53 protein-coding genes (1 of these 53 running past the window's edge) are annotated in these 57,671 nt (G+C 38.7%); 19 read left to right on the top strand and 34 right to left on the bottom strand.

All coding sequences use genetic code 11. The annotated features are described in order from the left end of the window. Nucleotides 1-1,642, bottom strand: partial view of an amidohydrolase gene (locus AC6I5C_RS11365; protein WP_497905258.1) — the 5' portion only. It extends 104 nt beyond the left edge of the window; 1,642 of the gene's 1,746 nt are visible here — the first part of the coding sequence; it begins with the start codon at nucleotides 1,640-1,642; its stop codon lies beyond the left edge, outside the window. 106 nt (nucleotides 1,643-1,748) lie between these two features. After that, nucleotides 1,749-2,252 (bottom strand): type II secretion system protein GspG, encoded by a 504-nt coding sequence (locus tag AC6I5C_RS11360; RefSeq protein ID WP_497905257.1) that lies wholly within the window; start codon nucleotides 2,250-2,252, stop codon nucleotides 1,749-1,751. A 188-nt stretch (nucleotides 2,253-2,440) separates the two neighbouring features. On the opposite strand from AC6I5C_RS11360, the gene AC6I5C_RS11355 reads away from it, so the two are divergent. Then, the gene (locus tag AC6I5C_RS11355; protein ID WP_497905256.1) at nucleotides 2,441-3,907 is read left to right on the top strand and encodes a pyruvate kinase; all 1,467 of its coding nucleotides are present in this window, start codon (nucleotides 2,441-2,443) and stop codon (nucleotides 3,905-3,907) included. A gap of 20 nt (nucleotides 3,908-3,927) precedes the next feature. On the opposite strand, the gene AC6I5C_RS11350 is transcribed toward AC6I5C_RS11355, so the two are convergent. From AC6I5C_RS11350 to AC6I5C_RS11330, 5 genes are all read right to left on the bottom strand, one after another. Further along, the gene (locus AC6I5C_RS11350) at nucleotides 3,928-4,584 is read right to left on the bottom strand and encodes a DUF3575 domain-containing protein (RefSeq protein ID WP_497905255.1); all 657 of its coding nucleotides are present in this window, start codon (nucleotides 4,582-4,584) and stop codon (nucleotides 3,928-3,930) included. 94 nt (nucleotides 4,585-4,678) lie between these two features. Then, nucleotides 4,679-5,200 (bottom strand): hypothetical protein, encoded by a 522-nt coding sequence (locus tag AC6I5C_RS11345; protein ID WP_497905254.1) that lies wholly within the window; start codon nucleotides 5,198-5,200, stop codon nucleotides 4,679-4,681. A gap of 25 nt (nucleotides 5,201-5,225) precedes the next feature. Continuing rightward, on the bottom strand, nucleotides 5,226-5,900 hold the full coding sequence (locus tag AC6I5C_RS11340) for a hypothetical protein (RefSeq protein WP_497905253.1): 675 nt from the start codon (nucleotides 5,898-5,900) through the stop codon (nucleotides 5,226-5,228). Between the two features lie 129 nt (nucleotides 5,901-6,029). Beyond that, nucleotides 6,030-6,443, bottom strand: coding sequence for an SRPBCC family protein (locus AC6I5C_RS11335; protein ID WP_497905252.1), 414 nt, complete (start codon nucleotides 6,441-6,443; stop codon nucleotides 6,030-6,032). Nucleotides 6,444-6,453: 10 nt separating this feature from the next. Next, nucleotides 6,454-6,861: a GNAT family N-acetyltransferase gene (locus AC6I5C_RS11330; protein ID WP_053977721.1), complete on the bottom strand. Its 408-nt coding sequence runs from the start codon at nucleotides 6,859-6,861 to the stop codon at nucleotides 6,454-6,456. Nucleotides 6,862-7,090: 229 nt separating this feature from the next. On the opposite strand from AC6I5C_RS11330, the gene AC6I5C_RS11325 reads away from it, so the two are divergent. The 4 genes from AC6I5C_RS11325 to AC6I5C_RS11310 all read left to right on the top strand — a co-directional run bounded on the left by AC6I5C_RS11325 (nucleotide 7,091) and on the right by AC6I5C_RS11310 (nucleotide 10,032). Further along, the gene (locus AC6I5C_RS11325) at nucleotides 7,091-7,675 is read left to right on the top strand and encodes a Crp/Fnr family transcriptional regulator (protein WP_497905251.1); all 585 of its coding nucleotides are present in this window, start codon (nucleotides 7,091-7,093) and stop codon (nucleotides 7,673-7,675) included. 106 nt (nucleotides 7,676-7,781) lie between these two features. After that, complete coding sequence (locus tag AC6I5C_RS11320) at nucleotides 7,782-8,342, top strand: YceI family protein (RefSeq protein WP_497905250.1); 561 nt, start codon at nucleotides 7,782-7,784, stop codon at nucleotides 8,340-8,342. A gap of 124 nt (nucleotides 8,343-8,466) precedes the next feature. Further along, nucleotides 8,467-9,234, top strand: a complete 768-nt coding sequence (locus AC6I5C_RS11315) for an NYN domain-containing protein (protein WP_497905249.1) — start codon at nucleotides 8,467-8,469, stop codon at nucleotides 9,232-9,234. 162 nt (nucleotides 9,235-9,396) lie between these two features. Further along, nucleotides 9,397-10,032 carry a MarC family NAAT transporter gene (locus AC6I5C_RS11310; protein ID WP_497905248.1) on the top strand — a complete coding sequence of 212 codons (636 nt, stop codon included), beginning with the start codon at nucleotides 9,397-9,399 and terminating at the stop codon, nucleotides 10,030-10,032. On the opposite strand, the gene AC6I5C_RS11305 is transcribed toward AC6I5C_RS11310, so the two are convergent. The 11 genes from AC6I5C_RS11305 to AC6I5C_RS11255 all read right to left on the bottom strand — a co-directional run bounded on the left by AC6I5C_RS11305 (nucleotide 10,033) and on the right by AC6I5C_RS11255 (nucleotide 22,343). Next, a complete protein-coding gene (locus AC6I5C_RS11305; RefSeq protein WP_497905247.1) occupies nucleotides 10,033-11,241 on the bottom strand; it encodes a multidrug effflux MFS transporter in 1,209 nt (402 codons plus the stop codon). It abuts the gene before it with no gap. Nucleotides 11,242-11,272: 31 nt separating this feature from the next. Next, nucleotides 11,273-13,000 (bottom strand): APC family permease, encoded by a 1,728-nt coding sequence (locus AC6I5C_RS11300; RefSeq protein WP_497905246.1) that lies wholly within the window; start codon nucleotides 12,998-13,000, stop codon nucleotides 11,273-11,275. An 85-nt stretch (nucleotides 13,001-13,085) separates the two neighbouring features. Continuing rightward, on the bottom strand, nucleotides 13,086-13,649 hold the full coding sequence (locus AC6I5C_RS11295) for a DUF1579 domain-containing protein (protein WP_497905245.1): 564 nt from the start codon (nucleotides 13,647-13,649) through the stop codon (nucleotides 13,086-13,088). A gap of 65 nt (nucleotides 13,650-13,714) precedes the next feature. After that, nucleotides 13,715-15,256 (bottom strand): acyl-CoA carboxylase subunit beta, encoded by a 1,542-nt coding sequence (locus tag AC6I5C_RS11290; RefSeq protein ID WP_497905244.1) that lies wholly within the window; start codon nucleotides 15,254-15,256, stop codon nucleotides 13,715-13,717. Between the two features lie 29 nt (nucleotides 15,257-15,285). Next, nucleotides 15,286-16,728: an acetyl-CoA carboxylase biotin carboxylase subunit gene (gene accC / locus AC6I5C_RS11285; protein WP_497905243.1), complete on the bottom strand. Its 1,443-nt coding sequence runs from the start codon at nucleotides 16,726-16,728 to the stop codon at nucleotides 15,286-15,288. Between the two features lie 44 nt (nucleotides 16,729-16,772). Continuing rightward, on the bottom strand, nucleotides 16,773-17,255 hold the full coding sequence (locus AC6I5C_RS11280) for an acyl-CoA carboxylase biotin carboxyl carrier protein subunit (protein WP_497905242.1): 483 nt from the start codon (nucleotides 17,253-17,255) through the stop codon (nucleotides 16,773-16,775). 71 nt (nucleotides 17,256-17,326) lie between these two features. After that, nucleotides 17,327-18,013: a 3'-5' exonuclease gene (locus AC6I5C_RS11275; RefSeq protein WP_497905241.1), complete on the bottom strand. Its 687-nt coding sequence runs from the start codon at nucleotides 18,011-18,013 to the stop codon at nucleotides 17,327-17,329. A 7-nt stretch (nucleotides 18,014-18,020) separates the two neighbouring features. After that, the gene (locus AC6I5C_RS11270; RefSeq protein ID WP_497905240.1) at nucleotides 18,021-19,940 is read right to left on the bottom strand and encodes a DUF294 nucleotidyltransferase-like domain-containing protein; all 1,920 of its coding nucleotides are present in this window, start codon (nucleotides 19,938-19,940) and stop codon (nucleotides 18,021-18,023) included. Between the two features lie 35 nt (nucleotides 19,941-19,975). Next, nucleotides 19,976-20,656 carry a PrsW family intramembrane metalloprotease gene (locus AC6I5C_RS11265; RefSeq protein WP_497905239.1) on the bottom strand — a complete coding sequence of 227 codons (681 nt, stop codon included), beginning with the start codon at nucleotides 20,654-20,656 and terminating at the stop codon, nucleotides 19,976-19,978. Nucleotides 20,657-20,666: 10 nt separating this feature from the next. Continuing rightward, entirely contained in the window at nucleotides 20,667-21,215 is a 549-nt protein-coding gene (locus AC6I5C_RS11260; RefSeq protein WP_497905238.1) for an NUDIX hydrolase, read from the bottom strand. A 39-nt stretch (nucleotides 21,216-21,254) separates the two neighbouring features. After that, complete coding sequence (locus AC6I5C_RS11255) at nucleotides 21,255-22,343, bottom strand: M42 family metallopeptidase (protein ID WP_497905237.1); 1,089 nt, start codon at nucleotides 22,341-22,343, stop codon at nucleotides 21,255-21,257. A 135-nt stretch (nucleotides 22,344-22,478) separates the two neighbouring features. Between AC6I5C_RS11255 and AC6I5C_RS11250 the strand changes: the two genes are divergently transcribed. From AC6I5C_RS11250 to trhA, 4 genes are all read left to right on the top strand, one after another. Beyond that, nucleotides 22,479-23,366, top strand: a complete 888-nt coding sequence (locus AC6I5C_RS11250) for an ABC transporter ATP-binding protein (protein WP_497905236.1) — start codon at nucleotides 22,479-22,481, stop codon at nucleotides 23,364-23,366. A 44-nt stretch (nucleotides 23,367-23,410) separates the two neighbouring features. After that, on the top strand, nucleotides 23,411-27,061 hold the full coding sequence (locus AC6I5C_RS11245; protein ID WP_497905235.1) for an ABC transporter permease/M1 family aminopeptidase: 3,651 nt from the start codon (nucleotides 23,411-23,413) through the stop codon (nucleotides 27,059-27,061). Nucleotides 27,062-27,271: 210 nt separating this feature from the next. Further along, nucleotides 27,272-27,949 (top strand): DUF4294 domain-containing protein, encoded by a 678-nt coding sequence (locus AC6I5C_RS11240; RefSeq protein WP_053977737.1) that lies wholly within the window; start codon nucleotides 27,272-27,274, stop codon nucleotides 27,947-27,949. 8 nt (nucleotides 27,950-27,957) lie between these two features. Then, on the top strand, nucleotides 27,958-28,584 hold the full coding sequence (trhA, locus tag AC6I5C_RS11235; RefSeq protein WP_497905234.1) for a PAQR family membrane homeostasis protein TrhA: 627 nt from the start codon (nucleotides 27,958-27,960) through the stop codon (nucleotides 28,582-28,584). A 5-nt stretch (nucleotides 28,585-28,589) separates the two neighbouring features. Here the strand turns inward: trhA and AC6I5C_RS11230 are convergent, their stop codons facing one another. From AC6I5C_RS11230 to AC6I5C_RS11220, 3 genes are read right to left on the bottom strand one after another with little or no spacing between them, the layout of a single operon-like run. Further along, complete coding sequence (locus AC6I5C_RS11230; RefSeq protein WP_497905233.1) at nucleotides 28,590-29,021, bottom strand: DUF4268 domain-containing protein; 432 nt, start codon at nucleotides 29,019-29,021, stop codon at nucleotides 28,590-28,592. A gap of 22 nt (nucleotides 29,022-29,043) precedes the next feature. Further along, a complete protein-coding gene (locus tag AC6I5C_RS11225) occupies nucleotides 29,044-29,718 on the bottom strand; it encodes a ZIP family metal transporter (RefSeq protein WP_497905398.1) in 675 nt (224 codons plus the stop codon). An 18-nt stretch (nucleotides 29,719-29,736) separates the two neighbouring features. Further along, nucleotides 29,737-30,468 (bottom strand): class I SAM-dependent methyltransferase, encoded by a 732-nt coding sequence (locus tag AC6I5C_RS11220; protein ID WP_497905232.1) that lies wholly within the window; start codon nucleotides 30,466-30,468, stop codon nucleotides 29,737-29,739. A gap of 123 nt (nucleotides 30,469-30,591) precedes the next feature. On the opposite strand from AC6I5C_RS11220, the gene AC6I5C_RS11215 reads away from it, so the two are divergent. Continuing rightward, nucleotides 30,592-31,749, top strand: coding sequence for a THUMP domain-containing class I SAM-dependent RNA methyltransferase (locus AC6I5C_RS11215; protein WP_497905231.1), 1,158 nt, complete (start codon nucleotides 30,592-30,594; stop codon nucleotides 31,747-31,749). A 69-nt stretch (nucleotides 31,750-31,818) separates the two neighbouring features. Here the strand turns inward: AC6I5C_RS11215 and AC6I5C_RS11210 are convergent, their stop codons facing one another. The 4 genes from AC6I5C_RS11210 to rlmD all read right to left on the bottom strand — a co-directional run bounded on the left by AC6I5C_RS11210 (nucleotide 31,819) and on the right by rlmD (nucleotide 35,190). After that, nucleotides 31,819-32,352, bottom strand: coding sequence for a lipid-binding SYLF domain-containing protein (locus tag AC6I5C_RS11210; RefSeq protein WP_497905230.1), 534 nt, complete (start codon nucleotides 32,350-32,352; stop codon nucleotides 31,819-31,821). 142 nt (nucleotides 32,353-32,494) lie between these two features. Then, complete coding sequence (locus AC6I5C_RS11205; RefSeq protein WP_497905229.1) at nucleotides 32,495-33,241, bottom strand: DUF6048 family protein; 747 nt, start codon at nucleotides 33,239-33,241, stop codon at nucleotides 32,495-32,497. Beyond that, a complete protein-coding gene (locus tag AC6I5C_RS11200; RefSeq protein WP_497905228.1) occupies nucleotides 33,207-33,740 on the bottom strand; it encodes a DUF6452 family protein in 534 nt (177 codons plus the stop codon). Before AC6I5C_RS11200 ends, AC6I5C_RS11205 begins: the two co-directional genes overlap by 35 nt. Before the next feature lie 37 nt (nucleotides 33,741-33,777). Next, nucleotides 33,778-35,190 carry a 23S rRNA (uracil(1939)-C(5))-methyltransferase RlmD gene (gene rlmD / locus AC6I5C_RS11195; protein ID WP_497905227.1) on the bottom strand — a complete coding sequence of 471 codons (1,413 nt, stop codon included), beginning with the start codon at nucleotides 35,188-35,190 and terminating at the stop codon, nucleotides 33,778-33,780. A 135-nt stretch (nucleotides 35,191-35,325) separates the two neighbouring features. Between rlmD and rocD the strand changes: the two genes are divergently transcribed. Beyond that, nucleotides 35,326-36,570, top strand: coding sequence for an ornithine--oxo-acid transaminase (gene rocD, locus AC6I5C_RS11190; protein WP_497905226.1), 1,245 nt, complete (start codon nucleotides 35,326-35,328; stop codon nucleotides 36,568-36,570). A 64-nt stretch (nucleotides 36,571-36,634) separates the two neighbouring features. On the opposite strand, the gene AC6I5C_RS11185 is transcribed toward rocD, so the two are convergent. Continuing rightward, complete coding sequence (locus AC6I5C_RS11185) at nucleotides 36,635-36,979, bottom strand: CCC motif membrane protein (protein WP_053977747.1); 345 nt, start codon at nucleotides 36,977-36,979, stop codon at nucleotides 36,635-36,637. Nucleotides 36,980-36,995: 16 nt separating this feature from the next. After that, nucleotides 36,996-37,277 (bottom strand): DUF2752 domain-containing protein, encoded by a 282-nt coding sequence (locus AC6I5C_RS11180; protein ID WP_497905225.1) that lies wholly within the window; start codon nucleotides 37,275-37,277, stop codon nucleotides 36,996-36,998. Nucleotides 37,278-37,288: 11 nt separating this feature from the next. Here AC6I5C_RS11180 and AC6I5C_RS11175 point away from each other — a divergent pair, with 11 nt between their 5' ends. Then, nucleotides 37,289-37,642, top strand: coding sequence for a hypothetical protein (locus tag AC6I5C_RS11175; protein WP_497905224.1), 354 nt, complete (start codon nucleotides 37,289-37,291; stop codon nucleotides 37,640-37,642). Next, nucleotides 37,639-38,193, top strand: a complete 555-nt coding sequence (locus tag AC6I5C_RS11170) for a DUF8465 domain-containing protein (protein WP_497905223.1) — start codon at nucleotides 37,639-37,641, stop codon at nucleotides 38,191-38,193. The genes AC6I5C_RS11175 and AC6I5C_RS11170 overlap by 4 nt, the downstream gene beginning before the upstream one ends. On the opposite strand, the gene AC6I5C_RS11165 is transcribed toward AC6I5C_RS11170, so the two are convergent. Continuing rightward, the gene (locus tag AC6I5C_RS11165; protein ID WP_497905222.1) at nucleotides 38,190-39,098 is read right to left on the bottom strand and encodes a hypothetical protein; all 909 of its coding nucleotides are present in this window, start codon (nucleotides 39,096-39,098) and stop codon (nucleotides 38,190-38,192) included. The genes AC6I5C_RS11170 and AC6I5C_RS11165 overlap by 4 nt on opposite strands. Before the next feature lie 152 nt (nucleotides 39,099-39,250). Between AC6I5C_RS11165 and AC6I5C_RS11160 the strand changes: the two genes are divergently transcribed. Continuing rightward, the gene (locus tag AC6I5C_RS11160; RefSeq protein WP_497905221.1) at nucleotides 39,251-40,399 is read left to right on the top strand and encodes a cysteine desulfurase family protein; all 1,149 of its coding nucleotides are present in this window, start codon (nucleotides 39,251-39,253) and stop codon (nucleotides 40,397-40,399) included. Nucleotides 40,400-40,588: 189 nt separating this feature from the next. Here the strand turns inward: AC6I5C_RS11160 and AC6I5C_RS11155 are convergent, their stop codons facing one another. Beyond that, nucleotides 40,589-41,080, bottom strand: a complete 492-nt coding sequence (locus tag AC6I5C_RS11155; RefSeq protein WP_497905220.1) for a cupin domain-containing protein — start codon at nucleotides 41,078-41,080, stop codon at nucleotides 40,589-40,591. Between the two features lie 197 nt (nucleotides 41,081-41,277). On the opposite strand from AC6I5C_RS11155, the gene AC6I5C_RS11150 reads away from it, so the two are divergent. The 3 genes from AC6I5C_RS11150 to AC6I5C_RS11140 all read left to right on the top strand — a co-directional run bounded on the left by AC6I5C_RS11150 (nucleotide 41,278) and on the right by AC6I5C_RS11140 (nucleotide 46,163). Then, nucleotides 41,278-42,744 carry a carbohydrate porin gene (locus tag AC6I5C_RS11150; RefSeq protein WP_497905219.1) on the top strand — a complete coding sequence of 489 codons (1,467 nt, stop codon included), beginning with the start codon at nucleotides 41,278-41,280 and terminating at the stop codon, nucleotides 42,742-42,744. A gap of 181 nt (nucleotides 42,745-42,925) precedes the next feature. After that, nucleotides 42,926-44,374, top strand: coding sequence for an alkaline phosphatase PhoX (locus AC6I5C_RS11145; RefSeq protein ID WP_497905218.1), 1,449 nt, complete (start codon nucleotides 42,926-42,928; stop codon nucleotides 44,372-44,374). A gap of 16 nt (nucleotides 44,375-44,390) precedes the next feature. Beyond that, entirely contained in the window at nucleotides 44,391-46,163 is a 1,773-nt protein-coding gene (locus AC6I5C_RS11140; protein WP_497905217.1) for a cytochrome-c peroxidase, read from the top strand. A gap of 1 nt (nucleotide 46,164) precedes the next feature. On the opposite strand, the gene thrC is transcribed toward AC6I5C_RS11140, so the two are convergent. The 4 genes from thrC to thrA are packed head-to-tail and all read right to left on the bottom strand — an operon-like array spanning nucleotide 46,165 to nucleotide 51,490. Next, nucleotides 46,165-47,460, bottom strand: a complete 1,296-nt coding sequence (thrC, locus tag AC6I5C_RS11135; RefSeq protein ID WP_497905216.1) for a threonine synthase — start codon at nucleotides 47,458-47,460, stop codon at nucleotides 46,165-46,167. Beyond that, nucleotides 47,457-48,383 (bottom strand): homoserine kinase, encoded by a 927-nt coding sequence (locus tag AC6I5C_RS11130; protein WP_497905215.1) that lies wholly within the window; start codon nucleotides 48,381-48,383, stop codon nucleotides 47,457-47,459. The genes thrC and AC6I5C_RS11130 overlap by 4 nt, the downstream gene beginning before the upstream one ends. A 7-nt stretch (nucleotides 48,384-48,390) precedes the next feature. Then, nucleotides 48,391-49,053, bottom strand: coding sequence for a class I SAM-dependent DNA methyltransferase (locus tag AC6I5C_RS11125; RefSeq protein WP_497905214.1), 663 nt, complete (start codon nucleotides 49,051-49,053; stop codon nucleotides 48,391-48,393). Further along, nucleotides 49,046-51,490 carry a bifunctional aspartate kinase/homoserine dehydrogenase I gene (gene thrA, locus AC6I5C_RS11120; RefSeq protein WP_497905213.1) on the bottom strand — a complete coding sequence of 815 codons (2,445 nt, stop codon included), beginning with the start codon at nucleotides 51,488-51,490 and terminating at the stop codon, nucleotides 49,046-49,048. The genes AC6I5C_RS11125 and thrA overlap by 8 nt, the downstream gene beginning before the upstream one ends. A 370-nt stretch (nucleotides 51,491-51,860) precedes the next feature. Here thrA and AC6I5C_RS11115 point away from each other — a divergent pair, with 370 nt between their 5' ends. After that, the gene (locus AC6I5C_RS11115; protein WP_497905212.1) at nucleotides 51,861-53,405 is read left to right on the top strand and encodes an NAD(P)H-hydrate dehydratase; all 1,545 of its coding nucleotides are present in this window, start codon (nucleotides 51,861-51,863) and stop codon (nucleotides 53,403-53,405) included. 63 nt (nucleotides 53,406-53,468) lie between these two features. Here AC6I5C_RS11115 and AC6I5C_RS11110 read toward each other — a convergent pair whose 3' ends face one another. Continuing rightward, entirely contained in the window at nucleotides 53,469-54,524 is a 1,056-nt protein-coding gene (locus tag AC6I5C_RS11110) for a redoxin family protein (protein ID WP_497905211.1), read from the bottom strand. A 675-nt stretch (nucleotides 54,525-55,199) separates the two neighbouring features. On the opposite strand from AC6I5C_RS11110, the gene AC6I5C_RS11105 reads away from it, so the two are divergent. After that, on the top strand, nucleotides 55,200-57,671 hold a 2,472-nt coding region (locus AC6I5C_RS11105; protein WP_497905210.1), incomplete at its 3' end, for a hypothetical protein.

The raw sequence follows: 57,671 nt of genomic DNA, 5'->3' as shown, positions 1-57,671 counted from the left end.
AGTCAGCTAATTTTCCTGCTTTTAAGGTGCCTTTAGTGTTTTCTTCAAAGTATTGATGGGCAGCCCATTTGGTAAGGGAGCATAAACCAATGTATGGACTTACTCTTTCATCTGGTCCAATAATGTCTCCAGATCGGCTCACTCTATTGACCGAAGTGTGCAAAATCATAATACTACTTGGCAAGGCCACTGGGGCATCGTGGTGCTCGGTGAAAATCATGCCTTTTTTCAAGGCTGTTGCCGTTGGGGATATTTTGTAAGCGCGTTCTTTTCCTAAGGTTTCATCACGGTGCCAATCACCCCAATAATAGGTGTGCATACTAAAAAAAGAGGGAGACATGCCTAATGCTTTCATTTTATCCAGTTGGTCAAAACGCACGGTTTGAGAATGTACCATTACCGGACGTCTGTCTTTCTGTCCATAAGTTTCTGTGGCTTTTGTAACGGCTTTTATCAATTGGTCACCTGAAGCATCGCCATTACAGTGCGTTAAAATTTGCCAATTATGGGCATAGGCCGAATCTACAAATCTAGTAACTTCCATATCTTCTTTTATAGCAGGATAGCCTCTGTAGTCTTTAGATTTTCCTGGAGGAGGTACTACATAGGGCTTGGTTAACCAAGCGGTTTTTCCTTGAGGAGAACCATCCAAAGACAGTTTTACACCGGCTATTCTGTAATGATTGGTATAATGATCGCTATCGCCATTAGCCAACATATAATCCATTTGAGATTGTATATCTGGATAGGCCGCTACATCTACAGGGAGTTCATTTCTATTGGCCAAGGTCTTCCAAGTTTCACAATTGTCTGATGTCGCTCTTCCTTCTTGAACTGTGGTGTAACCAAACTTTATATAGGCTTCTATTCCTGCCTTGGCGATAAGTTCATTGGCTTTAGTGTCTAAAGTGGACATGAACTTTATTAGGGGAATAAAACTAGCCATTTCTTCCAATACGCCGTTGGGAATATCAGTGCCTTCTTCTCTTCTAATAGAACCTCCCGCGGGATCTTGGACACCTGCAGTATAACCTGCCGCTTCCAAACCTTTATGGTTGGTGGAGGCTAAATGGCCTGATTGGTGAATGATAAAAACAGGAACTTCCGTGGAAACTTTATCTAAATCATCCGCTGTTGGATGTCTTTTTTCCTTTAATTGAGAATCATCATATCCAAACCCTACGATTGCTCCGTATTTTGAAATGGCTTCGGTGTTTTTTGCCTTCCAATCATTGAGTAAACGTATGATATCGTCGATGCTTTTGCCTTCACCGTCTGGTGCTGGTAACAGATTGGCTGATACGGCTTGAAATCCGGCATTCCAAGCATGACCATGACCATCCATAAACCCAGGAAGTAAGGTATGCCCATTAAGATCGATCATTTTGTGGCCCGGTCCGGCCACAGTCATCGCCTCGTTACTATTCCCTGCAAAGGCAATTTTTCCATCCTTTACAACAAGAGCTTCCACATACTCAGGTGTGTCACCTTCCATGGTAATAATGTCTCCATTGTAATAAACTGAAGCATTGGATGTTTCAGAAGGTGTAGGAGTTTCTGTTTTGGTTTCTTTCGGGGCTTCTTTACAAGATGTTGTCAATAAAGTTCCTACTAACAACAAAAGCAGCATCTTTAGTTTCATTGAATTTTGGTTTTTAGTGATGGTATTCTCAATACCTGTTGGGGGGAGGTAAAGGTTTTTTGTTGTACTAAGATACTTGGTCTATTGTTATTTAACAACTTGAATTTTAGTTTTTTGTATGTGTTTTAGAGTAGTTTGATGTCAAGTCGTCTTCAGTTCCAAATTGTCCATCTGGACCAGCGGAAATAATTAAAAAGGTATGTTCCTTTTGAGAGATTGAAAATTGGTAAGGATGGTTCCAAGCATCTTTTTCCCAAGCGTCACGTATGGGGTCATTTCCAATAAGTTCAGCTAGAGTATTGGGGTATTGGCCAAATTTGTTGTACCATAATTCCATGCGTTGGGTTATTTGTACCAGCTCATTTTGGGTAGTTTTTGTATGAGTTACAAATTTTTGATAGGCCATGAACAAGGATGAGCTTATTATAGCTAGACAGCACATAATAAAAAGAATAATTGCCCTAGGTCCAAAAAGATGTTTTTCAATAGGTCTTGGGATTCCGTCCTTTTGTTCCATTTTTTGAATGTGTTTATGATGTTTGTATTGTGAGAAGCACAATAAACCATCGGCTACTATTTCAAGAACAAATTGAACTAGATCTTTTATCATATATCTTGATTGGCTAGATAAATATAACCAAATTTTTATTAGGCAATCGCTAACAAGATTTATGATTTTAAGGGGCTTGAATCTTAGGGATTTGAGTACCTTTAGTCTAGATTGAATATTTCCTTTTAATATGAGGGATATCATCTAGTGCGACATTTTAATTTCAGAACTTTGTAGAAACATTTACCATGGGTACCAAAGATCTTCAAGCAATGGTTCAAGAATTGGATGCAATCCTTGAAAAAATGCACCTTGACGGACAGGCTTTTTCCGAAAGATTGGCGCAGATACATCCCAATCATCAAAAAAGTGCCTTGAACTTAGTCAATTATTTATCACTAAGATCTTTTGATTTACGCAATCTACAATACGCTCTGGGAGTGTTGGGAATGTCTCGTTTGGCAAGGGCAGAGGCCCATACGGAGGCCAGTGTAAAAATCACCCGCTTTTATTTGTCCAAATTACTAGATGAGCCAAGTAAATGGCCTGAAAAGTATACGGTTTCAATTGAAGAGAGCGAGAAGATCCTAGCTAAAAACACCAAGCTTTTATTTGGAGAACCTCCCCGAAACAGAAAGCAGCGTATTATGGTGACCATGCCAGGGTTTACTGCTGAAGATCCGCAATATGTAGAGCAGATGATTCAAAGGGGGATGAAGATTGCCAGAATTAATTGTGCGCATGATTCGCAGGAAGATTGGCTACATATTATCAAACACATTAAAGCTGCCGATGCCGAACTGGGCAAGCGTACCATTATAGCCATGGATATTGGTGGTCCAAAAATACGCACGGGTGAAATGAAAAAGCCCATTGTGTTAAGAGAAGGGGATACGCTGCTGCTGTCCAAAACCCCTATGATGGCCAAAAAATCCAAAAAAGGAAAAGAGCCTTGCATAGTATCCTGTACTTTACCCGAGGTATTTGCTTATATAAAAGAAGGAGAGAGGGTGTATTTTGATGATGGTGCCATTAAAGGAACCATCTCAGAATTGAATAATGAAGTTGCCACGATTAAAATTTTACGTGCCGGAGAAAAAGGTTCCAAATTGAAACCAGATAAAGGGATTAATTTTCCTGATTCCAATTTAGATATTCGCGGCTTGACCCAAACTGACAAAGAGAACCTAAAGTTCATTGCTGAATACGCCGATATTGTCAACTTTTCATTTGTCAACACCGTTGAGGATGTTAAAGAAATGCATAATTACCTAAAGGAACTGGGTGTTTTGGAAACCTTGGGGATTATCTATAAAATAGAAACACAAGGCGCCTACAATCAGTTAAGCACTATTTTGTTGGAAGCCATGAAAGCCCCTAAAGTAGGGGTGATGATTGCCAGAGGAGATTTGGCTATCGAGACCAGTTGGGAAAACATGGGCTATATCCAAAAGGAAATGTTGGCCCTTTGCAATGCGTGCCATATCCCTATTGTTTGGGCGACACAGGTATTGGAAAATTTAGCAAAAAAAGGCTTGCCAAGCCGTTCTGAAATTACGGATGCTGTGACAGCTACCAAAGCAGAGTGTATCATGTTGAACAAAGGTCCGCATATTCTACGAGCTATAGACATGTTGGATCAAATTATCCAGCATATGGAACCTTATCAGGATAAAAATGCGCCTTTGCTCCCTAAGTTGCGGAAGTTGAAATAAGCCTCCTGATTCAAAAAAGTTCATTGAAATTTATAAAAAAACTGCAGTTCAAAGTTGAAATTTACACCTGAATGATAGCCTTCTAATTTTCTATAGTTACGTATGCTCGGAATGAAACCTTCATTATCATCCTCATATGGTGTTGGGTTTACTATATTGGAAAATGCTACATTTCTCATCTTGATTCCCAGGCCAACCTTTGGAATAATACCTGTTCTTTTTGAGAAATTTACAATCATGCCATAATTTAAATTCACCCCATATTTATGTCTTTTGTATGAAGCTGAATCGTAATGGTATTCATTGGAATCCGTTTCGCTTTGATAGGTGTAATCGGTTATTTCTTCTTTGTGATAGATATAGAACCCTTCTAAGGAAATAAATTTTTTGGTAGAACCCTTTGGGTTTAAGATGTATCTTATCTCCGGAGAGAATTCAAGACTGAAATAGTCTTTTGTTGTCATGTAGGTACCTATACCAGCTTCAGTCCCAAGTGTAAAATGATTATTTATGTTATGATAGTATCCGAAATTCCATCTGGGGGTGTTGCTATAAATAAAGGAAATCATGTTAAATGTGACATACTTATTTCGAAATTCATTTTGGGATTCCGATTGAGCGAAAAGTGAGGTAGATGCAATTAAAAGTACAATGGCAGAGCAAATAATTTTTTTCATTTTATGGATTTGGTTGGTATGTATAAGATGGGCTTCTTATAAAAAGGTTGCTTTAAAATGAAGAAATTTGTTTTAGAGTGCGTTATCCGAAATATTAACGTAACCCTTTGGTCTTTAACTGTACCTCTATGTCTTGAGTGCTATGGTATTCTTTTCCAAATTTTATATCTATGGCATATTCAATTTTATACAGTTCTAGGATATTGTCAATTTGGTCTTTGTGCTTTTTTGCAAGTTTAAAATCGGCATTATGTCGGTTAAGAGTTCCAAAGGCTAGACCTAATGGGCCAAGGCCGACTCCCATTATCACAAGTGGAATTGGTGAGATTACACCACTATCCCATGCATATCTTCCTAAAAGAAATCCACCTATAATAACTCCAATACCAATTAGTGTAAATACCGCAAAATAGATATGAGTGAGTGCTTTGTTGCGTTTGAGTTTTTCCAATTCAACATTGGCAAATTTTAGAATATTTTCAAATTTATCTCCCAATTCAATGTTTGAACAAGTTCTATTGAATTCCGGGTTTCTATTGGTAAGTGTACAAGTAGTCCCTTCTTTTAAACTTACGCTTTGGTGTTCGCATAAGTGGCAATGTTTGGTTAAGTCCATTAATTATTTTTGGGTGTATTTTAACTTAAATGTGTTTGCTTTCTATTTCATGCAGCTCCTTTTCAGTAAAGGCTCTGAATGACAATTTATAACCTTCTGCGGCCGCAATTGCATAAAACAGTAAATCTATTGGACTAAAGGTTTCTACCATTATTGGAAATAATTCATCATAGTTTATCAAGCTTAAGGTCTCCATGTAGCCTAAATTTTCAGCTTCAGCCAAAAATCCAACAATACTAAAAAAATTCCCTAAAAGGCAACTTAACAATGCTATAATACCTCCTGTAATACCAAATAGTTTATCAATGCCTTTTCCTGTGTATCTCATAGATAATCCCACTCCGGCACCAATAGCCAGAGCCATATAGCCTATTTGAAAACCTGTAGACACTGTTATGGCACCCCATAAAAGGGCTCCTATCAATCCTACAATTATTCCAGAAACCAAAGCTTTTGAGTAGTCTTGTTCTTCTTTAAATTTAGTTAGAGTTTCGGGAGATAGTTTATATAGTAACTCGTTGTGTTCTAGTGCTTCTGTGTCTTCTAATTGCTCAATGACGGAATTGTCTTTTTCAAAAGAAGTGCATTCATCGGAAAAGTCGGCTTTAATACCTGTTAAATTGCAAACTAGGCCAACTTTCATATCAAGATGTCGGTTGGTACATTGTTTACAGAATTTTAAGTGTTCTTCTCTAGTCATATTGGGTTGGTTTTGATTAAAAGAAATGGTCGGTTCAATATAAGATTGAATCATTTTACCCAAATATAAAATTTAGAACTAAAAATTATTGGTAGGAAAGTTTCTACTTATCAAGAATATTATCAACAATTAAGGGGAAGTAGTCTCAACATGCTTTTTAAAGTTGTCCAAAATGGCCTGCCAACCTGAGCGTTGCAGATCAATAGGGTTGGTGTTTTCGGCTTCAAAGGTTTCTTTTACAGTAACAAGGTTGTCGTTTGTGGTAAAATGGATGGATACCTTTCTGGCGTCTGATAGTTTGGAAGTAATTAACTTTAAAGGAATAACCTCTTGATACATACCTTCAAAATCAAATCCCATACTACCATCTTTAGCTTCCATACGCCAACTAAAACCACCCCCGGGACGAACATCGTTTTCGGCCTTTGGGCAACACCAGGTGTCGCTTGCAAAATTCCAATGGGTGATGTGTTCTGGGCTGGTCCAAAAATCCCATACAAGTTCAATTGGAGCATTTATAGTAGTTTCAACAGTGATATCCATGAGGTTGTTGTTATGTTTTAATGTACATTCCCTTGGTAATGGGAAGGGTGTCTTGAAACCCAAATTTTTTATATAAAATAGGCGCATCCCTATCGGTAAGGAGACTTACAGAGCAGGAGGATGGCAAGTGCTTGTTAATATATTTGGAAATTTGTGCCATGATAGCTTTGCCATAGCCATTTCCTTGGTGTTCCGGGAGCACACAGATGTCCACCACTTGGCAAAAACAGCCTCCGTCTCCTACAAGACGGCCCATGCCAACTATAGATTCACCTACTTCTAAAATCACAGTGTACAGTGAATTCCTAAGACCGATAATACAGGCTTGTTCGGTTTTGTCTGATAGTCCACAACGATTCCTTAAATCTTGGTAAATGTCTATTGGAATTGGGGCTTGTTTGATGGTGAATGCTTTCATCTTCTCAGTATTAATTTTGTAAGACAACGTAAGAAAAGAGGCTATGTTCTTCTAATTTAAGAAATTAAATTAAAACATGATGTGATTGTTGATAACTAGCACATTTTCAGATTTATTAACAATGGGATTAATTGCAGGTGTCTTTTTTGCAGTGTATTAAGGGCATCATACTGTTGGCAAAGAGCTGCGTAATTTTCCTTATTTTTGAAGTCTACTTTTATACAGTTTTATGGACATTCAGCCTCTGTTAGCATATATACAAAAGCATGTAACCCTTACTCCTGAAGAGGAACGTTATTTGGCGGAACACATTACTATTCGTCGCTATTTGAAAGGTCAATATGCTTTACAACAAGGAGATGTATGCAAGCACAGTAGTTTTATCCTTAAGGGATGTACCCGTATGTTTTATGTGGATGATGAAGGGCAGGAACACATCATTATGTTATGCGTGGAAGATTGGTGGAGTTCGGATATTGGGAGTTTTATCAGTCAGGAGCCAGCACAGTTCAATATACAGTGTTTGGAAGATACTGCCTTTGCCCAGTTTCATGTAGATACTATTGAAGAGGTATATGCAGCGGTGCCAAAACTGGAACGTTTTTTTAGAAAGATTCTGGAACGAGGTTTGGCGGCCTCCCAAAAACGAATCATCCGCAACTTCAGTATGACTGCCAAGGAGCGTTATCTATATTTTAAGGAGACCTATCCTATGATAGAACAGCGCATTCCTCAATACATGATTGCTTCCTATTTGGGTATCACCAAGGAATTCCTAAGTAAAATTAAGCGTCAGTTGGCCAAGGAGACCTAAAAGTTAATCTAGTTTAACTTCTTTTTGTAACCTATGCCATTTTATTTTCGGGCATTGTGGGGCAACTTTGTACTGTAATTATTTAACAATAAAAAACAGATACAAAATGAAACGATTAACATTTGCAATCTTTGCATTTGCAACATTTACAGCAACCGTTGAAGCACAACAAAAGACCGTAAGCACCACAGATAGTAAAGTAGTATGGAAGGGGTATAAAGTAGCAGGTTCTCACGAAGGAACTATTGCCTTGAAATCTGGAACTCTAAGATTTGATGGAGAAACCCTTACTGGCGGTGAATTTACCATTGATATGACCTCTTTGGAGTCTACTGATTTATCTGGTGAATACAAGGACAAGTTGGATGGACACTTAAAATCTGATGATTTCTTTGGAGTAAACAACTATCCTACAGCTAAAATGGTTTTTAATTCTGTAAAGGCCACAGGGAAAAATTCTTATGAAGTAACGGGAGATTTAACTATTAAGGGACAAACACATCCTGCTACCTTTGAAATTTCAGTATATGGAAGTAAAGCTAGTGCTACATTAAAAATTGACCGTAGCAAGTACAACGTTAGATATGGTTCGGCTAGTTTCTACAACGATTTGAAAGATAAGGTAATCTATGATGAATTTGATATTGTAGCAGACCTTCAATTTTAACAAATGATTGGTTGGTGAGTGAGAAAGTCGCTTCGAGAAATCGAAGCGGCTTTTTCTTTTATATCCTTTTGAAAATTTGGAAATATTAAAATAATGCTACCTTTAAACAAAATAACTATGCCCTATGGATATAAAACTAGCCGTGCTTATTGATGGAGATAATATTCCTTCAGCTAATGTAAAGGAGATGATGGAAGAAATTGCCAAATATGGAAACCCCACTATTAAGCGCATTTATGGAGATTGGACCAATCCACATTTAAACAAATGGAAAACCGTATTGTTGGAAAATGCCATTACCCCCATACAACAATATGGCTATACTTCGGGGAAGAATGCCACCGATTCGGCAATGATCATTGATGCAATGGATATTTTATATTCTGGTCAGGTGAACGGGTTTTGTTTGGTCTCAAGTGACAGTGATTTCACCCGTTTGGCCACACGACTTCGTGAAGCAGGCATGCAGGTGTATGGTATTGGCGAGAAGAAAACACCGAATCCGTTTATTGTGGCTTGTGATAAATTCATATATATTGAAATTTTGAAATCCCAAGGGGAAGAAAATGATGATCGCACTGCCGAAAAAACTACAGCATCCAAGAGTACTTATGATAAAATCACCGAAAAGGATATCAAATTTATAGCATCCACTATTTCAGATTTGGCAGACGATGACGGTTGGGCATTTTTAGGAGACGTGGGCAGCTTGCTTCAAAAGAAACAACCTAATTTCGATTCTAGAAATTATGGGTTTCAAAAGCTAACCCCTCTCATAAGCTCTATCAACAACTTTGAAATTGATAAGCGCGAAACTGGTAATGGCCGCTTTAAATTGATGTATGTGCGCATTAAGGAGCCAAAACGCCAAAATACCAGAAGAAGGAAGTAGTTCCAGATGAATTCTGCTTGTTGGAAATCATATTTAAAAGCTGATCATATAAAGAAATAAGGAGAATTTCTTGAGGTATTAGGGCTAACAATTTGCTCACTAAAGTTTAAATGTTAGGTAACCTGAAATACCCAAAAATATGCTGACTTTGCAGAAAAAACAATGGAGTTATTTTTAGTGAGTTTTGGAGCCTTGTTCTCGATTATGAATCCTTTAGGAACAGTGCCTGTGTTTGTAGGATTGACCATGGAACACAGTAAAAAGGAAAGAGCGGTCACGGCATTTTGGACGTCCTTGGATGCCCTTATTATTTTATTGCTGTCTTTTTTTGCGGGGAAGTATATTTTATCCTTTTTCGGAATTAGTTTAACCGCTTTAAAAATTGCAGGTGGACTTATTATTGCTTCTTCTGGGTTTGCTTTGCTCACAGGTAAGTTTAGGGAGCATAAGGGGATGAAACGCGAGCGCGTACAGCAAGACATACAAACCAGAGAAGCCATTGCCTTGACACCTTTGGCCATTCCTATGTTGGCAGGGCCGGGAACCATTTCTTTATTGATTACCTATAATCAAGAATACCAAGCATCGCATCAAATCTGTACTATTTTGGGAGCTTTGCTCTTGGTTTCGGTGCTTATTTATAGCATCTTGAAGAGTTCACATTATATCGTGAAGTTTTTGGGGGCTTCGGGAATCAATGCTTTATCACGAATTATTGGATTTATAGTCATTGCCATTGGGGTGGAATATATCATCGGGTCGGTGATTGATATCATAAAGACCTTAGGAATTGCGTAATTAAGAGTTGTTGTTACCGTTAATGGTCAGAAAAAGTAACACAGATACGAGGCCACACACTGAAAAACCAATGAACAAAGGCAAGACACTGTCTATGACAAAACTTCCTATGTAATTGGCTATGGGAACGGCCATGATGGTAGAGGCAAACCCGTTGATGGCTGCTCCAATGCCCGCGATATGACCTATAGGATGCATGGCTAAGGAGCGTAGGTTTCCAAATAAAAATCCTATGGAAATAAATTGAAATCCAAAAAATGTCCATAGAATTGATAAAGGCGGATTTACGCCAGACCAAAACAAAAACACATACAGGATAGAGACAATGGAGTAAGCTATTGCTGCCATAAAGGCGATACGTTTCATTCCAAAACGTATGACTAAAGTGCTATTCAAAAATGTGGAAAACCCTATAGCAATGGCTAAACTGGCAAATATGTATGGAAAGAGATCAGCCAATTGATATTGATTTTCGAAAATTTGTTGGGAGGTACTCAGATAGACCATAAATGAACCCGTGATAAGCCCGGAAACAATAGTGTAGACAACAGCTTCTTTATACTTAAAGAACTCTTTAGTACCCTTTACAAAAAGATTCAAGGAAAGTTTAGAATGGTTTTCCTTGGGATGGGTTTCGGGTTGTCGTTTCCAAAACCAAAACAGTACCAATAGGCCATAAATAAGGTTGAGGTTGAAAATGGAGTGCCAATCATAAAAAGTAATCAAGAATTGCCCCATAGTAGGAGCTACTACCGGAACCAAAATGAAAATCATCACCACAAAGGACATCACCTGTGCCATCCTATCCCCGCTGTAAGTGTCCCTTACCATAGCAATACTTATGGTTCGTGGCGCTGAAAGTCCGATACCCTGTAAAATACGTCCAAAGACTAGAACTTCAAATGAGTTAGTTGTAACGCAAAGAATACTTGCAATTACAAAAAGAGAAAATCCGGTGTAAATAATAGGCTTTCGGCCAAAACTATCGGAAAGCGGCCCGAATATCAGTTGGCCAAATCCCAAGCCTAAAAAGATCATGGTGATCAACAGCTGGTTCTTAGTAGGGTCAGTTACATTTAAATCTTCAGCAATATCTGGAAGTGCAGGTAGAAGGGCATCAATGGACAGGGCGACAATGGCCATTAAGGAGGCCATTAGTGCAATAAATTCTATGTTAGGCTTGCTTTGTTCTTGGATGGGTTGTTGCATATGCAAATGTAGCCTATATATATTTTCTGACCTAAATGATTACCCGAACATCCCCCAATTCCTGAACTCTGTATTTGAAATTTTCACCGGGAGTCCCTATAAACATAAAGTTGACAGGAATGTTCCAGCGTTTGGAAAGTTCCTTGATTTTTGCAGGACCAAAGTGGCCTTCTTCTTTTACAAATTCTACAAAAATGTCTGGATAGGCACGGTCCAGAACTTTTAAGTCTTCTACCAAATTATGGACTACTTTGGTACCCGGAGGCACTACAGAAACAATTTTCAGCCGTCTTGTATGCTCATTTTTTTCAATGTATTGCAGTACTTTGTTAAGGGTGGCTACGTTGTCATGGTTCGTAAAAAACACAAATTCCTGACTGTTGATTTTTCGAATGTACCTTAGGATTTTGGTGTCCATTCTATCAAATACAGGAACGCCTTTGGGAGTGATATAATTGATGAAATATAAGATGGCTTCCAAGATTTGTACACGCAGTAACATGAAACCTACAATTAAAAGGGTAGGGATGAGGTACTCCAAGAAAATGGCTAAATATTGAGGTTTTAGGATAATGTTACCTATCAAACCTGTAATTACCCCTGCAATGGCTAGAAAAAGTGCAATTGGGCCTACACGTTCGGGGCGAGGCAATTGTTTGCGGTTTATTTTGAGCAGTAAATTACCTAATCCAAATAAAATCATAACACTTAAAAAGGCTATCGTATAAACTCCCGCCAAGGCCTGTAAGTTCCCTTCGGTGATTAACAAAACAGTAACGCATAGTACAAAAAATGTGATGAAGATGAGATAGGAGCTCCCTCGTCTGTTTTTTTTCAATAGGAAACTTGGTAAAATACGGTCCAATGTCATACGCTCTACAAGTCCTCCAACACCCACAAAGGACGTCAGCACAGCACCACTCAATACTAATACGGCATCAATGGAAACAATGTAGAACAACCAATTGCCAGCAGCTGTATTCGCCATAAAGGAAAGAAGGGTTTCTTCATTGGAATGTATGGTGGCCATCGGGATGATTGCCAAAGCTAAAAATGCAATCAAAGGATTAAAAATGGTGACAATAATCCACATGTTACGAAGAGTTTTAGGGAATACACCTTCAGCTTGTTCTTCCACATAATTGGCAGAACTTTCAAAGCCACTGATACCCAGCATTGCAGCGGCAAAACCAAAAAACAAGGCTGTAGCCACGCTTCCTTCAATAGGGTGCTTAAAGTTTGTGAATAGTACCTCCAATCCATTTTGAAACAAATAGAACCCGCAAAACAAGCAAAGGAGGGTAAGGGAGGTAAGGTGGAAAATAAAGATGGTAATGGCTACTTTTGAAGATTCACCAATTCCCATAATAACAATTAGCATAAATATAGCCAAAAGCCCAATGGTGGTTTCTACCACGGGGATAAAATTCCAAAGACTATGGGCGTATTTCACCGATTCACTGGCAGAAATTACCGCAGTCGCCATATAGGACAATACCGTAAGGGCTGCAGCAAAGGACGCTGTTGATTTTTTGGTGGTATTCAAAAGGGCGTTGTAGGCGCCACCGTTAAGCGGAAGCGCTCCTACCACTTCACCGTAAATTTTTCTGAAAAGGAATAAAATTAAAGCAACTATTAGTAATGAAATCCAAGCAAATTGTCCTGCATAAATAATAGCCAATGCCGACACATAGAGACAGGAAGAACTAATATCATTACCACAAATGGCTGTAGCCGCTAGTTGATTAAGTTTTTTCATGAGATTGAAATTAAAAGGCCTTCATCAATTTGCTTGTTTTTTGATGAAGGCCTTTGTTATTTTTGTTTTAGAATGGAGTCATTTGTTATTTACTTCTGGTATAAACAATTTCCATGTTTTTGATTTGCTTACCGTCTTTGAGAACAAACATTTCAAAGGTATGGGAATCATTGTTGTTGTATGTGAGCACTTCCCTAATCCAAGTGTCTTTGCCTGTGGCAGGATCAATCATGGACCCTTCCAAGGTTACAATCTTCTTGTCAGGATCATAATCTCCTTCCATATACATAATCCCACTGCCCATGTTGTCTATCCAAGAGGATACAAACTTCTTCTTGGCATTATCATAACCAATGATGCTTTCACCAAGGAAAGGCGTTCCCATCATCTCTCCTTTGTGTGTAGACCGTTGGTAAAGGCCATTCATGATCATTTCATTAACTGTGTAGGCTTTTGAAATGTTTGCTGGCTGCGAAGGATCCATCCACATCTTTACCGTGGCATCCCAATTTCCATCCATGGAGGCCAAGAATTTATGTGGCGCACCCGGCGTCATATTGTCTTGCCAAGCTTTCATTTCTTCGGGGGTCTGCGACCAGATAGGTACCGTTAAAAGGAAGCAAATGATTCCTAAAAAAACTCTTTTCATAACTAATTGGATTAATAACTGTATCATAAAGATACAATTAAAATCGAATTTTTTAACAGATTTGTTTACAGTGGAATATTGCCGTGTTTGCGTTTTGGCCCATCTACTTTTTTGTCTTGTAACATGGCAAAAGCTTTGATCAATTTTCTTCGGGTATCCTGTGGCAAAATGACCTCATCGATAAATCCGCGTTCCGTAGCACTATAAGGATTGGCGAACTTTTCTGCATATTCGGCTTCTTTCTCTTTCAATTTAGCCTCATGGTCTTCGGCTTCCTTGATTTCCTTTCTGAAGATAATCTCGGCAGCGCCTTTAGCTCCCATCACCGCAATTTCGGCACTTGGCCAAGCAAAGTTCATGTCGGCGCCAATGTGCTTGGAGTTCATTACGTCGTAAGCACCACCATAGGCTTTTCTAGTAATTACGGTCACTCTTGGTACCGTAGCTTCACTGAAAGCATAGAGTAATTTGGCTCCATGAACAATGATACCGTTCCATTCTTGATCGGTTCCAGGAAGGAAACCAGGCACATCTTCCAATACTAAAAGAGGGATGTTGAATGAATCGCAAAAACGAACGAAACGCGCTGCTTTTTTAGAGCTGTTGACATCTAAAACACCCGCCAAGAACATAGGTTGGTTGGCCACAATACCAATACTACGCCCACCTAATCTTGCAAAGCCTACAATGATGTTTTCGGCATGGTCCTTATGGATTTCATAGAAAGAGTCAGTGTCAATAATACCTGAAATCACATCGTGCATGTCATATGGTTTGTTGGCATTATCCGGAATGATATTTTCCAATTGCTCTCTAACTTCATCCTTTAGTTCAAAAGGAATGGATTTAGGAGCTTCTGTATTGTTTTGAGGTAAATAACTTAACAGAGACTTGATATCTTCCAAACAGGCAATGTCATTTGCTGAGGTTTTATGGGCAACCCCAGATTTTGAAGCGTGTGTACTCGCTCCTCCCAATTCTTCGGAAGTAACAGTTTCATTGGTTACCGTTTTCACCACATTAGGGCCCGTAACAAACATATAACTGGTATTTTCCACCATTAAAGTGAAATCGGTCATGGCAGGTGAATAAACCGCCCCTCCAGCACAAGGTCCCATGATGGCCGAAATTTGAGGGATGACTCCTGAAGCCTGAACGTTGCGGTAAAAGATATCGGCATAACCACCAAGCGAACGAACCCCTTCCTGAATTCTAGCCCCACCAGAATCGTTAAGGCCAATAAGTGGCGCTCCAACTTTTACAGCCAAATCCATAATCTTGCAAATTTTCTCCGCATGAGTTTCGGAAAGTGATCCGCCAAATACGGTAAAGTCTTGCGCGAAAACATAAACAAGCCTACCATGAACAGTTCCATAACCAGTTACCACACCATCACCATAAAATTGTTGGTCTGCCATGCCAAAATCTTTGGTTCGGTGTATTACCAAGGCGCCAATTTCTTCAAAAGAACCTTCATCCAAAAGGTAGTCGATACGTTCTCTAGCCGTTAGTTTTTTATTGTCGTGCTGTTTAGCGATGCGCTTTTCTCCACCGCCTAAATACGCTTGGGAGAGCTTTTCGTTAAGTTGCTTTATTTTAGATTCCATACGGGAATATTTTAAATCTTAATAGGTTATTAATTATTTGGGAGTCTCAATAGTTTTTGGTCCTCCAAATACCGTTTTAAGGCAATAAGTGCCGCAATTTCAGCTTCTGTATGAAACTCAGCTTCCAAGGCTTTTGGATCGTAATATTTTTTGACAAAATGGGTGTCAAAATTTCCAGATCTAAAGGCTTCGTGTTTACATACAAAGGTTCCAAACGGAAGGGTAGTAGCGACGCCTTTTACGTGATAATTGTCTATGGCTTCCAGCATTGTTTCAATAGCTTCCTCACGGGTGTTACCGTAAGTGATCAATTTTGAAAGCATAGGGTCGTAATAGATAGGAATGTCCATGCCTTCTTCAAAACCATTGTCAACCCTTATGTTTGGTCCTTCGGGAAGTTGGTAGGTTTCCAAATGACCTACACTCGGTAAAAAGTCGTTTAGAGGGTCTTCAGCATACACACGTAACTCTAAAGCGTGTCCTTTAATACACAAATCTTCCTGCTTGATAGGAAGTACTTCTCCTTGAGCTACTTTTATTTGAAGCTCCACTAAATCCACTCCGGTGATCAATTCTGTTACGGGGTGTTCCACTTGCAATCTGGTGTTCATTTCCAAGAAGTAGAAGTTGTGTTGTTCATCAAGAAGAAACTCAACAGTTCCTGCACCAACATAGTCGCAGGCCTTTGCCACTTTTACAGCGGCTTCGCCCATTCTCTCACGTAGGGCAGGCGTTAATACCGAAGAAGGCGCTTCTTCAACCACCTTTTGGTGACGACGTTGTACACTACATTCCCGTTCAAATAAATGAACAACATTGCCATGGGTGTCTGCCATCACTTGAATTTCAATATGTCTTGGAGAAGCTACGTATTTTTCAATAAACACCGATCCGTCTCCAAAGGCTGAGGTTGCCTCACTAATGGCCCGTGTCATTTGGGATTCCAAGTCTTTTTCCGAATCTACTACACGCATGCCTTTTCCACCACCTCCGGCAGAGGCCTTGATTAAAATTGGGAAGCCAATGTCTTTGGCAATTTCTTTAGCTTTATCTACATCGGTGATGGCTTTGTCAATACCGGGTACCATTGGGATGTCGTATTCCTTTACGGCATCTTTGGCTGCCAGTTTACTTCCCATGATTTTTATGGCCTTCGACTTTGGACCGATAAAAGTGATGTTATTGCTTTCACATAATTCAGCGAAATCTGCGTTTTCACTTAAAAAACCATATCCCGGGTGAATGGCGTCGACATTTAGTTCTTTAGCAACGGCAATTATTTTGTCTCCTAGTAAATAGGATTGGTTGGAAGGGGCTTCTCCAATCAACACGGCCTCATCTGCAAATTTTACGTGAGGCGCATTGCGATCCACGGTAGAAAACACCGCCACCGTTTTGAGTCCCATTTTTTTTGTGGTTTTCATTACCCGAATGGCAATTTCACCTCTGTTGGCTACAAGTATCTTTTTCATATATATTTTGGGGTAAAGAGCAAAAACTTCAGCTCTTTTCTTAATTATTCAAATTCTATTAACAATTGATTTTTTTCCACAGCATCTCCTTTGGCTGCTGAAATGGATTTGATGACCCCATCTCTTGGAGAAGTAATGACATTTTCCATTTTCATGGCCTCAAGAATCAGTAAAGGTGTGTTTTCTGTAACGCTGTCTCCAACGGTCACCGAAATATCAAGGATCAACCCTGGCATGGGTGCCTTAATTTCGTTGACATGTTTAATGTTTCCCAAGGCAAACCCCATACTTTCAATGAGCGTATCCAAAGGACTGTGAATTTTTATGTTGTAACTATTATTGTTGATATTGACCTGGTAGGTTCTGTTGTTGAAATCGGTATTGGTGATTTCTGCTTGGTATGATTTGTGGTTCCTAAGAACGTGGTAGGCAGTGTTTGAAGTTTTAACGGCATTTAATTGTGAAACCTCAGCTGTGTCCACTTCTAAGTCCAACTGATTATTAACCGAAATTTTAAAATTTCCCATATATTTTTGTTTAAGCGCTAAATATAGGGAATATAAAATGTATGTTTTTGAGAGAACTGTAATTTTTGCCTTTACAGGTTGAACATCTTGGAGAGGGTTAGTTTCTTTTTATTACTTAAAATTGCGGTGGTTTTTAGGAAAATAAGAGCGGTAATTAGGGCGTCTCCTGCAGCGGTATGCCTATCGGAAACGTCCAAAATATAATTCTCGGCAATTTCGTCCAGTGTATAGGGTTTGTCGTATTGAATGAAATTGGATTTGATGCGTGTGGCTCTGTAAAGGTTCACAGTATCCAAGACCTTATTTTTGAGAACGGGGAGACCTTTTCGCTTTAGCATTTCGTTGATCATGGTCATATCAAAACGTGCATGATGGGCCACAATAATAGCGTTGCCCACATATTCCAAAAACTGTTGAATTGCCTCATCTTCACTAAAGGTCACAATGCGTTCGTGTTTGAGGATTCCGTGGATTTTTACCGTTTTTTCATTGAAATGCTCCTGACGGATATAGGTTTCGAAAGTATTGGAAACATTGATCTGTCTATTAACAATCTCTACAGCCCCGATACAAAGTACCCTATCGATGTTATAATCGAAACCTGTAGTTTCAGTATCCAAAACGACAAAGCGGCTGGTTTGTAAATCCAGTTCTGGTTCGTGGTCAAAAAGCGCAGCATAACGCTCCCAATAGTCGGGGTAGTAAGACTTGGGAGTCTCGGTATTCTTGGATTTATTTCTTCTAAAAAAACTTAGCATGGCACGATTATAAAAGGTGACCTAGGTTAAAGCGCATTTTGATATATTCCTGAACGTTGTTAATGGTTTTAAAGCAACGTTTTAATTTCAATTTTTCCTCTTTTGTCATGGTTTCCAATTTAATGAAACGTCCATCGTCGTTATTGATGAGACCATGTTTGGTCCTAAATTTCAAAATAGCCTTAAAAGAATAGGAGCAGGCTAAAAAGAGTTCTTTGTTTTCAGGAACCAGTTCTGCCAATTTTTCAAAACGTTCTCCCGTATTGGTGATGGTTTTGATTTGATAGTTCAACGTCAATAATCTTGCAGCATCTATAAGTGGCATTAAACCACGTTTTTTAATGTCGAAGAAGTCCTTGTATTCACCGTCACTTTCTACCAAAAACTGTCTGAAGAAGCCTAAAGGAGAGGCACTTCTCAAGGCATTGGTACCCAATTTGGACATGAACAAGGAGTTGTTCTTTGTGATTTTTAAGGTATGTTCCGCCAAAGCATTGGTTAACGAAGCATCCCCAAAACTGATATCGAAATCGAAAAAGATGGAAGAGAGTAATATTTCATCATTTCCAGTATTGGTAGTCCATTCGGTAAATTGGGCTTTCCACTCATCGAGACTTAAACACCATCTTGGGTTTTTCGCCATCATATCGGCATTGCAAAAATCAAATCCAACAGTATTCAGACGTTTGTTGACCCTTTTAGCCAATTTAAGGAAGTAGGCTCTTACGTCTTCCAAACGATCAGCGCTTACATTTTCAAAAATAATGGCGTTGTCCTGATCGGTCTGAAGTAATTGTTCCTTACGGCCTTGACTTCCTAAAGACATCCAAGCGAATTTCACTGGAGGTTCTTCTTTCATCTTTTCCAAACAACGCTCAATGATCCGTTTTATGGTAGCATCGTTAAGCTCAAAAATGATTTTACTGGTATGTGTAAGCGGAATATTGGACTTGATATACCCTCTAAGCAAAAGAGTGATGTTTTCCCTGATGCGTTTGAGGTCTTTGGTGTTGTTTGAACGCTGAATAGCTTTCATTAACACCGAAGGGCTATTTCCCTGTAACAACACTATGTCATGGTCTGAAACCAAACCGATAATCCTGCTGTTAGGCGTGCCATCTTCGGTGATACACAAATACCCAATTTGATGCTTCATCATGGAAATTTGGGCCTGTGCAATGGTAATATTTTTAGGGTAACAAAGCACAGGACTGTTCATTATTTTGGAAGCACTTTCGTTAATGGTATGAAGCCCGGTCACCACTTTTTTGCGTAAATCCTTATCGGTGATCATCCCAATTGGCAGGTCGTTCTCTTCTATAATCACAGACCCTATATTATGTTCGTCCATCATTTTGGCAATGGTCTTGATTCTGGTATTAGGAGCAGCCGTCACAATCTTCTTAGTGTATTTTATTGGCTGTAATTCAAAGAGGTTACTGCTAGCTTCAACACTGGCTGTGCTTTCCGAAAAAAACTCCAAATGGTGTTTTTTGGTGAACGGATTTTCGGTATGGGAAGCAAAACTTTCTATAAGATAATTACCGATGTTTTTGTTTTTGGCAGCCAAAGGCCTGAACAGTTCAATAGGAATACCATAAAGGATGGATTCTTCATCGGTAACGGAAGTAATGGCATAATTTTCTTGGGCAAACAATGGCCGAAGCCCAAAAACGTCACCTTCGTCAAATTTGTCAATAACTTCCGAAGAGCCATAATTGCCTTTTATCAATACTACAGCACCTTTGTGTATGATATAAAAATGGTCCTGTAAAGGGCTGTCTTTTTCATAGATCACTTTTCCCTTTTCCAAATAGGTAATAGTTACTTGTTTGGCAATTTCCAAAAGGTCCGATTTCTTCACCAAATCAAAAGGAGGGAAGCGTTTTAAAAAGTCGGCAATACGTTCGGCTATGGTATTTTTCATAGTACTAAATTAACAAAAAGAATGCTGCCCAATCGCTATTTTGGGACTTTAAATTTGGAATTTTCCTGATGGGTTTTTATGGCTTTTCTGGAGAGGACAATTCCCAATAACAATGAGATGACAGCCCCAATCCAAATGCCAGGAACAAAATGGATGAACAGAAAGAAATCGTAAGCGCCATGGAACAGAATCGCAAAAAACAAGCCAGCAAAATTCAACTTGATACGGCTTTTTGAGAATTTTGCTTTCCCCATAAAATAGCCCATGATAATTCCAAAGGTGGCATGTGCAGGAACTGCTGAAAATGCCCTGATCAATGCAATTTGATAACCTCCTTCCAAAACATACATGATATTTTCTGTAGCAGCAAATCCCATGGAAACCATAACGCTGTACATAATGCCATCGTAGGGTTCGTTGAAATCGGCTTTGGTTTGGGCATAATAGCGCACAATAATGTATTTACTGAATTCTTCGGTAAGCCCAACCACAAAAAAGGCCTTTATAAATTGCTCAAAAATGCTGTAGCTATTATTGAGAGGGAGTATCATGTCAAAACCAAAATACAGGATGCTGGTGATGATGATACTCACGATGCTTCCAAGTAAAAAACTGAACAGTAAAAGATGTTTGGGCTCTTTTTCGTATTTGTCCTTTAAGTAAACATAAAGAATGATAATGAATACTGGCGCCGTGGCCATAAGAAGTAATTGCATCAATTTTGGGTTATTGACGGTTTATAATAGCTTCCAAAACCGTTTCGTAGTAGGCCCGGTTGGAAGGCACAAAATGATCGTTGTTGCCGCTATTTTTTAAAAGCTCTTTAAAGGTGGCGATATCTACCAATTTTAAAGCCTCCACCTCACCGGGTTGGGGCTTTAAAATTTCCAAAGGAACCTGTAATTCGGCGATATAAGTGTGGTGAAATTCATTATCCGTAATACCAAAAGGGTAGGACTGAAAGCACTCAAAAACGCCAATTTTATCTAGGTCGGTTTGTTTGAGGTCAAGGCTTAATTCTTCCTGAGTCTCACGAATGGCGGCATCTTCAATACTTTCGCCTGCATCTACATGACCTGCCACGGAAACATCCCACATGCCCGGGCAAATGGCTTTTTCAAAACTGCGTTGAGCCAATAAAATGTCTCCATTTTTGGTGTATAGCCAAAGGTGTGCTGTATTGTGGTAATGCCCTTTGGTATGAATTTCAGATTTTGGACAGGAGGCTCCTGTAAGTGTCCCTTCTTTGGTTACAATATCTATAAGTTCGTCCATGCTGTATATAAACAAGATTCCCGCTTTCGCGGGAATAAGTTAATTAAAATATGAGAATGTTTCTCCGTCTTTTATTTGTAATAGGGTTTCGTAAATCAATCGAATGACGTTTTCAACATCGTCTCTGTGTACCATTTCCACAGTGGTGTGCATATAGCGCAACGGTAAGGAAATAAGTGCAGAGGCTACACCGCCATTACTATAGGCAAAAGCATCGGTGTCGGTTCCTGTTGCACGCGATAAGGCTGATCTTTGGAACGGAATTTTGTTAGCTTCGGCAGTATCAGTAATTAAATCGCGTAATTTTTGTTGTACTGCGGGTGCATAAGCCACTACAGGTCCCAATCCTAATTCCAAATGACCTTCTTTCTTTTTGTCGATCATTGGCGTTGTGGTATCGTGAGTTACATCGGTAACAATGGCCACATTTGGTTTGATGGTTTCGGTAATCATTTCAGCACCGCGCAATCCAATTTCTTCCTGAACTGAATTGGTGATATAGAGTCCGAAAGGTAATTCCTTTTTGTTTTCTTTTAATAGACGGGCCACTTCAGCAATCATAAAACCTCCCATTCGGTTGTCTAAGGCACGACATACAAATTTATCGCCGTTTAAGATGTGGAATTCATCTGGATAGGTAATCACACATCCCACGTGAACCCCCATACTTTCAACTTCGGCTTTGTCTTTGGCTCCAACATCTATAGTAATGTTTTCTATCTTTGGTGTTTCTTCCTTGGCTTTATCTCGAGTGTGGATAGCAGGCCAACCAAAAACCCCTTTTACAATCCCTTTTTTCGTGTGGATATTAACAATTTTACTCGGTGCAATTTGGTGATCGCTACCACCATTTCTAATGACGTGGATCAAACCGTTGTCAGTGATGTAATTTACATACCAAGAAATCTCATCGGCGTGTCCTTCAATAACCACTTTGTATTTGGCTTCAGGATTGATAACTCCCACTGCAGTTCCGTAGGTGTCAGTAATGAATTCATCCACGTAAGGTTTTAGGTAGTCCATCCAAAGTTTTTGGCCTTCCCATTCGTAACCTGTTGGAGATGCATTGTTTAAATATTTTTCTAGAAATTCTAATGATTTTTTATTGAGTAAGCTGTCGTTTGCCATAGATATTAGTTGTTAGATTTCCGTAAAAATACTAGGATTTCTTCAGTTTCAACATTAGTAAAACTATTTTTTGTAACAAAACCTTATATTTTTACACTTATAACCTCTAAAACAGAACTGCTAAATAATATACCTATGAAATTAGTCATTAAAGATCTTACTAAAACCTATAAAAATGGGGTAAAAGCCATTGATAATTTAAGCCTGGAAATAGGCACCGGAATGTTTGGTTTATTGGGGCCAAACGGAGCGGGAAAGTCATCTTTAATGCGAACCATAGCTACCCTTCAGAGTCCAGATTCCGGCTCTATTATGTTTGGAGACATCAATGTGTTGGATGATAAAATGGCATTGCGAAAAGTGCTTGGATATTTGCCGCAATCGTTTGGCGTATACCCTAAAATGTCGGCCGAAGCACTTTTGGATTATTTTGCCACTTTAAAAGGCGTGTCTTCCAAAGTGGAACGAAATGCCTTGGTTAGGGAGGTATTGGAAATTACCAATCTGTATGATGTACGAAAGAAACATGTTGCGGGTTATTCAGGAGGTATGAAGCAGCGTTTTGGGATTGCACAGTTGTTATTGAACAATCCTAAACTTATTATTGTAGATGAGCCTACTGCAGGGTTGGATCCAGCAGAAAGACACCGATTTTTAAATGTTTTAAGGGAAGTAGGGACTAACTGTACCGTGATTTTTTCAACTCATATTGTGGAGGACGTAAAGGAATTGTGCACCGATATGGCTATTTTAAATGGCGGAAAAATTTTAATGCAAGCTACACCAACCCAAGCAAGGGAATCACTAAGAGGAAAGGTTTGGACCAAAGTTGTAGAGCGTGATGAGTTGGAGCAAATGGAAGCTCTGTACAATGTACTTTCTTCTAATTACAATGAAGATAATACCTTGAATATTCGGGTGCATTCAGACACACTTCCAGCCGATGATTTTGTCGCTGCCGAACCGCAATTGGACGATGTATATTTTATAGCCTTGAAACAGGACGAACCAATAGTTTCCTAAGCAAACAGGAAAGTCTTGTCATTTTCTAATTTAAAAATACATCTATGTTCTTCACGATATTTACACACGAACTTCGTTATTGGCTAAAAAAGCCAGCCACTTATATATACGCTGCCATATTTTTTGTGTTGGCCTTTTTTATGGCGTCTGCATCGGCAGGAATTTTTGACAGTGTCACGGTTACCATGGGGTCTTCACGAATTGTCAATTCTCCCATCGGAATTTTTAATCTGTACAATGCTTTAACCATTTTTATTTTCTTTTTGTTTCCATCCATAATTGGAATTTCCATTTACAGGGATTATAAGAGTGAAATGCATACCATTTTGTATTCCTACCCGTTTAGCAAGGCCAATTATTTGTTTGCCAAATTTTTCAGTGCCATTGTGGTGGTAACGGGAATTGTATTTGTTATAGGTATCGGTATGTTTATTGGGTTCAGGTTTCCTGGAACCAATTCTGAGCTGGTGGCGCCTTTCGATTTGCAATCCTATTTGTATACCTATTTGGTTTATATTCTACCGAATGTATTGCTGTTTGGGGCCATTGTTTTTGCTGTAGTAACCTTCACCCGAAATATTGCAGCGGGCTTTATCACCATCGTACTTTTGATTTTTGTTCAAGGTTTGATGGAAGGTTTATTGTCAGATCCCGATAATAGGGCCTTAGCCGCCATGTTGGATCCTTATGGCGCTTCTGCAGCAGATTATTATGTAAGATATTGGACCGTTGCCGAACAGAACGAATGGCATTTGCCTTTTAAAGGGCTCATCATCTATAACCGTTTGTTATGGTTGGGGATTGCCTCTTTAATCTTTGGATTGGTTTACAAATTCTTTTCCTTTAGTCAAAACGCTGTTAGTTTTTCATTTAAAAAAGATAAGGGAGAACGCTCGGTTAAACGGAATTTTGGAGGCATTACCAAAATCAACCTTCCAAAGGTGAGTTTTGATTATTCCTTTCTTCAAAACCTAAAAACCACTTGGAAATTGTCCAATATGGAGTTTCTCTACATTGTTAAAAGTTGGCCGTTTATTAGCATATTGATTGTTGGTTTGATCATTGTTTTGATTTCACTTTCTGAAATTGGCAACCTCTTCGGAACACCTACCTTACCCGTTACGTGGAAAATGTTGAATGGCGGTTCGGCATTTGTGATTGCTATCAACATCTGTACATTTTTGTATGCAGGTTTGTTGGTACACCGAGGTAATATCACCCGAATGGAAGATTTAATTGATGTAACGCCTATTCCTAACTGGACGTTGTTCCTGTCTAAATTCATTGCCTTGTTAAAAATGCAGTTGGTGATGTTGGCCATTATCATGGCGTCTGGAATGTTGTTTCAAATCTATAATGGTTATTACAATTTTGAAATTGGGCATTATGTGTACGAACTGTTTGTGTTGAGTTTCATTAGCTATGCCATTTGGGCTTTTTTGTCAATGTTTGTGCAAACACTTATGAGAAATCCTTACTTGGGGCTGTTTGTACTGATTGTATTGGCTATAGGTATGCCATTGTTGAGTTTGGCTGGAGTGGAGCAGGCTATTTTTAAATATAACCAAGGCCCTGGATATGCGTATTCCGATATGAATGGTTATGGGGATTCTTTTGGTCTTTACATGATTTACAAACTGTATTGGTTGCTCTGCGGTTTGGTGCTATTGGTATTTACGGCGCTATTTTGGGTAAGAGGATTACCAGATTCATTTAAGGAGCGCATACAAATTGCCAAAAGCAGATTGACGCCTAAAATGACCATGTTACTTTCAGTATTTGTAATTGGCTTTTTGGCACTCGGATTCCGAATTTACTATCAGAACAATATTTTGAATACCCGAATTTCTTCCAAAGAATCAGAGCTTAGGACTGTGGAATGGGAGAAGACTTATAAGAAATATGAGAATGCCGCACAGCCTCGAATTGTTGCGGTGAAGGCCAATGTGAATATTTTTCCAAAGAAACTCGATTTTGATGCTTCCGGGGAATATGTAATGGTCAATAAAACCGATGTGGCCATCGATAGCATTTTTGTAAACCACAATTCGTATCCAAGTACGTTTGAATTTGATAAGCCTAACACATTGGTGTCTGAAGATACTATCTACAATTTCGATATCTATGAGCTGAAGCAGCCTATGCTGCCTGGCGATAGTCTTACCTTGAGTTTTACGGTAAAGAATAAACCCAATAGTTTGTTGGAAAAGAATTCGCCTGTAAGACATAATGGGACGTTTATCAATAACTTTCAGATTTTTCCAAATCTGGGATATAATGGCGGAGAGTTGCAAGACAACAAAACAAGAGAGAAGTACGATTTGCCTCCAAACGAGCTTAAGCCAATGCCAACCGATTCTACGGCATTGGGCAATACTTATATCGCCAAAGATTCGGATTGGGTAGATTTTGAAGCAACAGTTAGTACCTCTGAAGATCAAATAGCGATTGCCCCCGGATATTTACAAAAGGAATGGACCGAAAATGGGCGTCGTTATTTCCATTATAAAATGGACAGTAAAATCTTGAATTTTTACGCATTCAATTCTGCTGAATATGAAGTGAAGAAGGATACATGGAAGGATGTGAATTTGGAAATCTATTACCACAAAGGTCACGAGTACAATTTGGACCGCATGATGGCGGGAATGAAAGCTTCATTGGATTATAACACGAAGAATTTTGGGCCTTATCAGCATAAACAATTACGCATTATAGAATTCCCGAGAACAGGAGGCAGCTTTGCGCAGTCCTTTCCTAATACCATTCCGTTTTCGGAAGGAGTCGGGTTTATTGCCGATGTGGATGAAACAGAAGGAGGCGGGGTAGATTATCCATTTGCCATTACGGTGCATGAAGTGGCGCACCAATGGTGGGCACATCAGGTGATTGGTGCCGATGTGTTGGGAGCTACCATGTTGTCCGAAAGTTTATCGGAGTATGTGTCGTTGAAAGTGTTGGAACATCAACAGGGCAAGAGCCAAATGCGCAAGTTTTTAAAAGAGGCTTTAGATGATTATTTAACCCAAAGAACTTTTGAGTCCAAACGCGAAAAACCATTGATGTATAACGATGGGCAAGGCTATATCCGTTACCAAAAAGGCTCTTTGGTGTTCTATGCTATAAGCGATTATATAGGCGAAGAGCAACTTAACAATGCCTTGAAAGCTTATGTGGAGAAGGTGAAGTTTCAAGAAGCGCCTTATACGACTTCCGTGGAAATGGTGGATTATATCAAAGAGGTTACTCCAGATAGTTTGCAATATGTTATCAAAGACATGTTTGAAACCATTACCCTTTATGAAAATAGAGTGGCAGATGTCACTTCTACAGAGTTGGAAAATGGAAAATACCAGGTTGATATTCATTTTCAGGTGAGTAAATATAGAAATGACGAAAAGGGAAAGCGCTTCTTTTCAGATAACGGGAAGGATTCTTTACAATACCAATCGGAAACTATGAAGAAACCGGAATATTCTGTGCCGTTGGCCGATTATATCGATATTGGAATTTTTGGAGAAGAGGAAGTAGATGGCGTTAAAAAGGAAACAGGGCTCTATTTGAAAAAGCAAAAGATTACCCAAATAGACAATCATATCTCAATTATAGTAGACGAAAAACCTGTTGAAGTAGGTGTAGACCCTTACAACAAGTTGATTGATACGAACAGTAACGACAACCGGAAAAAGTTGTAAGCCATTTATGGAAAACCATAAGCATTGCTTATGGTTTTTTTATGGCATCAATAAATAAGGCTGTTATATAATATTAATAGTATTTTAAGGTTTTAGAGACTGTAAATTATTAATTTTACCCTAACATTTAAAACCTGTAGAATTAGAATATTCCTTTACCAAAGGCACTTTCTGTTATATTTGGAATGGTTTTGGATTTAAAAATTGTCTATGAAGTGGCTTTGCTACATAATGGTTAGTTGTCCCTTGGCCATATGGGCGCAAGTGAAACCTGTAGAACAAGATTCTACACAGGTGGATTATATTATTGTGGAAGGAGATTCCATCCCGCGTACTTCCATAGATTTACATGAAGTCATTTTACTACACAAACTAAAGTTTGATGATAAAGAAGCCAGGAAGCGCTACTTGATCCTGAAACGAAAAACCATAAAAGTATATCCTTATGCCAAATTGGCGGCAGAGCGATTGGTAGCCCTTAACGAGCGTATTGGCAAATTGGATAACAATCGAGATAAAAAGAAATACGCCAAAATGGTTCAGCATTATATTGAGGATGAATTTTCAGCAGAACTTAAAAAGTTGACCAGGACCGAAGGGCAAATTTTGGTAAAACTCATCCATCGACAAACGGGAAGCACTACTTTCGATTTGATAAAGGATCTCCGCAATAGTTGGCGTGCCTTTTGGTTTCAAAACACCGCGCGGTTGTTTGATATTTCCTTGAAGGAAGAATTTGATCCCATGAATGTGAAGGAAGATTATTTAATAGAAGACATTCTGGAACGCGCCTTTCAAAATGGGCAGTTGATTCGTCAAGAACCAGCTATCGATTTTGACTACTATGACCTTACTGATAAATGGACGGTAACCAACGTGAAAAATTAGATGAGTCCATGCGAAAACAAACACACTTTGAAGAACAGTTAAACGCCAGTAGCCATGCCTTTGGGGCAATACTAGGAATTATAGGCCTTGTGTTGTTAATTGTCTTTTGCAGTTCCACTATTCCTTGGGGACTCTTCAGTGTGGTAATTTATGGTGTTTCCATTATCGTCCTATTTTTGGCTTCTACCTTTTATCACGGCATTAGGGAAGAGCAGAAGAAACACTATTTTAGGATTATGGACCATATAAGCATTTATTTGCTTATTGCAGGAACCTACACTCCCGTACTTTTAATTGCCTTGCCACATAGTTTGGGGTGGCCTTTGTTTTGGGTGGTTTGGGGGATTGCGGCTTTTGGAGTCTTCTTGAAACTGTTTTTTACAGGCCGCTTTGAAGTTTTTTCGGTAATCCTTTATTTGGTGATGGGCTGGTTGATTGTTTTTGATTTTTCTGCTTTAACCGAACAAGTATCCAGTAGCGGTTTAACATTGTTGTTTGCAGGAGGACTTTTTTACACCTTGGGCATCATTTTCTATGCAATAGATAGGATTCCTTACAACCACGTGATTTGGCACCTTTTTGTATTGGCTGGTGCCATTAGCCATTTCTTTATGATTTTTCTTTACGTAATATAGATTGGTTAATCCAACTTAATAACGTCCTTGAAATCTTCAAAAAATGCTTCAAATCGGTCCATGGTGGTATTGAAAAACACCATCACATCCTGCCAAGTGTTTTTGTTGTGAATGGAGACTTTCTGCTCTAAAGGCACATAGATTCTGGAAATTTCCTTACCATTTTCCAATAGGTGTTCTTCTTCAAAAATAGCTTCAGGTAAATAGTCTTCCAATAAAATGGTCTTTAAGGATTCCAATTGTCCCCAATAGGTAATGCGGTTTTCCAAATCGCCTTCAACATCCAGAGAGACCAAAGCTTTTTTTGTGTCAAAATGAAATTTAAAACTGAACTCCTTAATTTTGGTATCGTACAGAATCCACTTTCTTGGGAAGGATTTTCCAAAACTGGTCCAAAACTCCTGACGTATCAATCTCGATTCTTCTTTGCTAAACATGGATAATGCTGTTTCTGTATTCTTAAATCATATAAGCTATGGCAATCCCAAACAAGATAGCAAATAGTTTGGTAACGCTAAACTTGTGGCCTTCGTCACTTTCAAACAAAATGGTAGTTGAAATATGGAAAAATATTCCAATTACAATAGCATTGATCATCGTGATATAATCTGCGATCAACTCCCAGCTTTGAGACAATAAAGTTCCCAAAGGTGTCATGATGGCGAAAATGGATAGGAATGCTATAATTTGAAGTTTGCTAAAGTGCGAATGCAATAAAAAGCCAGTTATGACAATGGCAATTGGGATTTTGTGGACTAAAATTCCATAGACCATATCGTTGTGTTCGTGGATTGGAAATCCTTCAAAAAAACTATGGATACACAAGCTGATAAATAAAGCCCAAGGAAATGCATGTTCATGTTTGTGAACGTGTACGTGGCCATGTTCGGCACCTTTAGAAAAGAACTCCAATATCACTTGGAATAATATTCCGAACATGATGAAGAGGCCTGTTTGTTTGGCTTCCAAATGTTCATATACCTCGGGAAGTAATTCAAAAAGGGTCAATGCTAATAAAAAGGCCCCGCTAAAAGCCAATAACAATTTTGTGTTGAGGGTATTGCTTTTTTTTGTGACAATAACAATGCCTATACCAGACAATACAGCAATTATGGGCAAGAGATATTGATAAATCATACTAGCAAGATACAATTATTTAAAAATCATGATTAGACGTTCGGAGGTGCCTTTGTAGAATTTTCGCAAATTGTAATCGCCAAAAACATCCAACAAATACACACCGGCTTCTTCAAAAAGCGCTTCAAAATCTTCCAAAGAAAAGGCTTTTACTCGTTCTTGGAAGTTGTAGTCATGCCCTTCATGTGTAAATGAAATATCCTTATAGATATAACCGTCTTTTACATAACGTTTAAGATGAAAATCGATACCTTCCATGGTTTTGGTTTCTTCAGGAACAAGGTTCGAAATAACGTAATCACTGTTCATAAAGTCAATCACTCCCAAACCGTAGGTGTTCAAATTGTTCTTGATGGCGGTAATGGTAGCTAGATTACTAGCATCTTCATCAAAATAGCCAAAACTTGTAAAAAGATTCAATACGGCATCAAACTCCTTTTCATAAGGCGTGCACATATCGTGAACCTTAAAACGAAGCGTTTCGGTTTCATATTGTTTGGCATAGGCTATGCTGTTTTCGGAAAGGTCAATTCCTGTAACATCATACCCCAATGAATTCAAATACTTGGAGTGGCGACCTCTCCCACAGGCCAAATCCAAAATTTTGGAATCGGGCGAAAGATTTAAGTATTTGGTAAGATTGTCCATAAAGCGTTGTGCTTCATGGTGGTTTCTGTCTTTGTAGAGTATATGGTAAAAAGGCGTGTCAAACCATGACGTATACCATTGTGTTGTATCTTTTGTCATAAATATTTCAAGAGAAAAGGAACATTTGATGTTACCTTGGTTGATTGTGGTTTCAACCTATTTACATAATGCTATTATGTGCCACAAAAATACTTTATTTTTGCAATCTATTTGGAGTAAACTATGGAGAATAATTTTAAGATGGTAGCCAAGACCTTATTTGGCTTTGAAGAACTGTTGGCTAATGAATTGACACAACTTGGAGCCCAAGAGGTGAAACCAGGCGTACGTAATGTAAGCTTTGTGGGAGACAAGGGGTTCATGTATAAGGCTAACTTGGCGTTGCGCACAGCTATAAAGATTTTGAAACCTATCAAGTCGTTTCGGGTGGTGAGTGAGCAGGATTTGTATGATAAAATCTATCAAATGCCTTGGGAAAATTATATGAAGTCTACTGGCTCTTTGGCTATTGATGCTACTGTACACTCCCAAACGTTTACACATTCCAAATACATTGCCCTTAAAACAAAGGATGCCATTGTAGATAAATTTAGAAACACTACAGGACATCGTCCAAGTGTGGATTTGCGTTTTCCTGATTTAAAAATCAACGTGCATATAGATCGTCAGCAATGTACCATATCTTTGGATACTTCTGGAGAATCTTTGCATAGAAGAGGGTATAAGACAGCCACGAACATTGCCCCAATTAACGAAGTGCTTGCAGCTGGGTTGGTAATGCTATCCGGTTGGGACGGCCAATCCGATTTAATGGACCCAATGTGTGGTAGTGGGACTATTTTAATTGAAGCAGCGATGATAGCTTGTAACATTCCGCCAAATCTAATGCGTAAGGAATTTGCTTTTGAGCGTTGGCAGGATTGGGATGTCGATTTGTTTGAAACCATTGAAGAGTCCCTATTGAAAAAGACACGTGATTTTCACCATAAAATTATAGGTTACGACAAATCACCAAGCGCAGTGAACAAGGCCAAGGACAATGTGAAAAATGCCCACTTGGAAGAGTTTATTACCATAAAGCATGAGGACTTCTTTAAAACCCAAAAGGCAGGAAATGAGAAACTCCACATGTTGTTCAATCCACCTTACGGCGAGCGTTTGGATATAGAAATGGAAAGTTTTTACAAATCGATAGGGGACACGCTGAAGCAAAGCTATCCTAGAACCGATGCTTGGTTTATTACGTCTAATTTGGACGCCTTGAAATTTGTAGGGTTAAGGCCTTCCAGAAAAATTCAATTGTACAATGCCAAGTTGGAATCTAAGCTTGTGAAATATGTGATGTACGAAGGCAGTAAAAAAGGAAAGTATATGTCCTAATTGATAAACTAGATATGTTATAAAAAAAGCGTTTCATAATTGAAACGCTTTTTTGTTTGTATCATAGTTCTAAAATCCTTTGTAGTTAAATATTTGGCCTCCAACAGACACTTCAGCCATCAAACCTCCTTTGGTATGGGTAAACACAGCTACACCATCGGTGTATTTGGCATCTAGGGATTGGCCCATGGTTAAAGCTGTTGCAGAGATGCCAGCATCAAACTTAAAGTCACCTTTCTTGAATTCATCTAGAGCATTGGCAGTTTCAAAAAAGATGATTTCAATAAGTGCCTGTCCTCCAATTTGGGCACCAATATTGATTTCTTTTACACTGGCCATTCCTTGTGCCACACCAGAAACATAGAGCACACCATTTCCCGAAGCCCCTCCAACAATAAGTCCTCCTTTACCAACATTTGGGAAGATGACATAACCAGCAGAGGTTTCAAAATACTTTTTTAAATCCGGAGAATGTTCCAACATTTCAATTTGGGCCTTTTCAGCATCGATAATAATTTTTCTGTCTTTCTCAGTTTGGGAATAGGCAGATAAGGCAAACATGCTAAGTGCAAAAACGAAAACTAATTTTTTTAACTTTTTCATAATGGTGGTGTTTTTGTTAAAAATAGAAGCTTAAAGGTAATGATTTTAGCGTAAAATGCTGTTTGTTAATGGTTTAGAATTATTGTAAAGAAAAGAGGGCCAAATAGGCCCTCTTTAATAAATGTATATGAAATAGAATATGTTATTCTTCTTCTTGGATTACTTTTTTGTCTTTCTTGAATATGGGAACTAGATAAGAAATGGAATAGCCAAACCCCATTCCGAAAGCACCACTGTCGTATGTTCTGTTGAAACCAGGGATGTAGATGTTCTCAAAGTTTCCTGGTTCAGTTTCGGTGATACGTCCCTTTAGTTGGGCGTTGATACCAATAAACAAATTTTTAAAGGTTTCGGCTTTTATTCCAATAATAAGTTCTCCCCAAAACGCTGTCAAGCCATCAAATTCCTGAGAGTCGTAAGAGGTGTATGGATTGCTCCAATATTGATCGGCATTATAAACGGTATAACTGTTTACAGTTTGGCTAAAGGTGCTGGCACCAACTCTAAAACCTGCATAGATCATATTTTGCATATCCAACCAGTTGGTGTACATATTATAATCAACCCCAGCCTTAAAATAGCCTCCTTTGGTAGTGACATCCAAAAAATTGGTTTTGGTGGTTTTTTCTTCGGTGCCTATCTCGCCAGCCAAATATAATTTTTGAGTGAGACGATAATCTCCCATAATTTCAAACCCAGAATAGTACTCATCAATCAAACTACGAATGGGTTTGCTGATATCAGCCCCTATTCGTAGGCCGTATTTCTGTTTGTAAACTAAAGTGTCGTTGCTGATAGAGTCTTTTTCCTCTTGAGCTGTTGCTAATAAAGGGAACAACAGCAAAACCAATATTTTAATGATAAATGTTGATGTGCGCTGCTGTTTCATTTTCTATGGTTGTGTTTACGGTTACGGCGTTAATGATCCAAATGTCCTCATCGTTGGTTTCATCTACATCTATTTCTGTTCCGGCAAAGGTACTTTTATAACCACAAGCTCTGGAAACGTAGACAAACTCTGGAGTATAGTTAACTTCAATAATATCGGTATTGGAAGCAGTGTTTTCCTCAGTGTCGCTGTCGTAATCGGTGTTTATTTTTAATTCAAATCTAGAAATGGCTGTGATGCCTTCCTCTTGAAAGTTCAAAGGCAATAGTATAGAGTCTGTAGTTGTATTGGTGACAATTTCCTCATCCAAACCTTCACCTTTTACGGTAAGTTTTCTTGCAGAAAGCGTATTTGTAGGATTATTGACATCGTAAAAACGAATAATCAAATGAGGAGTGGTAGCCGTGGTTTCGGCACATATGTCATCTTTTTCGCAACCTATAACAAGGTATCCCAGGATGGCTAAAAGCGGACATACAATTTTTAAATATCTTACCATAGTTAGATGTTCTGATTAGCAGAATTAGGGTGCCTTATTAATTTCGGCGTTCTAAAAGTACAACATTTTCTACATGGTAGGTCTGCGGAAACATATCTACCGCTTGTACCTTGGTTACTTTATAGGCATCATCCATTAAGGCCAAATCCCTAGCTTGTGTGGCACTGTTACAGCTTACATACACTACTTTTTCCGGAGCAATATTTAATATTTGCTGAACCACATCCTTGTGCATTCCGTCACGTGGCGGATCGGTAATGATTACATCTGGATGGCCATGTTGGCTGATGAAGGCATCGTTAAATACATTTTTCATATCGCCCACATAGAAGTCAACGTTTTCAATGCCGTTTAATTGTGCATTTTCCTTGGCAGCTGTTATGGCATCTGGAACCGCTTCTACACCCACAACCTTTTTAGCTTTTTTGGCCACAAATTGTGCAATGGTTCCTGTACCTGTATACAAATCGTAAACGAGTTCGTCTCCTTTAAGGTTGGCAAATTCACGGGCAATTTTGTAAAGCTCATAAGCTTGCTTGGAATTGGTCTGGTAAAACGACTTTGCGTTGATTTTAAACCTTAGGTCTTCCATTTGTTCAAAAATATGATCTTCACCCTTGTAGCAAATTACTTCTTGGTCATAAATGGTATCATTTGCTTTTTCGTTGATCACGTATTGCAATGAGGAAATTTCAGGGAAGGTTTCAGCCAAATGATCCAACAACAATTCTCTCTTCGCTTTATCCTCCTGAAAGAATTGAATCATGACCATAAGGTCTCCCGTTGTGGAAGTCCGAATCATGAGCGAACGCAAAAATCCAGCTTGGTTACGAGTGTTGAAAAACTCCATGCCGTTGGCAATGGCGAAGGATTTCACCTCATTGCGTATGGCGTTGGAAGGGTCTCCCTGCAACCAACATTTCTTCACGTCCAAAATTTTGTCCCACATCCCTGGAATATGAAATCCTAAGGCATTTTTGTCGCCCAAATCTTCATCAGATTGGATTTCTTCTTGAGTAAGCCATCTGCTATCGCTAAAGGAGAATTCCATTTTGTTTCGGTAGAAATATTGTTCTGAAGATCCTAAAATAGGAGTGACTTCAGGCAGTTCTATATGCCCAATACGTCTCAAGTTGTTTTCAACCTCTTTATGTTTGTATTCCAATTGGTATTGGTAATCCATATCCTGCCATTTACAGCCACCACAAACCCCAAAATGCTCACATTTTGGTTCGCTGCGTTTCTCGGATAATTTATGGAATGCAATGGCTTTACCTTCATAGTAAGCCTTTCTCTTTTTATAGGTTTGGATGTCTACCACATCACCTGGAACGGCATTAGACAAAAATATCACTTTACCGTCTGGCGCCTTGGCAACCAGTTTGCCTTTGGCCCCGGCATCTATCACTTCTACGTTGGTAAATACCTGCTTTTTGTTTCTTCTTGACATGTGGCAAAAATAGAATAAATGCCGGTAAAAATTCCAAAAATAGGACAAGATTTAGTAATTTGCAGCCACTACAAAGACGGATGATTTCTCTCCTGAAAGAAGGAATTGCAAATATTTTAATTAAAAGTAAATAAAATGGCGGTTTTAGACCAAATGACGTCCCAGCAAGCAATTGATTTAGAAAACAACTATGGAGCTCATAATTACCATCCACTTCCAGTGGTTTTGAGTCGTGGTGAAAGTGTGCATGTTTGGGATGTTGAAGGGAAACAATATTATGATTTTTTATCGGCGTATTCTGCAGTCAACCAAGGGCATTGTCACCCAAAAATTGTAGGGGCTATGGTAGCGCAGGCGCAAACATTAACCTTGACTTCAAGAGCATTTTACAATGATGTTTTGGGGAAATATGAAAAGTTTGCCTGTGAGTACTTTGGTTTCGATAAATTGCTTCCTATGAATACGGGAGCAGAGGCTGTGGAAACAGCTTTGAAATTATGTAGAAAATGGGCTTATGAAGTGAAGGGAATTCATGAAAATGATGCCGAAATTGTAGTTTGTGAAAATAACTTTCACGGACGTACCACTACTATCATCTCTTTTTCAAACGATCCTGTAGCGCGTGAGAATTTTGGACCTTATACCAAAGGATTTATCAAGATTGCATATGACAATTTAGAAGCCTTGGAAGAGGCTTTAAAAAGCAATCCAAATATCGCTGGATTTTTGGTGGAACCTATCCAAGGTGAAGCTGGAGTATATGTTCCAAGTGAAGGATATTTGGCTAAGGCCAAGGCTTTGTGTGAGCAATATAATGTACTATTTATTGCCGATGAAGTACAAACAGGAATTGCCCGTACAGGAAAGTTATTGGCGGTAGACCATGAAAATGTAAAACCAGATATTTTGATTTTAGGGAAAGCCTTGAGTGGTGGGGCCTATCCTGTAAGCGCGGTATTGGCTAATAACAGCGTCATGGATGTTATAAAACCTGGAAATCATGGGAGTACTTTTGGAGGAAATCCAGTGGCGGCTGCAGTTGCCATTGCTGCTCTGGAAGTGATAGAAGAAGAACAGTTGGCTGCCAATGCCGAGGAATTGGGGCAATTGTTTAGAAGTGAAATGAACAAGTACATTGCAAGCAGTGAATTGGTTAGTTTGGTGCGAGGAAAAGGCTTGTTAAACGCCATTGTCATTAATGATGATGAGGAAAGCGATACGGCATGGAACATCTGTTTGGCATTGCGCGATAATGGATTGTTGGCAAAACCAACCCATGGTAATATCATTCGTTTTGCACCACCTTTAGTAATGACAGAGGAGCAATTATTGGATTGTGTAAACATTATTACCAAAACACTAAAGCAATTTGAAGCTTAATCCAGATAAGTCATAAATAAAAAATGCGACCAATTGGTCGCATTTTTTATTGTGTGAAGTGATGTTATTCTTGTGGCAAACCTTGTTGGATTTCTTGCAAACGCTCTTGCAATAATTCTGGATTTGATAATGCTTCCCATCCAATAAAGCTAATGATCCACGCTATGTAAGCAATGGAAATGATGCTTAAAATAACACCAATAATACCCATAATTCTTCCTGCTTTTACATTGCCATAGCCCAAATACTCTTCTGGAGCCGATTGGTAAAGTTTTGTAGCTTTTGAACCTAATACAATAGCAATAATTCCACAGATAAGTCCTGGGATTCCATAAAAGCAACAGCCTACAATTGATAGGATTCCCATTACTAAGATTAAGGTTGAATTTGGTAAAGTTTGTTTTTCCATGTTGATTAGTTTAAAGTTAAAAGTGTTTTAAATAATAATTTATCAAGGTAATTGTAATATTCAGGATGAATAGCGCTAAAATAATTTTATGCCCGTACTTGAATTGGTATTTAATATGCGCCAATAGAAAAACTCCCAATAATAACAAGGTGTAAATGGCAGGGTACATTTTAAACGCTGCCGAAAATTCACCTTGAAGTACCAGTACCAAGGCACGTTGCGTACCACAGCCCAAGCATTCCATCCCGAAGGTTTGCTTCCAAAGGCAGGGTAGCATGAATGACTCTAGTGATGACATAATTGTTAGTAATGACTTCTAACAAATGTATGAAATCTGGAGGCTATTTAAATGAAATTGCAAGTATTTTCATATATGAAAATGTAAATGAATTGCAAGTCAAGCTGTTAATATTACTTCTAAAAGCTGTATTTTTGAAGCCTCTTTTATTGCAGTTTATTATGAATATTCCAAAACGCATCAACTATATTTTTATAGTTATTGGAGGGATTGTGGCATTTTACGCTCAAGCCCAAGAAAAGCAAAATACTTTTGTGTTAATTGGCGGCGTTGCATTGCTGATGCTCGGCATTTATGGAATATCTAAAAATATTCCAAGTAAATTTGAAAAGGACGATACGGACGAAAATGACCTAGACGCATGAGTTTAAAGATTGGAGACAAAGTTTCGGTGTTGGATGAGGATATCACAGGTGTCATCACCACGAAAAAGGGTGATTTATTTGGAATAGAAACCACCGATGGTTTTGTATTGGAATTTTATGCTCATGAACTTGTTGTTATTGAAGCATCATTAAAATCGGAAGTGTTTTCGGAGCAGTCTGCTTTTGAAGTGATTCAGGAGAAGGAAATTTCGCAGAAAAGAAAATCGCAAAGAACCAAACCTAAGGAGCGTAATTTACCAGCTATGGAAGTGGATTTGCATATCCATCAATTAACGCCCAAACCCAACAGGCTTTCCAACCATGAAATGTTGACTCTACAATTGGATACTGCCGAACGCCAATTGAAGTTTGCCATTAGCAAGCGCATTCAAAAAGTGGTGTTCATCCATGGTGTGGGAGAAGGCGTTCTAAAAACCGAATTGGAATACCTTTTTGGCAGATATAACAATGTTACCTTTTATGCCGCCGATTACCAAAAATATGGCATGGGAGCTACAGAAGTTTACATTTATCAGAATGTAGAGCCTTAATCTTCCTCTGTAGAGAAATCTACTTCCAAGGTATAAGTTCCCAAATCTATTTCATCGGTACTCAATACCGTGATATCTACATTATGTACTGTAAAATAAATTGAAATGGTTCTGGTATAGGTGTTTTCAATAAACTCATCAAGTGGAAATTCATCTTGAGCATTGCTATCCAAGTATCGTGCAATGGTGGCATCAACAGCAAAATCGTTGGCTGGGTTTTTATCACCATTTTCATCCTCGTATCTCGTAAGGATGCCATCCCCATCATCATCATTATCTAGGTAATCTGGGGTGCCATCTTCATCAGTATCTCTAGCATCATCAAAATTATTATCGCCATTTGGATCTGGTGCTTCATTTTTGGTCTTCACATTGTCATTGTCATCATCTTCATCTAAATAATCAGGAATACCATCCCCATCTGTATCGGTTGGGTTGGTACTAGGATCATTGTCACCGTCTAAATTGGCATCTTCTACAGAAGAAGGAATACCATCATTATCATCGTCTAAAAATGTGGAATAGTATTCAACGGTACCCGAGGTAGCCTCGTAGTTATTGGTAACGGTAACCGTTTCATCAGGAACTAAATTACAGATAAAGTTCTCGGGATTGTTATCGTAGGTTCTGTAATGAAATCTTACGTTTGTCCCGTTTATGGCCATTGAACCTTCAACAATACCGTCTTCAGGATTAAAAATACCATCGTTTGTACTGTTGGAAGGAAACAGTAGGCTCAAGGATTCGTAGGGAGATTCCTTGGTTTTATATAATAGGTAAGACTCTGATGTTTCCGGGCAGAGCGTTAATTCGTCTTCAAAATCAAGTTCCACGTCAAGAATGTCACCATCATCACAGGATACTATAAAAAAGGCAACAAACAGAAGGTATATAAAGTTTCGCATAGTGGTAATTTGAGTCACAAAAATAAGAGAATTGTTAATTTATAACGTGGCATCTGGGAAATAATTTTATTTCCTGTACTTTTGCGGCTGATTGGCGAAGGGGGAAGCATTCCATTGCCAATTTCCCAAGAATTACCAATAAACAAAACAACATGAAACAAGTATATTTTGACAGTGCCGCAACCACAAAGGTTAGGGACGAAGTGATTACAGAAATGCATAAAGTGTTATCTGAAAACTACGGAAATCCTTCTTCAACCCACGCTTTTGGAAGGTCTTCAAAATCTATTATAGAATCAGCCAGAAAAACCATTGCCAAATACTTAAACGCCCTGCCTCAAGAAATTATTTTTACTTCTGGAGGTACCGAGGCAGACAATATGATTTTACGTTGTGCTGTTAGGGATGCAGGTGTAAAAACCATCATCACGTCATGTATTGAGCATCATGCCGTGCTGCATACGGCCGAAGAACTGGAGAAGGAATACGGAATCAATGTAGAATATGTAAAACTTCAAAAATGTGGAACTCCAGATTATGAGAATTTGGAGCGTTTGTTACAAGCTTCTGAAGATTTGAAATTGGTAAGCTTGATGCATGTTAACAATGAAATAGGGAACCTTTTGGATGTTAAAAAGGTGGCCTTGATGTGTAAGGAAAACAATGCTTTGTTCCATAGTGATACGGTACAATCCATTGGACATTTTGAATGGGACGTACAAGATGTGCCGATTGATTTTATGACGGCTGCAGCCCATAAATTTCATGGACCAAAGGGAATTGGGTTTGCTTTTATAAGAAAGAATAGCCATTTGAAACCTCTTATATTCGGAGGTGCTCAAGAGCGCGGTTTTAGAGCAGGTACTGAGCCTGTTCACAATATCAAAGGTTTGGAAACCGCTTTTGTTATGGCCTATGACCATTTGGATAAAGAACGCAATTATATTTTAGACTTAAAGAATTACTTTAAATCTGAAGTTGAAAAACATATCCCAGGCGTAAGTTTTAACGGGAACTGTGGTGATGATGAAAAGAGTACCTACACCTTGTTGAATGTGTGTTTGCCATTATCTGCTGAAAAGGCTTTGACATTGCAGTTTCAATTGGATTTAAAAGGAATTGCCTGTTCAAAAGGTAGTGCTTGCCAAAGTGGAAGTTCATTGGGATCGCATGTATTAACCCAAATATTGTCTGAAGAAGACTTGAAGAAACCTTCCATTCGTTTTTCATTCAGTAGTTACAACACCAAAGAAGAAATAGACTATATCGTAGAGGTACTTAAAGAGATAGTTGAGGCTTAACATCTAGATAAGGCCATAAATAAATGGCTGCCTTCAACATTTCTTTTCGATCTGTAGAAAGTTATATCAATATGGGGCCTACACTTGCTCTTTGCCATTAGTAGTGTAGGCTTTAGTGTTTCTCAATTCCATTATTGACAACTGGACATTTGTCTGGGCAGCCATCCTTTTCTTTTTTTTACAATAATATCAATCCAGATATTCCCACGGATAGGTTTTCTGTTCGTATTTTCTATCAATTTCCTTAATAAACTCCAAATATTCTGGTGTAGCTTCGGTAAGGGGCAAAAACTCTCCTTCTTTTACGGGCGTTCCAATATCTACAAACAAATTTTCCAAACCAGCAGGCATAATGGTGCAGGTGAGTCGGGCATTTTTGTTGGAGGTGTTTTTAAAGCAATGAATAGGTCCATTGAATGGAATGGTGACAAACTCTCCAGCTTTTACGGTAATATGACCTTCTTCACTTTTAAATTCCAATTCACCTTCGGTTAAATGAAATAGCTCCTGCGCGTTCGGATGGTCATGAGGAGGTGGGCCGCCTCCTGGAGGCACCAGCATTTCAATAACCGCATAATCGCCGTTGGTGTCTTCACCAGAAATTACAATACGATAATTACTGCCGGCAACCGCCAAATATTGACCTTCATGTTTGTTTTTGATAGTTATTTTGGACTTCATAGAGGTGTATTCAAAAGTTTAGGTTCTGTAAAGTTATGCAGAAAGCTTTTAAAATGATGTTGTAAAAATAGAAGTCTAAATGAAGTTGTGAAATTGATTTGTAATTAGTTGGATTTGAATGGTATATGAATGTTGTGTATATTTATAATGCAACAATGATACGCATTGAAGCATTAAATTGAAGAACCAACAGTAATATGTATGAAACAAGAATACGATTTAAAGGAAAACAGACATTTGGGAAGTTAGGGGTTTGGGTTTGGGCATTTTTAAGCTGTTATTGGCTAAATGCCCAAATTAGTTATGAATATACGACCAACAAAAGTTTTTATTTGGGATCCTATGGACGTGTAGGTGTAGATTGGTCTTTTGAGAATGGCGAATCTATAGGAAGACGTTTAAACCTGAGCAATATGGGAAGTATTGGCGGAAGGTTGGAGGAGCAGGATTATTTGGAGCTGGTTCCCAATTTTGTGTTCAAGCCCAAGAAAGGTGATAGTACTACCATCCATGTGCAAATGCGCTTATCGGTTTATGCTACCAGCCTTACTTCTATAGGAAATAGTTCTACTACAAGTTTGGGAGGCCTTAATTTCGCCTTACCCGAGATTTATGCGGAAGCTAGGAATATTAAGGGAAAGGATTTAAATATATGGATTGGTTCCCGATTGTATAGAGGTCCGGATGTTCATATCGCCGACCATTATTATTTCAACGATCATTCTGGACAAGGGTTTGGCGTAGAGTATAAAAAGTCGAGAATGGCAGCCGTGTTTGTGGCTTCAGTGGATACTACCTCTACATTACCACCATATTTCTATTTGAACATTGAAACGGGGACTCTTAGTGCCGCGCTTAGGCAGCGCACCGTAGTAATAGGCGAGCATGATTTTGAATTGAATAAGGACAATATGATTACGGCGCTTGGAGAGGTGCATTATATGGGTGGCGGTGATGAGGACAACGATTTGACCGAACCTGGAGATGTAGGAGAAGCCGTGAATTTTCCATCAGACTATGGTTTGGTGTTTGGGGCAAGGTACCATAGGCGTTTTAGAAAACTTCGAGAGGGCTCTTTTAACGATTTAGCGGTCAGGTATGGCTCAGGGATAGCCAATGGAGGTGATGGTGGGATATCTAAAACTTGGTATACCTTTGGAGCACCTAATGCGGAAGATTTAAATTTTAGAGGCGCCTATTCATGGTCGGTGGTCAATCAGGCTATGTTGAATATTTCCGATTTCTATAGTCTGAATGGTTATGTGATTTTTACCAAAAGTAAAGGGGGAGCAGATAGCAATCATATTGCGGAGACCTATTTTGGTAAGGAGGTTTTCAACAGAAAATTGGATTTAGCCATTGGGACCAGGAATGAATTCTACATCACCGATTACTTTCATATTTTGGCAGAATTGCACTATGCTCAACGTAAAGATGGTACCAATCCCAATGCAAGCATGACCAAATTTAGTATTGCGCCGGTATTTGTGCCTACGGGTGCTCGGGATATTTGGGCGAGACCCCATTTTCGGTTTGTGGCGTCTTTTGCTCGTTATAACAATTTTGCCAAAGAATACCTGTATTCTCCTTATTTGTTGTTCACGGGGCCCAAACGCTGGGGCTATTACTTTGGGGTGAAAGCAGAGTGGTGGCTTTGGAAATAGTTGTTTTAAAAGGTGGTAAACTGCCTTTATTTTCAAGAGAAAAGAGCTTATTTGTTTTAATTCCAATTATTAACATAAGCATAACACTATTAACACTTTAGTGAATTTATCTTAAATCTGACTTAAGGTTATTCTTACCTTGCCGTTGTTCATTTGTGAAAACTTTTAAAAAAACATGAAAATGAACAACTATTACAAATTTGCTTGTGTTGGCCTAGGGCTTTTGTCCTTTATGTCATGTAATGATGATGACGGTTCCAATAATGAACCAAAAAATGAGGTGGTTTTGCAATCGCATTCTCAATCTCCAGTATTATTGAAATTGACCCCAGAGTTTTCAGATGTAAACATTTATAACTTGTTGACATCGGAAGATCAATTGGCAAACACTCCAAATTTCGTGTACGGCTCTATGGCAGATGGCGCTGGGCTAATCAAAAACGCGGATGATACATTCACTTTAATAAACAATATAGAAGCCGACTATTCCATTGCAAGAATTACTTTGGATGAAACTTTTAAGCCTGTAGGAGGTGAGTACATTTTGAATGCTCAAGCTACGGCATCTACTGCGCAATGTTCAGGATCGTTGATTACTCCCGAAGAACACGGTTTTGGTCCTTTATATTTGTCAGGTGGTGAATGGGGTGGATCTTCCAATGGTGTATTCTTAACGGATCCTTTCAAAAGTACTGGAGGGGCTTCTACAGCTCAAATGCTTACAGCAATGGGGCAGTGGTCTACTGAAAATGCAGTAGCTATTGGTAAAGATGCCTACCCAGGGAAAACGGTAGTATTTATTGGAGACGACCATTCTGATAATACGGTACCTTCAGGACAGTTGGGAATGTACGTTGGAAACCAAGGAGACTTGGAAGGTGGTTCTTTATACGGACTTAAAGTTACAGATGCAAATGTGACTTTTGAAATGGATATGGTTGAAGGACAATCTTATGCTATGGAGTTTGTTGAATTGGAAGAAACGCAATTGGATTTGTTGGATGCAGAGGCTAAAAACAAAGGAGTAATGGGATTCTCTAGATTGGAAGATATCGATTGGAGAAGAGGTTCTGCAGACAACAATAGAGAAATCTATTTTTGTGTAACGGGACGTAGCAAGCCAGACTTGGAAGGTAAAGGAACTTTCTATGGTCGTGTGTATAAAGTAACCATGAACCCTAACGATCCAACTGGTGCTGGTACGATTACTTGTGTATTGGATGGTGATAAATTAAGCGGAAAAGCAAAATCATTCCACAGTCCTGATAACATCGTAGTAACTGAAAACTACGCGTATATCCAAGAAGATCCAAATGGATACTACGACACTGCCGATAAAACGCACTACGCTAGATTGTATCAATATAACTTGAATACGGGAGCTTTAAAAGTGGTATTGGAATGTGACCAAGAAACTGCAGAAGGTTTAGGATATGGTTCAGCAACTTCCGCTTGGGAAATTACTGGGATGATCGACATTTCTGAAACTGTTGGAAAAGACGATACTTTCTTGGTGATTACTCAAAACCACGGATGGGAAAACGATGGTTTTACAGATTCAATGGCTAATGCTTCAAGTACTTCAAATGAAGGAAGTATGTTATACATCATTGAAGGTTTGGACAGATAGAATGACAAATTTTTATTTGAAACACATAAAGAAGGCACACTATTGTTTAGTGTGTCTTTTGTGCATTGTATTGGGGTCATGCAAAAGTACAGAAACTCAAGAAGCCGTTGACCCTTGTGTTACTTTGGAGCGCAGTTATGTGAATACTTTAGGACGCTGTATTGAGTTTTTGGATTCAACCTTGGCCAGTACTAACAGAGACTTGATGCTGAAGGGGTATTTAAATGCGCGAGAGCAATTTAAAATGGCAGAACCCGTATTGTCTTATGTAGACAAGGGCAACTATAAAAGTTTGAACGCCCCCAATATTTTAAGTGTAGAGGAAGAAGATGCTACAGATATCAAAATCAACAATCCGTTTGGATTTCAGGTGATGGAAGAGCTGTTGTTTGAAGAACATTTTGATAAAGACGAATTTAAAAGGGTGGCGCAACAAACTAGAAACCGATTGGAGCTCATCAAACAAAACACACGTCTAAAGCTGAAGCCGTATCACGTGTTATGGCTCATTCGTGATGAAGTGGCTCGTATTGCCTTAACAGGAATTACAGGTTTTGATTCACCTGTTTTGGAAGCTTCCATGAAAGAAAGCATCATTGCCTATGGAAGTTTAAAGGAGTTACTGAATGTTTATAAAGAAGAATTTGCTTCAGAAGTCTTGTATAATGAGTTTCAGGAAGCTTTTGATAAAGCCATTGTGAATTTGAATTCTGATTTTGAAAGTTTTGATAGATTCAATTTCATTAAAAATCATACCCATAAACAATTGGAATTGTTGCAACGCACCAAAACCGATTGGGAAGTTGAGTTTCCTTTGGAATTGGCTTTTAACAATGACATGACGTCATTATTCTCAGCCAATACGTTTAATATGGATTATTTCTCGGGGTATGTAGAAGTGGATAGTCTGCTGTCTTCAAAAATCAGTTTGGGACAACGCTTGTTTAAAGATAAGAGATTGTCCAGTGACAATTCTATGAGTTGTGCTACCTGTCATGATAAAAATAAGGCGTTTACAGATGGCTTAAAAACATTTCCGAAACAACTGAGAAATACGCCAACATTAACCTACGCAGCCTTGCAAAGGAGCTTTTTTTACGATGGTCGAACAGGAAACCTTGAAGGGCAAATTGTGGATGTTGTAAACAATAAGAATGAATTCCATACTAACTTACAGGATTTAAAGGAAGTGGTGAGCAGGGATTCCATGTATGCTGAACAGTTTTCAACAGTGTATGGTGCTGAGGTTTCAGATCATTCTATAAGGAATGCCATTGCGGTTTATATTAGAAGTCTGAACAAATTCAATTCAAAATTCGACAACAATATCAACGGTTTGGAAAATACCCTGTCTTCGCATGAAGTAAATGGTTTTAATTTGTTTATGGGAAAAGCTAAATGTGCCACCTGTCATTTTCCACCAGTGTTCAACGGAACGGTGCCTCCAAATTTTAAAGACACCGAGTTTGAATTGTTGGGAGTACCAAAGGACACGCTTCAGGAAACACTTGTAGACAGTGATTTGGGACGTTACAATGTATTCAACACTATCGAAAAGAAGTATTTTTTCAAAACGCCTACCGTTAGGAATAGTTCCAAAACTGCTCCTTACATGCACAACGGTGTGTTTGTGAATTTGGAGCAGCTTATGGAATTTTATAATGATGGAGGAGGAGCTGGATTAGGTCTGGATTTGGAATATCAAACCTTGCCTCCGGATGCCCTTGGATTGACCGAAAGCGAAATGAAAGATATCATCAGCTTTATGGAATCCTTAGAGGATAGTTAAACTAAGACTCCAACAAAAATGATTTCAATTCTTCATATGAAGCAATGGAAGTCGCTCTTTTTTTCTTGCTCATTACCTTAAGGATTTGTGGAGGAAGTTCGATGTTTTCCCTGATGACTTCTTCCACAATATCTAAAAATTTGGTAGGGTGCGCTGTTTCCAAAAATACACAATGCGCATTTGGGTTTTCCTTTAAATAAGATTTACAGGCCAAATACCCAACTGCCCCATGCGGATCGGCTACATAACTGTAATCGTTGTAAAGTTCCTTGAGAGCTTCTTTGGTTTCCTTATCGGTAAAGCTGTAGCCGGATAAATCGTCTTTGAGGTTCTTGTAGTTATTCTGGTAAATTTCTTGAATTCGTATAAAATTACTAGGGTCTCCCACATCCATGGCATTGCTTATGGTTTGCACGGAGGGTTTAGGATCGTAAATTCCCTTACGTAGATAATCTGTAACCACTTTGTTGGCATTGTTGGCTGCTACAAAATGTTGAATAGGAAGGCCTAATTGTTTGGCCATCATGCCTGCACAGATATTTCCAAAATTTCCACTAGGTACTGAAAATACAAGGTCCTTGTGAGTTTTGTATAATGCTTTGTAAGCGAAAAAGTAATAGAACATCTGCGGAAGCCATCTCGCCACATTAATGGAATTGGCTGAGGTTAATTGCATATGGCTTGTTATGGATTCATCCAAAAAAGCTTGTTTCACCATCGCTTGACAATCGTCGAAAGTGCCATCTACTTCTAAAGCTTTGATGTTCTTTTTCAAAGTGGTAAGTTGCTTTTCCTGAATATCACTTACTTTGCCGCTAGGATACAAAATAACGACCTTCACACCGTTAACTCCTAAAAAGCCATTGGCAACGGCTCCACCAGTATCGCCAGAAGTAGCCACCAAAACCGTGACTTCATTTGGATTGCTGTCATTGAAATAGCCAAGGCATCTCGCCATAAATCGAGCACCAACATCCTTAAAAGCCATGGTTGGGCCATGGAACAATTCCAAGGACGAAATTTGATTATTGATCTTTACGATTTGAAAATCAAAAGACAATGTTTCTGAGATAATCTCTTTTAAAGTGTCTTCAGGAATTTCGGGGACTACAAATTGTTTGATGGCTTCAAATGCAATGTCCACATTATCCATTTGATCCATTTGCTCAAAAAACGATTTTGGCAATGGTGTTATGGATTCAGGAAAATACAAGCCTTTGTCAGGTGCCAATCCTTTGATAACGGCATCCTTGAAGGTGGTTTCTGGGGCCTTTCGGTTGAGGGAATAGTATTTCATAGCAACGTTTTTATTCCTTGGGTGTTAATTTTTGAAACATGTATATTAAAATCCAAGTTGGTTTTGGAATATAAGTCTTCTGCGGCATGTGCCACTTGGTTGGCAATGTTTTCGTCTTTTGACAAAATAAAAATGGAAGGTCCAGACCCTGAGATTCCAGACCCAAGGGCACCATGTTTTTGCGCAAGTACTTTTACTTCTTGGAAATAAGGTATCAAAGTACTTCTGTAAGGTTCAATAACTACATCGTGAAGTGACTTGCTGATCAATTCATAATCGTTTGTGTGAAGTCCATGAACCAAACTTCCTAAATTTGCCCATTGCGTAATGGCCTTTTGTAACGGAATATCCTTTGGCAAAATGGCTCTAGCCTCAGAGGTTTTGATTTCTATTTGAGGGTGAACTATAGTAGCGTATAATTCATTTGGTGTTGGTATTTCCAAAATTTCCAATGGGTCAACACTTTTTACTAGAGTGAATCCTCCAAATATGCCAGGTGCGATATTGTCGGCGTGTTCACAACCACTTGCCAAAGCTTCTCCTTTCATAGCGAAGTAGGAGAGTTGTGTTTTGTTGTAAGGTCTTCCGAGAAGTTCATTGATGGCATACACACTGCCCGAAGCGCTAGCGGAACTACTGCCAATACCGCTTCCGGGTTTGATGTTTTTGTAGATTTCTATATCGAAACCAAAATCTGGTTTGGCATCTTCCAAAAGAGCTAGGGCGGCAACCCCTGCAACATTCTTTTCAGCCTCAAGAGGTAAATCGTAACCTTCAATTTTGGTAATACGGATTCCTTTTTGGGCTGATTTTTTTACAATCATTTCATCTCCAACCGCGTCCAAGCAAAAACCCATGACATCAAAGCCACAGGCTACATTGGCCACCGTTGCTGGTGAAAATATTTTTATTTCGTTTTTCAATATTGGTTCAATTTTTTTTTGCTATTACAATCAATTCGTTGTCTCGGTTGGTTGGATTGATCAACTGTTCTGTATGTACAATTTGAAAATGATGTTTGGTTAAGATGTTTCTTAAATCCTCTTCTTGATAATAATGCATGAACAATCGGAGTTCTGGATAATTCTTAGATCCAGTCCATTGGGATGACTCATAATTTCCTTCAATTGTACTGATGTACAGATATCCATTTTTGGACAGAATTCTGGAACTTTCAGAAATAAGTTGCTCCACATCACCTTTGGAGAGATAAGGTAACAAAAACGCACACATCACGCCATCATAGACCTCTTGAATGCTTTCAAGATCTCGGCAATCCATCACCTCAAAGTTGGCCGAAGGCACATTTTTAGTAGCAATGTCAATCATGTTAGGCGAGAGGTCTTTTCCTGAAATCTTAAAGTTTGGAAATCGCTGCTTAACAAAACGCGTCACATTGCCTGGCCCGCAACCTAATTCCAAAATTTTGGAGTGCTGGTCATGGTTGTCAAGAAGTTCACAAAACTGAAGGACTGAAGGTTCGTAGGCTGAAATATCCACATATTTTTGATCGTACATGGAGGCACAGTCATTAAAGACCTTAAGTGTCGCTTCAGTTTGTGCTACATCTTTATGTACATTGGACTTAGTCATTGCCAGTCCGTATGATATCGGCAAACAAACCAGAAGCGGTTACATCGGCACCAGCACCGGCGCCTTTGATAATCATTGGCTGTTCTATGTAACGGTGGGTGTAAAACATCACAATGTTATCCTTTCCTTCAAGATTGTAAAATGGATGTCCTTGTGGAACTTCTCTCAAACCTACAGAGGCTTTCCCTTCGTTGAATTCCGCCACATATTTCAATTGACAATTTTTAGCTTTGGCATCGCTGTATAATTTTTGGAAATGTGCTTCATCATCAATCAAGGTTTTGTAAAAATCATCTACCGATTTACTATCCAAATTAGCTTTGGTCAAAAAGGAATGATTGGTGATGTCTTCCAATTCCATTTTTGAACCGCTTTCCCTAGCTAAAATCAATATTTTTCTGGCAACATCCACGCCACTTAAATCAATACGCGGATCAGGTTCTGTGTATCCTTCGGCCTGTGCCTGTTTTACCACGTCATGAAATTTGGTGGTGTCATTGAAGTTGTTAAACACGAAGTTTAAACTTCCTGAAAGTACCGCCTGAATACTCTTGATTTTGTCACCAGAAGCGATGAGGTTGTTTAAGGTGTCAATAATAGGTAATCCTGCACCTACATTGGTTTCAAACAATAATGGAGCGTTATACTTTCTGGATAGATTTTTGAGTTCAGTGTAATTTTCATAGGAACTAGAGCATGCAATTTTATTGCAGGCCACTACGGCAATACTTTCTTTTAAATATTTTCCATAGAGTTTTGCAACCTCTTCGTTAGCTGTGACGTCTACGAACACGCTGTTACGAAGATTGAGCAACTTTATACGATTGAAGAATCCTTCCATCGAGGCTTTTTCTCCTTTTGAAAGGAGCTCCTTCCAATTTTTAAGCGGAATACCATCTTCATCAAAAAGCATAGTTCTTGAATTAGACAATCCAACGACTCTTAAGTTGATTTTTAAAGTGTCCCGTAAGTATTTTTTTTGCTGATGGATTTGTTCTACCAATCGTTCTCCAACATTCCCAACACCACTGATAAATACATTAAGTTGTTTTGTTTTTACTTCAAAGAAGGTTTCGTGTAAAGTGTTCAGTGCCTTTTTAACGTCTTGTTGGGCAATAACGGTTGAGATATTCCTTTCGGAAGCGCCTTGTGCAATAGCCCTAATGTTGATATTGTTTTTACCAAGAGTACTGAACATTTTTCCGCTGATACCTTGGTGACTTTTCATATTATCACCTACAAGGGCAACAATAGCTAAATCCTTTTCAATGAGGATTGGATTGATTTTTCGAAGGGCTATTTCATACCCAAAATTAAAGTCGATAACTTCCTTGGCATGGTCCCCATCGGCTTCGTCTACAGCAAAACAAATAGTGTGCTCCGAAGACGCTTGGGTAATAAGAATCACATTTATTTTGTTTATCGCAAGAGTTTCAAAGAGGCGTTTTGAAAATCCTGGGATGCCCACCATACTGTTGCCTTCCAAAGTTAAAAGGGCAATATTGTCAATATTGGTGATACCTCTTACTGTCAATCCATTGGATTGTTCGTCGTTGGTAATATAGGTTCCTGGAGCTTCAGGCTCCAAAGTGTTTTTAATAACAATGGGAATGTTTTGGATCAATACGGGCTGAATAGTAGGTGGGTATAGTACTTTGGCTCCAAAATGCGAGAGTTCCATGGCTTCCTGATAGGAGAGCTTTTCGATAGGCTGCGCCTGTTTCACCAATTTAGGGTTGGCGGTATACATACCGCTTACATCGGTCCAAATTTCCAATTGTTCAGCCTCAATAGCAGTAGCGACAATCGCCGCTGTAAAGTCCGATCCACCACGACCCAAGGTAGTCGCTTCGCCAAGCTCGGAAGTGGCTACAAATCCAGGTAAAACGGTTACCTGTTGTTCAGCTGTTTTAAAATATTCTTGAATTTTCGGCAATGTTAGTTCGTAGATCACATCTGCCTTTGTGTAGTTAGTATTGGTAATGATAAAATCTTGGCTGTTTTTCCTTACCGCATCCAGACCTTTACTTTTTAAGGTTTCAGTAATGATAAAGGAAGAGAGAAGTTCTCCAAAACTCACTAATTTATCGGATGTTTTTGGAGACAATTCGTTGATAAGGAAAATACCATCCAAAAGACTTTTTAAAGCATTCAGAATTTCTTCAAGCTGGCTAACCACTTTAGGACCTGCATTAGGGATTAATTCCGAAAGGAGTTGCAAGTGGAGCGTTTTAAGTGCTTCATATTCCGATTGGAAACTTTCATCTTTGTTTTGTGCTAGTTTACCAAGAATGATAAGCTTGTCAGTAACGCCTCCAACGGCCGAAACTACACAAACCAAGGGGGCTTTTTCGGCATAGTTTTCTAGAATGTTAACGACTTTGTTTATGTTTTCTGCAGAGCCTACAGACGTTCCTCCAAATTTTAATACGTTCATTTTTAATCAATTTTGATTGTAGTAAAGGTTTTTAGACTTTTGGTGCTTTGACAGCACATTGTGTACGGAGAGAATATAATTAACAACCCAAACGGGTTGTAATGCCAAAAATGAAATGAATAGTAGCTATAGCTCCCGTAAAAACATGGGAGTCAAAGGTGTTACTATTTAATGTTAACTTCGTATTCATATGCCTATCAAATGTATTATTTTTACTTTAATTAAAAAACTATTTCAATCTTTTTAGAGAATTAACAATAAAAGCTCTGAGTTTTTATTTAAACATAAATTGTATTGAGAAATTGAACTGTTGAAAAATGAATTATGTAATGCTAAGCAAGGTGTTGCATATAAAAATAGTATCCCACTTATGAAAATACTCTCAAAAGAGCAAGTCTATGAAGGAGATAGACTTACAGCCGAACGCCAAAACATTAGTTCCACCGAATTGATGGAACGGGCCGCTACCAAAATTTTTAATTGGATCCATACAAGATTGCAGGGGCAGCCAATTCCAATTCATGTGTTCTGCGGGATAGGAAACAATGGAGGGGATGGTTTGGTGTTGTCTCGCCACTTGATCAATTATGGCTATAATGTGAGTACCTATATTGTGAATTATAGCGATAAACGTTCCAAAGATTTTTTGATCAATTATGACCGTATTAAGCAAGCTTCCAAAAACTGGCCAGTATTGTTGAATGAAGAAGATGAATTCCCAAATATTACTCCAGATGCTATTATTGTGGATGCCGTTTTTGGAATTGGATTGAATCGGCCTGCTCATGATTGGGTCAAAAAACTTTTCCAGCATTTTAAGGCTTCAAAGGCGTTTACATTATCAGTGGATATTCCTTCGGGTTTGTTTACGGATCGAGTGCCTGAAGATGAAAATGGCGTGGTTTGGGCCAATTACACATTGAGTTTCCAAACACCTAAATTGGTGTTCTTTTTACCGGAAACAGGTAAGTTTACTACAGAATGGGAAATATTGGATATTGGTATTGATCCTTCCTATTTACAAAAGGTTAAAACAGAAGCTGAACTGATAGGGAAATTCGAAATGCTGTCCGTCTATAAACCTCGAGATAAATTTTCTCATAAAGGCGATTTTGGTCACGCCATGATTATTGGGGGAAGTTATGGCAAAATTGGAGCCGTTACTTTGGCCTCTAGAGCAGCTTTGACCGCTGGAGCAGGATTGATTACAGCCTATGTGCCCAAATGTGGTTATGTCCCGCTGCAGTCTTCATTTCCTGAAGCAATGGTAATGACAGATAACGAAGATGAATTGCTTACGGACATCTCTTTTGAATTGAAACCTTCTGCAGTAGGGATTGGCGTAGGGATGGGGACGGATAAAAAGACAGTTTCAGCTTTTGAAGGATTTTTAAAAGGTTATAGTGGGCCTTTGGTAGCTGATGCCGATGGTATTAATATGTTAGCCGCCAATAAAAAGTTATTGGAATTGTTGCAGCCGCAAACCATTTTAACGCCACACCCAAAAGAGTTGAAACGTTTGATAGGAGAGTGGAAGGATGATTTTGATAAACTCGAAAAAATTAAGACGTTCACCTCTAAGTACAATCTTATTATTGTGGTGAAAGGAGCCAATACCATGACTGTTTTTAGAGATAGAATTTATGTGAATTCAACAGGAAACCCTGGATTGGCTACTGCGGGGACTGGTGATGTTCTTACAGGAGTAATTACTGGTATGCTTTCACAGGGCTATGAACCATTGATGGCAGCTTTGTTTGGAGTGTATCTACATGGGAAAGCGGCTGATATTGCAGTAATGGATTTAGGATATCAAGCCCTTAATGCGAGTGTCGTTATAGAGGCTATAGGGGAAGCTTATTTGGATTTGTTTAAACAGCCAGGAATGGAAGAGCAGGAAAAGAATAATGAATAGAATAATATAAAATAGAAAAGGCCCACACTTTGGTGGGCCTTTTCTTATATCAAGGACAATTAATTAAATGTCTAATTCTTCCAATAGTTTTACCAAACCTGCGCTTGAAGGTCTAGGAGCATCTGGAGTCACAATATTTCCTTGTGGGTCAATTAGGATAAATCTTGGAATCCCGTTGATTTTGTAGTTTTGAACAAAATCCGATTTCCATCCTTTGTCAGCCAATAATTGGATGCCTCCTAATTCTTTTTCTGAAACCATGTTTTTCCAACCTTCTTTGGCAGCAGCTGCAGCGGCTTCAGGAGTTTCTCCTTTGAAACCTCTTCCGTCATCAACAGAAATACTTACAAATTGGATATTTTTATCATGGTATTCCTCTTCAATACGTTTTAGGTGAGGAATCTCAGCCTTACAAGGTCCGCACCAGGTAGCCCATACGTCTACGTAAACATATTTACCTTTTAAATCACTTAAGGAAGTGGTCCCTCCTTTGTGATTTTCGAAATTTTCAAAAACAGGAGAAGGGCTTCCTTGTGGAAGGTCTTGTTTCAAAGTAATGGAACTCGCTAAATATCTATGATAAGATTTAAGCATAGGATCTACATTTTTCATGGCATCAGCAACGATTGTGGAATCCACAGTGGCATCTGAATTGTAAAATGTAGTCAATTCATTTTTAATGGATTCAATGGAATTGTCCAAAGCTTCCATGTTGTCCAATTGGCTTAATTTATCAAGGTCAAGTAATTCTTCTTCCTTAAGGGATTTTTTAGCTAAAAAGTTGCTGTTTTCCGCTCCTGCTCCAGAATAGGATACAGTTTCATCAAATTGGTTGGTGTCCAATGTAAGTTTGATGTCGTAGCCATTTTTAAGGTACATCATAGTGCTCTCAGCACCATCAAACAGGCTGTATACGCCAGCATCTACTTTAAGCGTGTCGTTAAAGCTACCATCAGGGGCTACCTTAATAGTTTTTGAATAAGTACGGTTTCTAACAGTAAGGGAGTCACTGTTTGGTTTTGTTATTTGTCCTGAAAAAGTAACGTAATCTTTAGGTGGTGCTTCTTGCTTACATGCAAATGCAGAAGCAATCAGTAAAAGGGACAATGTTTTCTTCATGATAAAGTTTTTGTGTTCATTCAAAAATAATAGAAATATGTTTCCCTGTATGCTAATTAATCAATTATTAACAATTAAAGTAATTTTAAGAAGGTATTTTAGAAGTTAAAACTTAAAAAGTAGGGTAAATTTCAAACAATCACTTTGATAATAATCAAAGTGCTAAGGTTGAGTGTTAACTAATTGTAAATTAGTTGTTGAATATGGTTATGTGTGGAAAATTTCACATGCCATTGGTCGATGTTTTTTACACAGAAAATTCTTTCCAATCCGACAAAAAGCAAAAAAGTTTGGTTAACGGTTTAAATGCAAAAAAAATCTTAAAATTATTTGTAACTAATTACGTAATCTTCTATTTTTGAGAAAAGTAACAAGGTGTAAATTTTATGTTTTGTTGCATTTTTATTATTCTATGATTTGTTTTTTTGTAAATTTAGAATGTTTTACTTTCCAAAAATTGTTTAATAGCAAAACAATTGATTTTTAGCACTTTTATTGGTTGTTTTTGAATGAAAATTCAAAAGCAGGTTGTTAGTTTCTAGCGATAGTTTAGTTCTCGTTAGGACTTTTTAGTTTGTGCCCTCATCTCTATTCCTTTTTAGAACCTTCACTTTTGTTTTTGGTAGGCATATTGCCATGTGTTAAAAAAATTAATTAAAACCAAATGTTATGTTTATGAACAATTTTACCCGTAGTAATGGATTTCCTCGCTTTTGGAAGTCTGTTGCTAATTTATCGTGTTGTAGCATTGGAATCATGAAAAAACGGAATTTGAGCATCAAGGCCTTCCTAGGTTTTGTTATGCTCTTTTTGTTTTCTATGAATTCGATCTACAGTCAGTCGGCCGAGAGGTCCGTCTATTACAACCTATGTTTGGATGAGGTGTCAACAGTGGCTTTAACTGTTGAGGATGTAGAGCAATTGTACAGCATCCAATGTGATGGCGAAACAGATGTCAATCTGACAATTGAAACTGAGCCTGGATCAACAGATTGCGATTGGACCGTAATCTATGAGTTTTCCATTCTTTGTGATGGAGAGTTCTTGGCCGAGTTGAAAGCAATTTACTCAGGTGGGGACCAATCACCTCCAGTGATTGATGTCGAGGATATGACGGTGTCTTGTGGAGTTTTTCAACCTGAAGAGATTCCTGAACCAAGTGTTTCAGATTGCTCGGGAGTAATTTTTACTTATACAGATTCCGAGGCTATAAATGGTTGTTCAGGAAAAGTGTTACGTATATGGACTGCTACCGATGAATGCGGAAATTCTAGTACAGCTGAGCAAGTTATATTTTTGGAAGAGCCGCCAATGCCTTCCTTTGATGAAGTAGAAGATTTAACATTGACCTGTGAAGAAGCGGCAGACTTTGTTCCGGGTAATCTAGCATATTCCAATGGGGAAACAGGTGCATGTGCAATATCAGGAGAGGTTGAGCCATTACCCGTTTTGGGAGATTACACTAGATGTGGAGGTACATTGTTTGTTGGGTGGGAATATACAGATGATTGCGGTCGAACCATTACGGCATCACAAGAAGTTGCTGTATTGCCAACTTCAGTTCCTGATCTAATTCTACCTGAATTGCCTTCCTCTTTGGCTTGTAATGAGGCTGATAGTTTTGTTGCGGGTGAAGCTAGTTTTTCCAATGAGGCGGAAGGATTGTGTTTAATTGAAGGTGGTCATATTGTTCCAGAAGTAGTTTCTGATTACAATTCCTGTGGAGGAAGTATTACCGTAAGTTATTATGGTAAAGTAGCGTGTGGTTTAGAATTGGAGCCGGTTACCGTCCTAATTGAAGTATTACCTGCTCCAGAAGCGGAACTAACAATACCTGAATTACCAACTAGTGTTAGCTGCTCTGAAGCAGGTGACATTATTTTGGATGATGCTACCTATAGTAACGGATTGGAAGGTGATTGTGCTGTTGAGGGAAGCTTGCCTCCAACGGTAATGTCTAATTATGCTTTGTGTGGAGGAGAGATAACTGTAATATATATTGGAGAAGATTCTTGTGGAAGACCATTGGAATCTCAAGAGTATAACATTATGGTGGAGCCTGCTCCGACTCCAGAATTTCCAGTTGTGGCAAATGAAACGATAACTTGTGAGGAGGCTTCGACTTATGTTGCAGGAACTTTGTCCTACACTAATAATGGAGATTCAAAGGCTTGTTATATAGGTGGTCAAGTAGATGGTGTATTGACGGGAGAATTTGATGAATGTGGAGGCACATTATATGTTAATTGGTCATATACCGATGAGTGTCAAAATACAATTACCGCAATGAAAACAGTTACGGTGATGCCAGCTCCAATAGCTACGGTAACACCTCCGGACTTTCCTGAGAGCATAGCTTGTGACGAAGCTACAGATTTTGAGGCAGGAGTTGCAACCTATAGCAATGGCCTAGAAGGTGAATGTTCTGTTATGGGGACTCTTGATCCTGAAGTATCTGTGAATTATGGAGTTTGTGGAGGAACTATTTCTGTGAGTTATAATGGTGAAGATTCATGTGGTAGAGTACTTTCTGCAGGACCTTTTATAATTTCTGTAGAACCAGCTCCAAAACCAGAGTTTCCAATTGTAGCAGATGAAACTATTACTTGTAGTGAAGCTGCAGATTATGTTGCAGGAACGATGTCTTATACTAATAATGCAAGTACTAAAGGGTGTTATATTGGTGGGCAGGTTACGGGTACTCTGTCTCCTGATTATGATGAATGTGGTGGAGTTATTATTGTAAACTGGACTTATACAGATGAGTGTGGGTATTCAATTACTGCAGATAAAACCGTAACTGTTTTGCCTGCTCCAGCTCCAGTATTTGATCCTGTGGAAGATTTAGAAATTTTATGTGAGAACTTTGATTTTTATGAGCCAACTAGCTTAGGCTACTCCAATGGGGATTCTGGTGATTGTGAAATTAGTGGAGAAGTTTTAAGTGAAGTGGAGCCTTTTGAAGGTGGTTGTGGTGAGTTTGAAGAAACTTGGACTTATACCGATAATTGTGGAAGAACCATAACAACTTCAAGAACAATTAATGTAACAGCACCTGAGGTTTCCTTCACCGCGCCAGAGGATTATACAATGGCAGCCTGTTCCGACCAGGCTTCTATCGACCAGGCGTTTGCCGAGTGGGTTGCC

Source organism: Mangrovimonas sp. sgz306409 (assembly GCF_059735265.1).
Note: the sequence above shows the minus strand (reverse complement) of the source record. Positions and strands in the feature narration are given on the sequence as shown.

Bases quoted from the DNA above. Each gene is read 5' to 3' on its own strand.
- AC6I5C_RS11360 (WP_497905257.1), bottom strand. From the start codon at position 2,252: ATGATAAAAGATCTAGTTCAATTTGTTCTTGAAATAGTAGCCGATGGT.
- AC6I5C_RS11355 (WP_497905256.1), top strand. From the start codon at position 2,441: ATGGGTACCAAAGATCTTCAAGCAATGGTTCAAGAATTGGATGCAATC.
- AC6I5C_RS11350 (WP_497905255.1), bottom strand. From the start codon at position 4,584: ATGAAAAAAATTATTTGCTCTGCCATTGTACTTTTAATTGCATCTACC.
- AC6I5C_RS11345 (WP_497905254.1), bottom strand. From the start codon at position 5,200: ATGGACTTAACCAAACATTGCCACTTATGCGAACACCAAAGCGTAAGT.
- AC6I5C_RS11340 (WP_497905253.1), bottom strand. From the start codon at position 5,900: ATGACTAGAGAAGAACACTTAAAATTCTGTAAACAATGTACCAACCGA.
- AC6I5C_RS11335 (WP_497905252.1), bottom strand. From the start codon at position 6,443: ATGGATATCACTGTTGAAACTACTATAAATGCTCCAATTGAACTTGTA.
- AC6I5C_RS11330 (WP_053977721.1), bottom strand. From the start codon at position 6,861: ATGAAAGCATTCACCATCAAACAAGCCCCAATTCCAATAGACATTTAC.
- AC6I5C_RS11325 (WP_497905251.1), top strand. From the start codon at position 7,091: ATGGACATTCAGCCTCTGTTAGCATATATACAAAAGCATGTAACCCTT.
- AC6I5C_RS11320 (WP_497905250.1), top strand. From the start codon at position 7,782: ATGAAACGATTAACATTTGCAATCTTTGCATTTGCAACATTTACAGCA.
- AC6I5C_RS11315 (WP_497905249.1), top strand. From the start codon at position 8,467: ATGGATATAAAACTAGCCGTGCTTATTGATGGAGATAATATTCCTTCA.
- AC6I5C_RS11310 (WP_497905248.1), top strand. From the start codon at position 9,397: ATGGAGTTATTTTTAGTGAGTTTTGGAGCCTTGTTCTCGATTATGAAT.
- AC6I5C_RS11305 (WP_497905247.1), bottom strand. From the start codon at position 11,241: ATGCAACAACCCATCCAAGAACAAAGCAAGCCTAACATAGAATTTATT.
- AC6I5C_RS11300 (WP_497905246.1), bottom strand. From the start codon at position 13,000: ATGAAAAAACTTAATCAACTAGCGGCTACAGCCATTTGTGGTAATGAT.
- AC6I5C_RS11295 (WP_497905245.1), bottom strand. From the start codon at position 13,649: ATGAAAAGAGTTTTTTTAGGAATCATTTGCTTCCTTTTAACGGTACCT.
- AC6I5C_RS11290 (WP_497905244.1), bottom strand. From the start codon at position 15,256: ATGGAATCTAAAATAAAGCAACTTAACGAAAAGCTCTCCCAAGCGTAT.
- accC (WP_497905243.1), bottom strand. From the start codon at position 16,728: ATGAAAAAGATACTTGTAGCCAACAGAGGTGAAATTGCCATTCGGGTA.
- AC6I5C_RS11280 (WP_497905242.1), bottom strand. From the start codon at position 17,255: ATGGGAAATTTTAAAATTTCGGTTAATAATCAGTTGGACTTAGAAGTG.
- AC6I5C_RS11275 (WP_497905241.1), bottom strand. From the start codon at position 18,013: ATGCTAAGTTTTTTTAGAAGAAATAAATCCAAGAATACCGAGACTCCC.
- AC6I5C_RS11270 (WP_497905240.1), bottom strand. From the start codon at position 19,940: ATGAAAAATACCATAGCCGAACGTATTGCCGACTTTTTAAAACGCTTC.
- AC6I5C_RS11265 (WP_497905239.1), bottom strand. From the start codon at position 20,656: ATGCAATTACTTCTTATGGCCACGGCGCCAGTATTCATTATCATTCTT.
- AC6I5C_RS11260 (WP_497905238.1), bottom strand. From the start codon at position 21,215: ATGGACGAACTTATAGATATTGTAACCAAAGAAGGGACACTTACAGGA.
- AC6I5C_RS11255 (WP_497905237.1), bottom strand. From the start codon at position 22,343: ATGGCAAACGACAGCTTACTCAATAAAAAATCATTAGAATTTCTAGAA.
- AC6I5C_RS11250 (WP_497905236.1), top strand. From the start codon at position 22,479: ATGAAATTAGTCATTAAAGATCTTACTAAAACCTATAAAAATGGGGTA.
- AC6I5C_RS11245 (WP_497905235.1), top strand. From the start codon at position 23,411: ATGTTCTTCACGATATTTACACACGAACTTCGTTATTGGCTAAAAAAG.
- AC6I5C_RS11240 (WP_053977737.1), top strand. From the start codon at position 27,272: ATGAAGTGGCTTTGCTACATAATGGTTAGTTGTCCCTTGGCCATATGG.
- trhA (WP_497905234.1), top strand. From the start codon at position 27,958: ATGCGAAAACAAACACACTTTGAAGAACAGTTAAACGCCAGTAGCCAT.
- AC6I5C_RS11230 (WP_497905233.1), bottom strand. From the start codon at position 29,021: ATGTTTAGCAAAGAAGAATCGAGATTGATACGTCAGGAGTTTTGGACC.
- AC6I5C_RS11220 (WP_497905232.1), bottom strand. From the start codon at position 30,468: ATGACAAAAGATACAACACAATGGTATACGTCATGGTTTGACACGCCT.
- AC6I5C_RS11215 (WP_497905231.1), top strand. From the start codon at position 30,592: ATGGAGAATAATTTTAAGATGGTAGCCAAGACCTTATTTGGCTTTGAA.
- AC6I5C_RS11210 (WP_497905230.1), bottom strand. From the start codon at position 32,352: ATGAAAAAGTTAAAAAAATTAGTTTTCGTTTTTGCACTTAGCATGTTT.
- AC6I5C_RS11205 (WP_497905229.1), bottom strand. From the start codon at position 33,241: ATGAAACAGCAGCGCACATCAACATTTATCATTAAAATATTGGTTTTG.
- AC6I5C_RS11200 (WP_497905228.1), bottom strand. From the start codon at position 33,740: ATGGTAAGATATTTAAAAATTGTATGTCCGCTTTTAGCCATCCTGGGA.
- rlmD (WP_497905227.1), bottom strand. From the start codon at position 35,190: ATGTCAAGAAGAAACAAAAAGCAGGTATTTACCAACGTAGAAGTGATA.
- rocD (WP_497905226.1), top strand. From the start codon at position 35,326: ATGGCGGTTTTAGACCAAATGACGTCCCAGCAAGCAATTGATTTAGAA.
- AC6I5C_RS11185 (WP_053977747.1), bottom strand. From the start codon at position 36,979: ATGGAAAAACAAACTTTACCAAATTCAACCTTAATCTTAGTAATGGGA.
- AC6I5C_RS11180 (WP_497905225.1), bottom strand. From the start codon at position 37,277: ATGTCATCACTAGAGTCATTCATGCTACCCTGCCTTTGGAAGCAAACC.
- AC6I5C_RS11175 (WP_497905224.1), top strand. From the start codon at position 37,289: ATGACTTCTAACAAATGTATGAAATCTGGAGGCTATTTAAATGAAATT.
- AC6I5C_RS11170 (WP_497905223.1), top strand. From the start codon at position 37,639: ATGAGTTTAAAGATTGGAGACAAAGTTTCGGTGTTGGATGAGGATATC.
- AC6I5C_RS11165 (WP_497905222.1), bottom strand. From the start codon at position 39,098: ATGCGAAACTTTATATACCTTCTGTTTGTTGCCTTTTTTATAGTATCC.
- AC6I5C_RS11160 (WP_497905221.1), top strand. From the start codon at position 39,251: ATGAAACAAGTATATTTTGACAGTGCCGCAACCACAAAGGTTAGGGAC.
- AC6I5C_RS11155 (WP_497905220.1), bottom strand. From the start codon at position 41,080: ATGAAGTCCAAAATAACTATCAAAAACAAACATGAAGGTCAATATTTG.
- AC6I5C_RS11150 (WP_497905219.1), top strand. From the start codon at position 41,278: ATGTATGAAACAAGAATACGATTTAAAGGAAAACAGACATTTGGGAAG.
- AC6I5C_RS11145 (WP_497905218.1), top strand. From the start codon at position 42,926: ATGAACAACTATTACAAATTTGCTTGTGTTGGCCTAGGGCTTTTGTCC.
- thrC (WP_497905216.1), bottom strand. From the start codon at position 47,460: ATGAAATACTATTCCCTCAACCGAAAGGCCCCAGAAACCACCTTCAAG.
- AC6I5C_RS11125 (WP_497905214.1), bottom strand. From the start codon at position 49,053: ATGACTAAGTCCAATGTACATAAAGATGTAGCACAAACTGAAGCGACA.
- thrA (WP_497905213.1), bottom strand. From the start codon at position 51,490: ATGAACGTATTAAAATTTGGAGGAACGTCTGTAGGCTCTGCAGAAAAC.
- AC6I5C_RS11115 (WP_497905212.1), top strand. From the start codon at position 51,861: ATGAAAATACTCTCAAAAGAGCAAGTCTATGAAGGAGATAGACTTACA.
- AC6I5C_RS11110 (WP_497905211.1), bottom strand. From the start codon at position 54,524: ATGAAGAAAACATTGTCCCTTTTACTGATTGCTTCTGCATTTGCATGT.